The organism is Ruania rhizosphaerae (assembly GCF_009805705.1).
Taxonomy (GTDB): Bacteria; Actinomycetota; Actinomycetes; order Actinomycetales; family Beutenbergiaceae; genus Ruania; species Ruania rhizosphaerae.
In genome coordinates this window covers 690,319-747,989 of record NZ_VSMB01000001.1, presented here as the reverse complement: position 1 = coordinate 747,989, position 57,671 = coordinate 690,319, and the positions used below count along the sequence as shown (strand labels likewise).

General features: G+C 65.5%; 47 protein-coding genes (2 of these 47 only partly in view). 18 read left to right on the top strand and 29 right to left on the bottom strand.

Going from position 1 to position 57,671, the window contains the following annotated elements; all coding sequences use genetic code 11:
* From FV560_RS03280 to FV560_RS03270, 3 genes are all read left to right on the top strand, one after another.
* Positions 1 to 102 carry the 3' portion of a hypothetical protein gene (locus tag FV560_RS03280; protein WP_159619183.1) on the top strand. Its footprint begins 387 nt before the window's first position, so the window shows 102 of its 489 coding nt (coding positions 388-489); its start codon lies beyond the left edge, outside the window; the stop codon is at positions 100 to 102.
* Positions 103 to 545: 443 nt separating this feature from the next.
* Positions 546 to 1,463, top strand: coding sequence for an LLM class F420-dependent oxidoreductase (locus FV560_RS03275; protein ID WP_159619181.1), 918 nt, complete (start codon positions 546 to 548; stop codon positions 1,461 to 1,463).
* Between the two features lie 110 nt (positions 1,464 to 1,573).
* Positions 1,574 to 2,602: an LLM class F420-dependent oxidoreductase gene (locus tag FV560_RS03270; protein ID WP_159619179.1), complete on the top strand. Its 1,029-nt coding sequence runs from the start codon at positions 1,574 to 1,576 to the stop codon at positions 2,600 to 2,602.
* A 125-nt stretch (positions 2,603 to 2,727) separates the two neighbouring features.
* Here FV560_RS03270 and FV560_RS03265 read toward each other — a convergent pair whose 3' ends face one another.
* The 5 genes from FV560_RS03265 to FV560_RS03245 all read right to left on the bottom strand — a co-directional run bounded on the left by FV560_RS03265 (position 2,728) and on the right by FV560_RS03245 (position 7,735).
* Entirely contained in the window at positions 2,728 to 3,837 is a 1,110-nt protein-coding gene (locus FV560_RS03265) for an adenosine deaminase family protein (RefSeq protein WP_159619177.1), read from the bottom strand.
* A 47-nt stretch (positions 3,838 to 3,884) separates the two neighbouring features.
* A complete protein-coding gene (locus FV560_RS03260; protein WP_159619175.1) occupies positions 3,885 to 4,964 on the bottom strand; it encodes an extracellular solute-binding protein in 1,080 nt (359 codons plus the stop codon).
* A gap of 133 nt (positions 4,965 to 5,097) precedes the next feature.
* Positions 5,098 to 6,117, bottom strand: coding sequence for an ABC transporter ATP-binding protein (locus FV560_RS03255; protein WP_159619173.1), 1,020 nt, complete (start codon positions 6,115 to 6,117; stop codon positions 5,098 to 5,100).
* Positions 6,114 to 6,911: an ABC transporter permease gene (locus FV560_RS03250; RefSeq protein WP_159619171.1), complete on the bottom strand. Its 798-nt coding sequence runs from the start codon at positions 6,909 to 6,911 to the stop codon at positions 6,114 to 6,116. Before FV560_RS03250 ends, FV560_RS03255 begins: the two co-directional genes overlap by 4 nt.
* Complete coding sequence (locus FV560_RS03245) at positions 6,908 to 7,735, bottom strand: ABC transporter permease (protein WP_159619168.1); 828 nt, start codon at positions 7,733 to 7,735, stop codon at positions 6,908 to 6,910. The genes FV560_RS03250 and FV560_RS03245 overlap by 4 nt, the downstream gene beginning before the upstream one ends.
* Positions 7,736 to 7,933: 198 nt before the next feature.
* Between FV560_RS03245 and FV560_RS03240 the strand changes: the two genes are divergently transcribed.
* The 5 genes from FV560_RS03240 to FV560_RS03220 all read left to right on the top strand — a co-directional run bounded on the left by FV560_RS03240 (position 7,934) and on the right by FV560_RS03220 (position 13,797).
* Positions 7,934 to 8,968 (top strand): LacI family DNA-binding transcriptional regulator, encoded by a 1,035-nt coding sequence (locus tag FV560_RS03240; protein ID WP_159619166.1) that lies wholly within the window; start codon positions 7,934 to 7,936, stop codon positions 8,966 to 8,968.
* A 103-nt stretch (positions 8,969 to 9,071) separates the two neighbouring features.
* A complete protein-coding gene (locus tag FV560_RS03235; protein WP_159619164.1) occupies positions 9,072 to 10,529 on the top strand; it encodes an MFS transporter in 1,458 nt (485 codons plus the stop codon).
* 156 nt (positions 10,530 to 10,685) lie between these two features.
* Complete coding sequence (locus FV560_RS03230) at positions 10,686 to 11,969, top strand: ABC transporter substrate-binding protein (RefSeq protein ID WP_159619162.1); 1,284 nt, start codon at positions 10,686 to 10,688, stop codon at positions 11,967 to 11,969.
* 6 nt (positions 11,970 to 11,975) lie between these two features.
* Positions 11,976 to 12,932 carry a carbohydrate ABC transporter permease gene (locus FV560_RS03225; protein ID WP_159619160.1) on the top strand — a complete coding sequence of 319 codons (957 nt, stop codon included), beginning with the start codon at positions 11,976 to 11,978 and terminating at the stop codon, positions 12,930 to 12,932.
* Entirely contained in the window at positions 12,925 to 13,797 is an 873-nt protein-coding gene (locus FV560_RS03220) for a carbohydrate ABC transporter permease (protein ID WP_159619158.1), read from the top strand. Before FV560_RS03225 ends, FV560_RS03220 begins: the two co-directional genes overlap by 8 nt.
* Positions 13,798 to 13,898: 101 nt before the next feature.
* Here the strand turns inward: FV560_RS03220 and FV560_RS03215 are convergent, their stop codons facing one another.
* The 4 genes from FV560_RS03215 to FV560_RS03200 form a co-directional block, all read right to left on the bottom strand.
* Entirely contained in the window at positions 13,899 to 14,345 is a 447-nt protein-coding gene (locus tag FV560_RS03215) for an AAA family ATPase (RefSeq protein WP_159619156.1), read from the bottom strand.
* A 45-nt stretch (positions 14,346 to 14,390) separates the two neighbouring features.
* Positions 14,391 to 14,612, bottom strand: coding sequence for a hypothetical protein (locus FV560_RS03210; RefSeq protein ID WP_159619154.1), 222 nt, complete (start codon positions 14,610 to 14,612; stop codon positions 14,391 to 14,393).
* Positions 14,612 to 14,767 carry a hypothetical protein gene (locus tag FV560_RS03205; RefSeq protein ID WP_159619152.1) on the bottom strand — a complete coding sequence of 52 codons (156 nt, stop codon included), beginning with the start codon at positions 14,765 to 14,767 and terminating at the stop codon, positions 14,612 to 14,614. The genes FV560_RS03210 and FV560_RS03205 overlap by 1 nt, the downstream gene beginning before the upstream one ends.
* 145 nt (positions 14,768 to 14,912) lie before the next feature.
* Entirely contained in the window at positions 14,913 to 16,352 is a 1,440-nt protein-coding gene (locus FV560_RS03200) for a sulfatase family protein (protein ID WP_159619150.1), read from the bottom strand.
* A 76-nt stretch (positions 16,353 to 16,428) separates the two neighbouring features.
* Between FV560_RS03200 and FV560_RS03195 the strand changes: the two genes are divergently transcribed.
* Positions 16,429 to 17,193 (top strand): GntR family transcriptional regulator, encoded by a 765-nt coding sequence (locus tag FV560_RS03195; protein WP_159619148.1) that lies wholly within the window; start codon positions 16,429 to 16,431, stop codon positions 17,191 to 17,193.
* Positions 17,194 to 17,219: 26 nt separating this feature from the next.
* Here FV560_RS03195 and FV560_RS03190 read toward each other — a convergent pair whose 3' ends face one another.
* The 9 genes from FV560_RS03190 to FV560_RS03150 form a co-directional block, all read right to left on the bottom strand.
* A complete protein-coding gene (locus tag FV560_RS03190; RefSeq protein WP_159619146.1) occupies positions 17,220 to 18,674 on the bottom strand; it encodes an arylsulfatase in 1,455 nt (484 codons plus the stop codon).
* A 27-nt stretch (positions 18,675 to 18,701) separates the two neighbouring features.
* Positions 18,702 to 20,297 carry an FAD-dependent oxidoreductase gene (locus FV560_RS03185; protein ID WP_159619144.1) on the bottom strand — a complete coding sequence of 532 codons (1,596 nt, stop codon included), beginning with the start codon at positions 20,295 to 20,297 and terminating at the stop codon, positions 18,702 to 18,704.
* Positions 20,294 to 21,349 (bottom strand): LacI family DNA-binding transcriptional regulator, encoded by a 1,056-nt coding sequence (locus FV560_RS03180; protein WP_159619142.1) that lies wholly within the window; start codon positions 21,347 to 21,349, stop codon positions 20,294 to 20,296. Before FV560_RS03180 ends, FV560_RS03185 begins: the two co-directional genes overlap by 4 nt.
* Before the next feature lie 331 nt (positions 21,350 to 21,680).
* Positions 21,681 to 23,504: a hypothetical protein gene (locus tag FV560_RS03175; RefSeq protein WP_159619140.1), complete on the bottom strand. Its 1,824-nt coding sequence runs from the start codon at positions 23,502 to 23,504 to the stop codon at positions 21,681 to 21,683.
* 287 nt (positions 23,505 to 23,791) lie between these two features.
* The gene (locus FV560_RS03170; RefSeq protein ID WP_159619128.1) at positions 23,792 to 25,126 is read right to left on the bottom strand and encodes an ABC transporter substrate-binding protein; all 1,335 of its coding nucleotides are present in this window, start codon (positions 25,124 to 25,126) and stop codon (positions 23,792 to 23,794) included.
* A gap of 112 nt (positions 25,127 to 25,238) precedes the next feature.
* Positions 25,239 to 26,162: a carbohydrate ABC transporter permease gene (locus FV560_RS03165; protein ID WP_159619126.1), complete on the bottom strand. Its 924-nt coding sequence runs from the start codon at positions 26,160 to 26,162 to the stop codon at positions 25,239 to 25,241.
* A complete protein-coding gene (locus FV560_RS03160) occupies positions 26,159 to 27,055 on the bottom strand; it encodes a carbohydrate ABC transporter permease (RefSeq protein WP_159619124.1) in 897 nt (298 codons plus the stop codon). The genes FV560_RS03165 and FV560_RS03160 overlap by 4 nt, the downstream gene beginning before the upstream one ends.
* Positions 27,056 to 27,153: 98 nt before the next feature.
* A complete protein-coding gene (locus FV560_RS03155; RefSeq protein ID WP_159619138.1) occupies positions 27,154 to 28,632 on the bottom strand; it encodes an ADP-ribosylglycohydrolase family protein in 1,479 nt (492 codons plus the stop codon).
* Between the two features lie 50 nt (positions 28,633 to 28,682).
* Entirely contained in the window at positions 28,683 to 30,503 is a 1,821-nt protein-coding gene (locus FV560_RS03150; protein ID WP_159619136.1) for a hypothetical protein, read from the bottom strand.
* A gap of 522 nt (positions 30,504 to 31,025) precedes the next feature.
* Here FV560_RS03150 and FV560_RS03145 point away from each other — a divergent pair.
* Positions 31,026 to 32,597: an arylsulfatase gene (locus FV560_RS03145; RefSeq protein ID WP_235019887.1), complete on the top strand. Its 1,572-nt coding sequence runs from the start codon at positions 31,026 to 31,028 to the stop codon at positions 32,595 to 32,597.
* Between the two features lie 26 nt (positions 32,598 to 32,623).
* On the opposite strand, the gene FV560_RS03140 is transcribed toward FV560_RS03145, so the two are convergent.
* The 6 genes from FV560_RS03140 to FV560_RS03115 form a co-directional block, all read right to left on the bottom strand.
* Positions 32,624 to 33,673 (bottom strand): LacI family DNA-binding transcriptional regulator, encoded by a 1,050-nt coding sequence (locus FV560_RS03140; protein WP_200837504.1) that lies wholly within the window; start codon positions 33,671 to 33,673, stop codon positions 32,624 to 32,626.
* 368 nt (positions 33,674 to 34,041) lie between these two features.
* Positions 34,042 to 34,734 (bottom strand): hypothetical protein, encoded by a 693-nt coding sequence (locus FV560_RS03135; protein WP_159619132.1) that lies wholly within the window; start codon positions 34,732 to 34,734, stop codon positions 34,042 to 34,044.
* On the bottom strand, positions 34,731 to 37,115 hold the full coding sequence (locus tag FV560_RS03130) for a family 78 glycoside hydrolase catalytic domain (RefSeq protein ID WP_476748637.1): 2,385 nt from the start codon (positions 37,113 to 37,115) through the stop codon (positions 34,731 to 34,733). The genes FV560_RS03135 and FV560_RS03130 overlap by 4 nt, the downstream gene beginning before the upstream one ends.
* A 62-nt stretch (positions 37,116 to 37,177) precedes the next feature.
* Entirely contained in the window at positions 37,178 to 38,512 is a 1,335-nt protein-coding gene (locus FV560_RS03125) for an ABC transporter substrate-binding protein (RefSeq protein ID WP_159619128.1), read from the bottom strand.
* Positions 38,513 to 38,624: 112 nt separating this feature from the next.
* Positions 38,625 to 39,548, bottom strand: coding sequence for a carbohydrate ABC transporter permease (locus FV560_RS03120; RefSeq protein WP_159619126.1), 924 nt, complete (start codon positions 39,546 to 39,548; stop codon positions 38,625 to 38,627).
* Positions 39,545 to 40,441, bottom strand: a complete 897-nt coding sequence (locus FV560_RS03115; RefSeq protein ID WP_159619124.1) for a carbohydrate ABC transporter permease — start codon at positions 40,439 to 40,441, stop codon at positions 39,545 to 39,547. The genes FV560_RS03120 and FV560_RS03115 overlap by 4 nt, the downstream gene beginning before the upstream one ends.
* 596 nt (positions 40,442 to 41,037) lie before the next feature.
* Between FV560_RS03115 and FV560_RS03110 the strand changes: the two genes are divergently transcribed.
* Entirely contained in the window at positions 41,038 to 43,350 is a 2,313-nt protein-coding gene (locus tag FV560_RS03110; protein WP_338049688.1) for a beta-galactosidase, read from the top strand.
* A 73-nt stretch (positions 43,351 to 43,423) separates the two neighbouring features.
* Here FV560_RS03110 and FV560_RS03105 read toward each other — a convergent pair whose 3' ends face one another.
* Positions 43,424 to 44,485 (bottom strand): LacI family DNA-binding transcriptional regulator, encoded by a 1,062-nt coding sequence (locus FV560_RS03105; protein ID WP_159619120.1) that lies wholly within the window; start codon positions 44,483 to 44,485, stop codon positions 43,424 to 43,426.
* 248 nt (positions 44,486 to 44,733) lie between these two features.
* Here FV560_RS03105 and FV560_RS03100 point away from each other — a divergent pair, with 248 nt between their 5' ends.
* The 6 genes from FV560_RS03100 (at position 44,734) to FV560_RS03075 (ending at position 51,151) form a co-directional block, all read left to right on the top strand.
* Positions 44,734 to 46,311, top strand: coding sequence for a sulfatase family protein (locus FV560_RS03100; RefSeq protein WP_159619118.1), 1,578 nt, complete (start codon positions 44,734 to 44,736; stop codon positions 46,309 to 46,311).
* Positions 46,292 to 47,779: an ADP-ribosylglycohydrolase family protein gene (locus tag FV560_RS03095; protein WP_159619116.1), complete on the top strand. Its 1,488-nt coding sequence runs from the start codon at positions 46,292 to 46,294 to the stop codon at positions 47,777 to 47,779. Before FV560_RS03100 ends, FV560_RS03095 begins: the two co-directional genes overlap by 20 nt.
* Positions 47,780 to 47,934: 155 nt before the next feature.
* The gene (locus tag FV560_RS20045; protein WP_200837503.1) at positions 47,935 to 48,258 is read left to right on the top strand and encodes a sulfatase/phosphatase domain-containing protein; all 324 of its coding nucleotides are present in this window, start codon (positions 47,935 to 47,937) and stop codon (positions 48,256 to 48,258) included.
* Positions 48,255 to 49,316: a hypothetical protein gene (locus tag FV560_RS03085; protein WP_159619114.1), complete on the top strand. Its 1,062-nt coding sequence runs from the start codon at positions 48,255 to 48,257 to the stop codon at positions 49,314 to 49,316. The genes FV560_RS20045 and FV560_RS03085 overlap by 4 nt, the downstream gene beginning before the upstream one ends.
* Positions 49,317 to 49,505: 189 nt before the next feature.
* On the top strand, positions 49,506 to 49,817 hold the full coding sequence (locus tag FV560_RS03080) for a helix-turn-helix domain-containing protein (protein WP_159619112.1): 312 nt from the start codon (positions 49,506 to 49,508) through the stop codon (positions 49,815 to 49,817).
* Positions 49,818 to 49,822: 5 nt separating this feature from the next.
* Positions 49,823 to 51,151 carry a type II toxin-antitoxin system HipA family toxin gene (locus FV560_RS03075; RefSeq protein ID WP_159619110.1) on the top strand — a complete coding sequence of 443 codons (1,329 nt, stop codon included), beginning with the start codon at positions 49,823 to 49,825 and terminating at the stop codon, positions 51,149 to 51,151.
* Positions 51,152 to 51,422: 271 nt separating this feature from the next.
* Here the strand turns inward: FV560_RS03075 and FV560_RS03070 are convergent, their stop codons facing one another.
* Positions 51,423 to 53,360, bottom strand: coding sequence for a DUF7507 domain-containing protein (locus FV560_RS03070; protein ID WP_159619108.1), 1,938 nt, complete (start codon positions 53,358 to 53,360; stop codon positions 51,423 to 51,425).
* Between the two features lie 254 nt (positions 53,361 to 53,614).
* Positions 53,615 to 54,784 (bottom strand): Fic family protein, encoded by a 1,170-nt coding sequence (locus tag FV560_RS03065; protein WP_159619106.1) that lies wholly within the window; start codon positions 54,782 to 54,784, stop codon positions 53,615 to 53,617.
* 129 nt (positions 54,785 to 54,913) lie between these two features.
* Here FV560_RS03065 and FV560_RS03060 point away from each other — a divergent pair, with 129 nt between their 5' ends.
* Entirely contained in the window at positions 54,914 to 56,245 is a 1,332-nt protein-coding gene (locus tag FV560_RS03060) for a class I SAM-dependent methyltransferase (RefSeq protein ID WP_200837502.1), read from the top strand.
* Positions 56,246 to 56,301: 56 nt separating this feature from the next.
* Here FV560_RS03060 and FV560_RS03055 read toward each other — a convergent pair whose 3' ends face one another.
* Together FV560_RS03055 and FV560_RS03050 are read right to left on the bottom strand one after the other, a co-directional pair.
* Positions 56,302 to 57,501 carry a hypothetical protein gene (locus FV560_RS03055; RefSeq protein WP_159619104.1) on the bottom strand — a complete coding sequence of 400 codons (1,200 nt, stop codon included), beginning with the start codon at positions 57,499 to 57,501 and terminating at the stop codon, positions 56,302 to 56,304.
* A protein-coding gene (locus tag FV560_RS03050; protein ID WP_159619102.1) for an ATP-binding cassette domain-containing protein crosses the window boundary here: on the bottom strand, positions 57,498 to 57,671 show its end. It continues 495 nt past the right edge of the window; 174 of the gene's 669 nt are visible here — the last part of the coding sequence; its start codon lies off the right edge, out of view; the stop codon is at positions 57,498 to 57,500. Before FV560_RS03050 ends, FV560_RS03055 begins: the two co-directional genes overlap by 4 nt.

Here is a 57,671-nt window from a genome sequence, read left to right as displayed (position 1 = left end):
AAACTGTGGGGCTTCGGCAAGATCTTCCTGATCACGCTGGCCATCACCGTCGGCGCAGTTGTCGCCATAGCCGTCATCGCCGGATTGTCCGGGGCGTTCTGATCGCGAGCACGACGAAGCCCGCGGGTTCTCGGCTGCTGCCAAGTGCCACCTGGACGAATGGTGGCCCCCGCGGGCTTCCGGTGACTGCCGTGGTCTCGCTAGTGCGCACGCACTGACGAGACGGCGGTCCGTCCGTGTCATTGACGGGCGACTAGCGGACAGTCACCTCACGCGTCCGAAGAAAATTCACTTCTCGGATCACCTCCTTTCCCGTGTGCGCACCACCGTAGATCCCGACGGCGGAACGCGCCAGGGGTTCTTTCAGCGGGTGGGCGCCGGGGCCGGTAGGTGCCACTCGCCGTCGCCACTGGCCACCGGGATCGACAGCCACTGGCACCCACATAACCAGCCCAGCCAGTTGGTGCCAGCCGCCGTCGGTATCAGCGTCCGGTGGCGACGACGGTCGGCACCTACCGCGGGCGGGGCGTGGCAGGCTGGGGGCCATGCAGCTGCGCATCTTCACCGAACCCCAGCAAGGCGCCACCTACGACGACCAGCTCGCGGTCGCGAAAGCCACCGAGGACCTCGGCTTCGACGCGTTCTTCCGCTCCGACCACTACCTGGCGATGGGCACGGACGGGCTGCCCGGCCCCACGGACTCCTGGGTGACGCTCGCCGGCCTGGCCCGGGAGACGTCCCGGATCCGGCTCGGCACCCTGGTCTCCTCAGCGACATTCCGCCTCCCAGGGATGCTGGCCATCCAGGTGGCACAGGTGGATGCGATGTCTGGCGGGCGGGTGGAACTTGGCCTGGGCACCGGTTGGTACGCCGAGGAGCACGCGGCCTACGGCATCCCGTTCCCCGAGAAGAGGTTCGGGATCCTCGAGGAGCAACTGGCCGTCGTCACCGGGTTGTGGAGCACCCCCACCGGCGAGACGTTCTCCTACTCGGGCGAGCACTACCAGCTCACCGACTCCCCTGCGCTGCCCAAGCCCGTGCAATCCCCGGTACCGATCGTGATCGGCGGTCAGGGCAAGAAGCGCACCCCCGCGCTCGCTGCCAGGTACGCGAGCGACTTCAACCTGGGCTTCGCGCCGCTCGACCAGATCGCCGCCGGCTTCGATCGGGTGCGTCAGGCGTGCGGGGCGGTGGAGCGCGACCCCGCCGAGATCACCTACTCGGCCGCGCTGGTGGCGTGCGTGGGCGCAGACGAGGCGGAGTTCCAGCGGCGTGCGGCAGCGATCGGCCGGGAACCGGCTGAGCTGCGTGAGCACGGGGTGGCAGGAACTGTCGCCGAGGTCTCCGATCGGCTGGCCTGGCTCGCGGAACAGGGTGTGCAGCGCACCTACCTGCAGATCCTCGACCTCTCAGATCTGGATCACCTGGACCTGATCGCCCGTGAGGTGGCGCCGCAGCTCTGATCCGTCTGAATCCACTTATCCTGTCTGTACCCCGGCATCGTGGTGGTTCGCGCAGGAAAAGTGGATTCGGATGCCACGCGTTCTCATTGTGCCGGTGCGAGGATGAGCCAATGAGGTTCGGATTCCACACGGGCTATTGGTCGGCCGGCCCCCCGGCAGGTGCTGCCGAGGCGGTGCGAGCCGCCGACGAGCTCGGCCTGGACTCGGTCTGGACAGCCGAGTCGTACGGATCGGACGCCTTCACCCCACTGGCCTGGTGGGGGTCGCAGACCACCCAGGTACGTCTGGGCACCGGGATCGCGCAACTGTCCGCCCGCACCCCCACGGCCACCGCGATGGCCGCGCTCACCCTGGACCACCTCTCCGGTGGGCGCTTCATCCTCGGCCTGGGCGCCTCCGGCCCGCAGGTGGTGGAGGGCTGGTACGGCCAGCCCTACCCGCGGCCACTGGAACGCACCCGCGAGTACGTGGACATCGTGCGCCAGGTGTTCGCTCGGGAAGCCCCCGTCACCTTCTCCGGTCGGCACTTCACCCTCCCCCACGACGGTGGAGCTCACCTCGGCAAAGCCCTGCGCCCCACGGTGCATCCGTTGCGAGCGGACCTGCCCATCCACCTCGCCGCCCAGGGTCCGAAGAACACCGCGTTGGCGGCCGAGATCGCCGATGGATGGCTGCCGGCGTTCGTCTCCCCCGCCCTCGACGCCGAGTACCGGGAGAACCTCGAGACCGGGTTCGCGCGCAGGGACGGCGCCCGCTCACCCCGGGACGAGTTCGAGGTCAGCGCTGCGGTGCCGGCAGTGATCGCTGAAGACTTGGAGAGCGCCGCCGATCAGGTCCGCCCGCACCTGGCCCTGTACATCGGCGGGATGGGCTCGGCGAGCACCAACTTCCATCGCGAGGCGATCGCCCGGATCGGCTACGTCGACGTGTGCGAGGAGGTGACCGCGAAGTACACCTCCGGTGACAAGGCCGGTGCGGCGGCAGCCATCCCCACAGACCTGGTGACAGACGTGGCCCTGGTGGGGACGCCGTCGGACATCACCACCCAGCTCGCACGCTGGGAGGCGAGCTGCGTGACCACCCTCATCCTGCAGACCGACCCGCGGATGCTTGCCCCACTGGTGCAAGCCCTCGGCTGACCAACCCACCTCCCCCAGAAATCCAACGTCGATTTGGCTGCTCTCAAGCAGCCAAATCGACGTTGGATTTCGTCCGGGGTGGTCCCAGCGGCGACTCGACCAGCCAGATCGACGAGCAATTCTGGTCAGCGCGGCAGGAGGGACGCGACCGTCTCGTCGAACTGGGCGCACACCCAGGCCTTCTGCTCCGCCGGCAACCAGGACGCTTCGAAGCTCGCACGCGCCATCTGAATCAGGCGCTCGTCGCTGACGCCCACGTCGCGGGAGAGGATCTCGTACTCGTTGAGGACACTGGTGGGGAACATTCCCGGGTCGTCCGAGCACGGGTAGACGTTCATCCCCGCCTCCACCATCTCGGCGATCGAGGCCTTGCGCCACGGCCGCCAGGACCGGCGTGAGGTGGTCGAGGCGACCGAGAACGGCACCTGCTCGTCCACCATCCGCGCCACCACCGCATCGTCCTCGAGCACGAAATACCCGTGGTCGAGCCGGTCGCACCCCAGCACATCGAGGCAGGTCACCGCATTCGTGGCCGCCGGGACGTGCTCGGAGGTATGCGCGGTGCGCTTCAGACCCGCCTCACCGGCAAGCCGGTAGGCGTCGGCGAACCGCTCCGGCGGCCCGGCGGTCTCCAGGTTGTCCAGTCCGATGCCGGCGACGTACTCGTGCGGGTGGTCGACGACGGTACGCACCCAGGCGAGTGCCTCCTCGCCGGTGCCGCTGCGGTCGATCGCCGCCAGCAGCCGCCCGGTCATGCCGAGGTCCCGTTCGGCCATCCGGATGCCCTCGGCGTGCGCCTCCACCCACCCGGCATAACCGAGGTGGCGCAGGTGCTCAGGAATCATGTCGAAGGACACCTCGAGGTGCCAGGTGCCCGACTCGTGAGCCGCCTCGAACGCCTCGTAGGTGATGCGGGTGAGATCGTCAGCATCCCGCAACACCTGCCGCACCCATCCGGATGCCTGGAACAGCGAGTAGGAGCGCTCCGGCTCATCCTCACTACGCCCCTGCGGCATCGGGATCCGGGTGTTCCGGTACAACTCCGGGTCCGGCGGATGGGAATTGATCGAGGCGAAGATCCGCTCCGGATCCTCCGGCAGTGCCAGCCCCTCCCGCCGGGCGAGATCACCGAAGGTGCTCGCTCGGACGGTACCGAGCAGGTGGCAGTGCAGGTCGGCCTTGGGAAGCCGGGTCAGGTCAAGGGCAGCCCCGGCGGACGGTGCCGGCGCCTGCATGCTCGACACCTCCGCCGTCGGATGCTCTGTGATCGACGGTTCGGTCATCAGCCGCCCACGACCTCGCGTGCGAAGCGGTCCACCCACTCGTTGCGGTTGTCGACGGTCTCGGCCGGGGCGAGGGTCGCGTAGCCCGCTGCGGTCGGGTCCTGAGCGATGTCCCCGACGACGGCGGTCAGCTCCGCGGGGATCTCCACCTCCAGGTTCACCGGCAGGTCGCCGACGATCTCGGCCGAGGACTGCTGCGCTTCGATCGACAGAAGGTAGTCGATGAACGCGAACGCACCCTCGGCATTCGGGGCACCGGCCGGCACGACGGCGCGGTTGGTGGCCATGTACCTGCCCTCGGCCGGCGGGACCCAGCCGATCGGCTCACCGGAGGCGATCAGGTTGGTGGCGAACCCGTTCAGGGCCACTCCGCCGATGATCTCGCCCTGGGTGAGCAGGTTCGTGAACTCCGTGGTGGAGCTGTAGAACTGCAGCACGTTCGGCGCCCAGCCGGCCATCGTCTCGAAGGCGGTGTCGACGTCGTAGGGGCCGGATCCGTAGGTGTCTGCGACCCCGGAGACGGTGAGCTGGCCGGCGGTCACGGCGATGTCCGGCAGGGCGACCTGCCCGGCGAAGGCTGAGTCGGCGTAGAGCTCCCAGTCGGCCGCCTGCTCCTCGCTCAGCTCGTCAGTGTTGTAGAGCATCCCGTTCAGCTGGTAGCTGTATGCGGGGCCCGAGTATGCCTCGTCGACTGCGAAGTCGGCGATGTCGGCAAGTGTCGGCACGTCCTCCTGGGTGACCGGCTGGAGAAGTCCGTCCTGCTCAGCGATGGCGACGTAGGTGTCGGACATGAGCATCACGTCGATGCCGGTGTCCTCACCCTCGAGCTGCAGCCGGGAGAGCCGGTCGGCATTGGATCCGGTGTCGAGCTCGACCTCGATGCCGGTCTCGGCGGTGAACGGGTCCACGACGGCCTCGGTGAACTCCTCCACGCCGAACGGGAAGGTGCTCACCACGATGGTGTCGGTGGAGCCACCATCGGAAGCTCCGTCGTCGTCGGAGGAAGAGCAGCCGGCGGCCACCAGGGAGGTGGCCGCAACGGCGGCGAGGGCGCTGACATACCGGCGGGAGGGGAACATCGCACGGTCCTTTCGAAGGGGACGGGGATCGGTCTGGATAGGTGAGGAGGGACGGATCTGGATAGGTGAGGAGGGATGAGTCTGGATGGGTGAGGAGGGATCGGCGCCGATCGGTGAAAGGAGATCGGGACGGTCAGGCGGGCAGGGTCACGAGGTGGCCTGGCGATGCCGTGATCGCCACCTCATCCCCGATCCGCAGGTCGGGTGCTGTGCTGGCGCGCAGATCGGCGACGAGCCGGATCGGGTCCGGGCTCGAGCTCCCTGGGGCGTCGGCGGCGAGGGTGACCAGCACATCGACCCCGCGGTAGGCCAGGTCGGTGACGCGCCCGTCCAGCGAGAGGCCGTCGGAGGTCGCCGCGGGCGATTGGCGGGCGTTCACGTGCAGGTGCTCGGGCCGTACCGTCACCTGTGCGTCGGCAGTGGGGACGAAGTTCTCGTACCCGAGGAACTCGGCCACGAACCTGTTCGCCGGAGCCGGGAAGACGTCCTGCGGGGAGCCCTGCTGCTGGATCCGGCCGTCCTTCATGACCACCATCTGGTCGCTCATCTCGAGCGCTTCGTCCTGGTCGTGGGTGACGAGCACGACACTCAACCCGGTCTCGGACTGGATGCGGCGGATCTCGGCGCGCATCTGCAGTCGCAACCGTGCATCGAGGTTGGACAGCGGCTCGTCCAGGAGCAGCAGGTCCGGTTCGATCGCGACGGCGCGGGCGATCGCCACCCGTTGCTGCTGCCCTCCGGAGAGCTGCTTCGGGCGGCTGCCGGCCAGGTGCGCCAGGCCCACCATCTCCAGCGCCTCGGTGACCCGCTTCGCCCGCTCGGAGCCGGAGACACGCCGCAACTTGAGCCCGTAGCCGACGTTGTCCGCGACGCTCATGTGCGGGAACAGCGCATAGGACTGGAAGACCATGCCGAGGTTGCGCTTCTCCGGCGGGGCGGTGGTGAAGTCCTCACCGCGGATGAGGATCCGGCCACCGGTGGGGCGCAGATATCCGGCGAGCATCCGCAGGCTCGTGGTCTTGCCGCAACCGCTGGGCCCGAGCAGCGTGGTGAGCTTGCCCTCGGGAATCGTCAGGTCGATCGCGTCCACGGCGGTGAAGTCGCCGAACACCTGGGAGACGGCCTGGAACTGAGCAGCACTCGTCACACTCATCGGTTGATACCTCCGAAAATCTTGGCGAACCCCACAGTGCGCTCAGCCACCACGGCCACGAGCACGGTGCCGGCGAGGATGAGCACCGAGGTCGAGGCGACGATCGGGTCGTAGTTCTGCTGGACGTAGTCGAGCATCGTGACCGGCAGAGTGCGGAACTCGCGGCTCTGCAGCAGCAACGACAGCGGCACGTTGTTGAACGAGGTCACGAACGCCAGCAGCGCCGCGGAGAAGATCCCGGGGCGCAGCAACGGCAGCGTGATGGTGAAGAAGGTCCGCATGGGCGAGGCACCCAGGCCACGGGCGGCGTCTTCCACGGCCGGGTCGATCAGCGCCAGGGAGGCGCCGGTCACCCGTACCGCGTAGGGGAACATCAGCACCGTGTGCCCGATGGCCAGCGTGGTGAGGTTGTTCATCCCCAGGCCGATCATGAACTGCTGGTACAGCGCCAGGCCCACCACCAGCTCCGGGACGATCAGCGGGGAGAGGAACATCCCCTCCAACAGCCCCTTGCCGGGGATCTTCCCGCGATGGATGGCCAGCGCCACCGGAACGCCCAGCGCGAGCGAAGCGACCGCAGCGAAGACGGCCAGCTGCAGGCTGGAGGCGAGCGCCGACATGAACGGCTGGTAGGTGACCGCGGCCTCGAACCACCGCAGGGAGAACCCGTCCGGAGGGAAGCGCACGGTGGAACCGGCGGTGAAGGCGGTGATCACCACGAAGAAGAGCGGCGCGATCATCACGATGTAGCCGAGCACGGCGAGCGAGGCGGCCACGGGGCGGCGGGTGTTCATGAGGCCCTCGCCCTCCGTCCCATCACCGAGGAGAGTGCGGCCACCCCGAACACCAGGACGGTCATGATCATCGCCGTCGCGCTGGCGGCCGCCCAGTCGATCGTGGAGCTGGAGTACTGGAACAGCTGGGTGGAGAGCATCCGCTGCCGCGAGCCGCCGAGCAGGTACGGCGTGGTGTAGGCGGTGATCGAGCCGGCGAAGACGAGGGTCGCGGCCACCACCACACCCGGCCAGGAGAGCGGCACCACGATGGTCCAGAACGTGCGCGCCCGGCCGGCTCCGAGCCCGCGGGCCGCCTCGTCCAGATTGGCATCCACCTGGGCAAGCGCCGAGTAGCACGAGACCACCGCGAGCGGCAGGAAGAGCTGCACCAGACCGAGCACGATCGCCAGCGGCGTGTACAACAGCTGCGGCGCCTCGTCCACGATCCCCAGTGCCACGAGCGTCTGCCCGACGGCGCCTTGGGAACCGAGCACCACGAGCCATCCGAAGGTGCGCACCACGTTCGACAGCAGCAGCGGGAAGATCGCCACCGCAAGCAGCACGCCGGCCCAACGCGACTGCGAGCGCGCCAGCAGGTACGCGATCGGGAACCCGAGCACCACACAGGTGACGGTCACGATCAGACCGAGGCCAAGTGTCCGCCCGATGATCGTCAGGTCATAGGGATCGGCCAGCATCTGCCCCAGCCGGGCCAGCACCTCGCCGGTGGTGGTGTCCGGCGGCGCCAGCAGCATGATCAGCGCCGGCACCAGGAATCCGGCGAGCAGCAGCACGAGCCCGGGCAGCAGGAGCAGCATGAGGCTGCGTCGGTGTCCGCGCATACCTACCTCGCCTGGTTCGTGGTCGTGACTGGCCGGTGGAGTGGTTCGCGGCGATCCTGCCGCAACCGCTCCCACAACCGGTTCCATTCGCTAGAGTATGGAACCAGATGCTCTCGGGGTGCGTCCAGTCCTGAATCCGGCGTGAGCCACCACCTGGGGCTTGATGCCGCTCGATACCGCTCGATGCCAGGAGGTTGGGTGCCCACACTGCTCGACGTCGCCGCACATGCCGGCGTCTCGAAGTCGACGGCTTCGCGCGCGCTCAGCCACCCGCAGCTCGTCGCCCCACGCACCGTCGAGCGCGTCCTCGCCTCCGCGGTGGAGCTCGGTTTCGTCCCCAACCGGGCGGCTCGCGAGCTCGCCCGTGGCCGCACCGGTGTGATCGCACTCGTCGTCCCCACCCTCACGAACTCGTTCTTCACCCCGATCATCGGCGGGGCACAAGAACGGGGGGCGCGGGACGGCCTGCAGATCACCGTCGCCGTCAACGAACTCGCTGACGGTGAAGATCTCCTGCGCTACCAGCGGCTGGCTCAGCAGGTCGACGGCGCCGTGGTGGTGGCGCCGCGGTGCACCGACGAGACGCTCCGCACCGCCGTCTCCATCCGGCCGACCGTGCTCGTGGATCGCGAACTCACGGGAACGGCGTCGGTCGTGGCAGACACCGCCGGCGCCTTCGTCGAGCTGCTGTCGGCGCTCGCCGACGCCGGGCACCGCCGGATCGCATTCCTCGGCGGCCCGGACCGTTCCTGGCAGAGCGGTCAGCGCACCCACGCCCTCCGGGAGGCGGCGACAGCCCGGAGTGTGGACCTCGCCGTCCTGGGCCCGTACCCGCCGACCTTCGACGCGGGCGTGGCCAGCGTGGAGGAGATCCTCGGCACCGGTGCGACGGTGGCCCTCCCCTACGCCAGCGACCTCGGCCTGGGCGCTCTGTTCGGTCTCCAGCAGCACCAGCGTGCTTCCTGGTCCGCACGTCCGCACCCGGACGAGTCCGGTGTCGTGGTGGTCGGCCGCCCGCAGGCGCCGATGGTCGACGTGGACGGAGTCGAGCTCGGCCGGAGGGCCATGCACCATCTGGTCGGCCAACTCACGACACCCCTGGTCCGGCCCGCGCTCGCGTCCCTGCCAGGTGACGGTCATGCCCTCGCCGGGGCATCCGGCGACACACCGGAGCACGTGCCCGAGCATGTCGCCGAACGTCTCCCCGTGCCCGTCACCTGGCCACCGGTCTGAGGATCGCGATTCTGAGGGCCGCGATCTCGATCACCAGGTGAGACGGCCGGTCGATCTGCCGCACCCACGCGCCGATGTCGGTGGCGCCTGGAAGGATGCGGGCATGTCCACGGATGCGAGCCACACCGGAGAAGGGCACGCCCTCACCCGGTCCGAGCGTCTTGATCGCCTGCCCTTCACCCGAGCGCACACCAAACTGCTCGGTGGCTCCGGGATCGGATGGGCCCTCGACGCGATGGATGTCGGACTGATCTCCTTCATCCTCGCCGCCTTGGCGCAGGAGTGGGGGCTCAGCGGAGGTGAACGGGGCTGGCTTGCCTCGATCGGCTTCGTCGGGATGGCGCTCGGGGCAAGCCTGGGTGGTCTACTCGCCGACCGGATCGGCCGCCGTCAGGTGTTCGCCCTGACCTTGCTGGTCTACGGCCTCGCCACCGGTGCCTCGGCTGCGGCCGGGGGCCTGGCGGCCCTCATGGTGCTGCGGTTCATCGTCGGCCTCGGGCTTGGTGCCGAGCTGCCGGTCGCCTCGACCCTGGTGAGCGAGTTCGCCCCGAAGAAGATCCGCGGCCGGATCGTGGTGATCCTCGAAGCGTTCTGGGCGCTCGGGTGGATCATGGCCGCACTCGTCGGCTACTTCGTCGTCCCGCTGGAGAACGGGTGGCGGTGGGCGTTCCTCATCGGCATGGCGCCGGCCGCGTACGCCCTGTTCGTGCGTCTCCGGCTGCCCGAGTCGGTGCGCTTCCTCGAGCGCACGGGTCGGTATGCCGAGGCGGAGGCGGCCGTGCGCCGGTACGAGGCCTCGGCAGGTATCCCGGCGCCCCTTCCCGAGCGGGTCTACCGCGAGGATCCCGACGGCGCAGCCTCCCCGCGCGCAGACGCACCTCCTGGTGAGGGGTCGGGTACCGAACGTGGCGGCCCGGCCGGCAACCGGGCCGAGAGCCCGCGCGGGCGCCCGGGTGCGCCCCGCGCCCGCTGGAGCGGTCTGTGGCAGGCGAGGCTCCGCCGTCGGACCGCGGGCCTGTGGATCGTGTGGTTCGGCGTGAACTTCGCCTACTACGGGGCCTTCATCTGGCTACCCTCACTGCTGGTGGAGCAGGGCTTCGACTTGGTACGCAGCTTCGGCTACACGCTGATCATCACCCTCGCCCAGCTCCCGGGCTACGCCGCTGCCGCCTATCTGATCGAGAAGTGGGGCCGGCGCACCACGCTGATCACCTTCCTGGCCGGCTCGGCAGTCTCGGCGCTGCTGTTCGGGCAGGCTGAGTCGGTGGCCACGATCCTGGCCGCCGGGATGGCTCTCTCAGCCTTCAACCTCGGGGCCTGGGGAGCGCTGTACGCGATCACGCCCGAGCTGTATCCGACGGCGTTGCGCGGCACCGGCGCGGGCAGTGCGGCAGCGTTCGGCCGGATCGCCTCCATCCTGGCTCCGCTCGCGGTCGGCTACCTCCACGTGGCGGGCGGGCTGGGTGTCACGTTCGCCGTGATCGGTGCCGCATTCGTCGTGGCATGCGCGGGCGCGGTGCTGCTGCCCGACCGCACCGGGATGGCCCTCGAGGACGAGTGAGGATCCCCGACGGCGGAATGCTGCGGGTGACAAAGGTTGCAGTTCCGCAGGCACGACAATAGTTGGCAACTTGCCGCGCACCTGATGCGGGTCGCGGTTATCGTCAAAGCGTATGCCGATGGGCATACCGCTTTCGACGATGAAAGGACTCAGGCGATGCGACCCAACCGGCGTCAATTCATGGCCATGGCCTCGCTCGGCGCAGTCGGTGCGACCGTTGCAGGATGCTCCCGCGGAGGCGGTTCGAGCGACTCCGACGACGGCTCCTCCCTCCAGTTCACCTGGTGGGGCAACGAGGTCCGGAACGGGAACACTCAGGACGCGCTCGATGCGTACATGGAGGAGAACCCGGACGTCTCGATCGAGGCTCAACCGGGTGAGTGGGCGAGCTACTGGGACCGATTGGCCACCCAGACGGCGGGCAGCAACGCCCCGGACGTGATCCAGATGGATATGGCCTTCATCAGCGAGTACGGCCAGCGCGGAGCTCTGCTGGACCTGTCCGAGTACGGTGCGGACACCTCACAGTTCACCGAGGGCACGGCGGACGCCGGTGTCATCGACGGTGCGCTGTACGGAATCAACGCAGGCGTGAACACGCCGACCGTCCTGGTCAACCCGCAGATCTTCGACGACCTCGGGATCGACATCCCCGACGACACGACCTGGACGTGGGACGACTGGCGCGACCTCGCCGCTGAGATCTCCAGCTCCAGTGACGTGATCGGCACCTCCGGGATCGTGCAGGTGGACGCCATGTTCAGCGCGTGGCTGCGCCAGCAGGACAAGGAACTGTTCGTCGAAGGCAACCAGGTCGGCTTCGAGGTCGATGACGTGCGCGCCTGGTTCGAGATGGGGCAGGACTGGCTCGATGCCGGCGCCACCCCGGGGCCGTCGCAGATGACCGAGGACGTCTCCAAGCCGCTGGACCAGCAGGACTACGTCGTCGGGAACACCGCGATGGCCATGGTGTGGTCCAACCAGCTCCAGGCTGTGGAGACCTCCGGAGGGAACGAGCGCCGTATCCTGCGTTTCCCGAGCCTGAGCGGCGATGCCACCGACCGCCGTGCCTGGTACAAGGCTTCGATGTTGTGGTCGGCGTCCGCCACCACTGAGGACCCGGAGGGTGCTGTCGCGCTGATCAACTGGTGGATGAACTCCCAGACGGCGGCCGAGATCGAGCTGGCGGAGCGCGGCGTGCCGCCGAACGCCGAGATCTCCGCGGCAATCCGTGACCAGCTCTCCGACCCGCAGCAGCGGGTGTCGCAGTTCATCGAGGACATCGTGCCCGAGCTGGCGGCCACGCCGATCGCGCCTCCCCCCGGCGGTGGCCAGGTGGGGACCCTGCTCCAGCGATACGGCTTCGACATGCTCTTCGGAGACACCAGTTCCGCCGACGCCGCGCAGGGGTTCTACGACGAGCTGACTGCGGGTCTGTAGCCGTCCATGAGTGCACTGTCTGAGTTGTCGCATCTGAAGCATCGGGGGCCGGTGACCCCGGAGCAGCGGGCTGCGCGGCGTAAGGAGGCCTCGCATGACAACAAGGCGGGGTATCTGTTCTTGTTGCCGTGGTTGGTCGGGTTGTTCGTGTTCACGTTGGGCCCGATCCTGGCGTCGTTGTATCTGTCGTTGACCGATTATTCGTTGATCCAGGCTCCGAACTTTTTGGGGTTGGACAACTACGAGCGGATGCTCACTGATGACCGGTTGCATCAGTCGTTGAAGGTGACGCTGATCTATGTCGGTGTGGGTGTGCCGTTGCAGCTGGCGTTGGCGTTGGGTGTGGCGGTGCTGTTGAACAAGGGCATGCGCGGGTTGGCGTTCTACCGGTCGGTGTTCTACCTGCCCTCGATGCTGGGGTCCTCGGTCGCGATCGCGTTGCTGTGGCGCCAGATCTTCGGCACCACCGGGTTGGTGAACCAGGTGCTGCAGTTGCTGGGCCTGGATGCGACCACGGGGTATGTCTCGGACCCGGACTATGCGTTGTGGACGCTGATCTTGTTGAACGTGTGGACGTTCGGTTCACCGATGGTGATCTTCCTGGCCGGGCTACGTCAGATCCCGACGATGTACTACGAGGCCGCCGCCCTGGATGGGGCGAGCCGGATCTCGCAGTTCGCCCGGATCACGATGCCGCTACTGTCGCCGATCATCTTCTTCAACCTGGTGCTGCAGATCATCAACGCCTTCCAGGCCTTCACCCAGGCGTTCGTGGTCTCCAACGGCACCGGTGGCCCCTCGGACTCGACGTTGTTCTACACGCTGTACCTGTACGAGCAGGGATTCACCCGCTTCGACATGGGGTACGCCTCGGCGATGGCATGGCTACTGCTGGCCATCATCGCCACCTTCACTGCGGTGAACTTCCTGCTGGCCAAGTTCTGGGTGTTCTACGATGACTGAGACGATCGCGGGCGAGATCGACGCCCCCCGCACCCCCGCCGACCACCTGCGCAGCCTGGTCAAACACGCTGTGCTGATCGCGGTCAGCCTGCTGATGATCTACCCACTGCTGTGGATGATCGTTTCCTCGCTACGCCCCACCGAGGTCATCTTCCGCGCCCCGGGCCTGTGGTTGAACCAGCTGTATGTCGACAACTACGCTGAGGGCTGGTTCGCCCTGTCCCAGGCCTTCGACTGGTATCTGGTCAACTCCGCGATCGTGGTCTCGGGGGCGATCATCGGGAACCTGATCTCCTGCTCCCTGGCCGCCTACGCCTTCGCGAGGCTGAAGTTCCGGGGCCGGGGGCTGTGGTTCGCGATCATGCTGATGACGATCATGATCCCGATCCACGTGATCGTGGTCCCGCAGTACATCCTGTTCAACGCCTTCGACATGGTGAACACCTTCCTGCCGCTGGTGCTGCCCAAGTTCGTCGCCACCGACGCGTTCTTCGTGTTCCTCATGGTGCAATTCATCCGCGGCATCCCCCGGGAGCTGGACGAGGCCGCCACCATCGACGGTGCCGGTCACCTGCGCATCTTCGGTCAGGTCCTCATCCCGCTGATGATCCCCGCCCTGGCGACCACCGCGATCTTCACCTTCATCTGGACCTGGTCAGACTTCTTCACCCCCCTGATCTACCTCACCTCACCAGACATGTACACCGTCCCAGTAGCCCTACGCTCCTTCCTCGACGCAACCTCCGGCTCCAACTGGGGCGCCATGTTCGCCATGTCCATCGTCTCCCTCATCCCCATGTTCCTCGCCTTCCTCTTCGGACAGAAGTTCCTCGTCAAAGGAATCGCCACCACCGGAGGCAAATAGGCACGGCACGCATCCACGTGTGAGGGTGGCGTGAGTGTCGTCGATCGCGCGATCGGCGACACTCACGCCACCTTCGTGCTCATGGAGTCCGGTCGGACAAGTCACGGGATCGCTCTCAGCGTCTCGATCTCATCGGCGAGGTCAGAGACTGGACGTCGGCCGTCCAGCTCCCGGTCTGCACCGTGACGCAGCAGCGGCTCCACCTCGACGACGTAGCGTCGGATCTCCTGCTGTTGCGCCTCGGTCTTCCCGTAAGGGTTCCTCGTGCGCGTGCGGACGCGCTCGAGCAGCACGTCGACTGGTGCACTGAGCAGGACGACCGCGTGGAATCGGTCGTAGAACCTGCCCTGGTTCTCCACGGTGCCGGCGATCACAATGTCCTCGTGGCGGTCCAGCAGCTCGGCCATCCGCTGTTCGTCCCAGCGCCCGACGGCGGACTCCCACCCGTCCACGTCGGTTTCCACCGTGCGATGCCCGCGCCGCGCCAGTTCCTCCAGCAGTGTCGTCTTGCCTGCCCCGGACATACCAGTGATCAGGATGCGCGGCATGGCCTCACGATAGCCGCGCGACGCACCGCGTTCGCGTGCGTCGGCTCAATGCACTAAATCCGCGAAAGACATGTCGTCAACGGTCAGCGTGGCGTCGAGCACGGCGGTGACGAGTTCCTCGACGATGTCTTCCTGGATAGCTTGCTCAAGGTCGTAAACGTCAGCCTTCGTGATCGGCTCGCCGTGGAGTTCGCGCGCTTTCACTAGCAACGCATCCGCCTCGTCGCCAGAGACGGGCGTCTCGACGTACCCCGGCGCGAACGGCATCAAGCGCGCTGGCGGCGCTCGGCGAGGAACCGCTCAACACGCTCGGAGCGCACATGTCCCGCCGGGACAGTGCGGCGTTCGAGCTTGGCTGACTCCTTGGTTGACCGGATGGCGAACTGCTTCACCGTCTCCTTGGTCACGGCCCGACGTTCCACGGCTCGCACCTCCCTCTGGTCATCGCGGTTGCGCTGCCACTGATTCTACCGCCATGGTCTGCGACAACCTAGTGGTGAGGACCGCCTCGCCGATCGCGGTGAGCGCCGCCTATGCAGACGCAGTCCGGTCGGCACAGCCGAGCGATCAGGTCACGTACGGCGCGTCCCGGTACTGCTCCTGCAGGCGGGCCAACTCACGCTCCAGCTCGGCCCGTGTCTCCGCGTGGGCGGGATCGTCGGCGATGTTGGTGAGCTCGTTCGGGTCCGCGATGAGGTCGTACATCTCCCAGGCCGGCGGGAAGGTTTGCTCGGACGACCCATCCGTGCCGAGTCCGTCGGCGTAGAAGTAGACCAGCTTGTGCGTCTTGGTCCGGACGCCGTAGTGGGCCCAGACGTGGTGGTTCGGGTCGTCGTGCTCCCAGTAGCGGTAGTACATCGACTCCGGCCAGTCCTCGGGCGTCTCCCCCTCCAGGAGGGGCAGGAAGCTGCGGCCCTGACCGGTGGGGAGCGCCTCGCCGTGGTCGATGCCGCATGCCTCGAGGAAGGTGGCCGCGAAGTCGATGTTGGTCACGATCTCGTCCGTCACTGTGCCCGGGGCGATCCGGTCCGGCCACTGGATCAGCAGCGGCATCTGCAAGGACTCCTCGTAGATGAAGCGCTTGTCGTACCAGCCGTGGTCGCCGAGGAAGAAGCCTTGGTCGGAGGTGTAGATGACGATGGTGTTGTCCGCGAGACCACGCTCGTCGAGGTGGTCCAGCACGCGGCCGACGTTGTCGTCCACCGACTGCACGGTCTGTAGGTATTCGCGCAGGTAGCGCTGGTAGAACCACCGGGTGCGCGCCTCGCGGTTCTCCTCGCCGGCGAGTTCCGGGGGCATCTCCTCGCGGATGTCACGGTCGGGAAGATCGTCGCTGATCCGCATGTTCGCGACCGAGGCCGCCTCGCTCCGCGTCGCGTAGTCGTCGAAGAGGGTATCCGGCTCGGCGATGCTGCCGACCGGGTACAGGTCCCGATGCTTGGGGTGCGGCACCCACGGCCGGTGCGGCGCCTTGTGGTGGATCATCAGGCAGAAGGGGTCCGAACCGGACTGCTCGTCCAGCCAGTCCAGGCTCAGGTCAGTGACGATATCGGTGGCGTACCCCGGAACTGTTGTTTCGCCGTCGGGGCTGATCATGACGGGATCGTTGTACTGGCCCTGACCAGGGAACACCTGCCAGGCATCGAAGTCCTCGGAGCGCGGCAGGTGCGGCTCGGTCTCGCCCAGGTGCCATTTCCCGAACAACGCCGTCCGGTAGCCCGACTCGCGCAGCACCTGCGGGAAGTTCGGGACGCGGTAGTCGATGTGGGAGTAGATGCTGGTGACGCCGTTCACGTGCCCGTAGGTGCCGGAGAGGATCGAGGCGCGCGACGGCGAACAGATCGAGTTCGTGCAGAAGCAGGAGTCGAGCCTCGCACCCCCGGCTGCTAGCCGATCCATGTGCGGGGTGTGGTTGACCTTGCTCCCGTAGCAGCCGATCGCATGGGCTGCGTGATCATCGGTGAGGATCAGCACGATGTTGGGGCGAGACTCACGAGACACAGACATACGCTTCAGCGTACTAGATCTCTAGAATCGAGTACTCTAGATAACTCACCGCAACGTCCGGCTCTGGAGGGCAACAATGACGGCGGACACTCGGCCTGCCCACGCGACGATCGCCCAGCAGCTCCGAGACGAGCTCACCGGCTACGCGCCGGGCGACCAGTTTCCGGGGGATCGCGAGCTTGCCGAGCGATTCCAGGTGAGCCCCATGACGGCGCGGCAAGCCGTGGCTGCGTTGGTGACCGAGGGCCGGGTGTACCGGGTGCGCGGCAGTGGCACCTACGTGGCCGAGCAGCCCGTCCACCGGCGGATGAGCCGGTTACTCTCGTTCACCGAGCACATGAGGCGGCAGGGTCGTATCCCCTCGGCCGCCGTGGTGAGCATGTCCGAGCGGGACGGGAGCCGGGAGGAGAACTCGGACCTCGAGCAGCCGGGCGAGAGTTCAGTCATCGCGCTCAGCCGGGTCCTGAATGGTGACGGCGTCCCTTTCGCTGTGGAGGACGCCGTCCTGCCGCTACGGTGCGCGGCCATACGTGACGCCGACCTGACCGGTTCCCTGCACGCGGCACTGGGCGAGTGCGGGCACCGTCCGGTGCGCGCCCGGGGCACCATGACGGCCGAGCCCGCTACACCTCAACACGCCAAGCTCCTCGACGTCGCGATCGGCACGGCCCTGATGGTGCAGCGGCTGCTGCTCGTCGACGAGCAGGACCTCCCGGTGCAACTCGTCGTCGTCCGCTACGTGGGTGAACGGATCGTCTTCGACATCGACCAAGAGCGGCCGGCGCACATGCCTGGTAGCCAGGTGGAACCGCCGTACACCTTCCCGTCCTTGAGTGGATAGCCTGCGCGGTTCATGGCCATCCGCCGTCAGGAGGAGGGGCCTGGTGCGGTGGCGTGTGCAAGGCACGGGGTGACCGGACGCCCGGGGACCAACTGCCCACCGTCGGTGAATCCTTCCTCGCGGCCAGTCAGCTCCTGAATGAGGCGAGCTCGCCAGGTGGTCAGGATGTCGGCCCATGCCGGATCGGAGGCGAGGTCACGGGTCTCGTCCGGATCGCCGTCGAGGTCGAAGAGCTGTTCCCGCCCGGAGCCGGACATCCAGACGTACTTGGTGTGGGCGTCGGTGAGCCATTGCAGGGATTGGCCGAAGATAACGTGCTCGCCGTGCAGGTACTCGCGCACCGGTTCGCTCCCGCCATGGGCGGTGCTTAGCAGGCTGTGGCCCTCCACCTGGTCCGGGATCGGCACCCCGGCGCATTCGAGCAGGGTGGGCATGATGTCGCGCAACTCGACCACCTCGTCGCTGACGTGGCCGGGTTCCATCCCTGGCCCGGCGAGCAGCATCGGGATGCGTGCGGATCCTTGGTAGGGGTAGCCCTTGCGGAACATGTGGTGGTCGCCGAGCATCTCGCCGTGGTCGGAGATGAAGCAGATGTAGGTGTTGTCGGCCACGCCGTGGTGGTCGAGCTCGGCCAGGAGGTAGGAAATCTGCTGGTCGACGTGGGTGATGTGCCCGTAGTAGCCGGCGCGGGCACGGCGCAGCATGGTCTCGTCGATCTGGGCGACGTTCGCGGTTGGGTTCGCCGAGTCTTCGAACTCTGCGTAGTAGTCCTGCCAGTCCCCGATCGGCGGATCAGGCATCGGTGCGTTCAGGTATTGCTGGAAGGCCCAGTCCGGCGGGTCGTACGGCGGGTGCGGGGCGTTGAACGAGGCGAAGAGAAAGAACGGCTTACGCGGGTCACGGCGGCGGAGGAAGTCAGCAGCCTGAGTGGAGACGAAGTTCGTGGGATGGGTGTGCTCCGGCTTGTCCCAGGGCCGAGCGACGTAGGAGTTGGAATCCACGCCATGGTCGAAGTAGGTGCCATCCCGGCCGAGCTGCTGGCGCAACCAAGGCAGATAGTCGTCCACCAGGCCCGGGTCCATGCCCTGCTTGCGGGCGGAGCGCACGATCCCGGTGGGGCTATGCAGGATGACGTTCTGAAAGCCCAGCTGGGTGCGTTCGGGGTAGACGTGCATCTTGCCCACCGCTTGGGTCTGGTATCCGGCGCGGGTGAGTTCACCGGCCAGGGTGACCTCGTAGTTCCATGGCACGAGGTCGCGGTAGCCGACCCTGCCGTGCGAGGCGGCCGACATCCCGGTGTGCAGGGATGCGCGGGCGGGGATGCAGGTGGGCGAGGCGGAGTAGGCATGGGTGAAGCGGGTCCCGCGGGCGGCGAGACGATCCAGGTACGGCGTCTTGACGACGGGGTGCCCGGCCACGCTGAGGCAGTCACCGCGCCATTGGTCCACCATGAGGACCAGGATGTTCGGTTGGTCGGTCATCAGGGGGTTCCCTCCAGTTCGCAGGTATCAGATGGCGACGGCGACGTCTGGCCAGGCGAGTTCGACGCCGTCATCGGTGAGGGCCTGCTGGAAGGACCGCAGCTGGACCTGATCGGCTCGCACCTGGTGCGGGGTGGTGCCCTCGGTGATGCACCGGGCGGCGAGCAGGCCGGCGGCCTCGCCGATGTTCCATTCCACCGGGTGCAGTCGGTAGCAGCCGTTGGTGATGTGGGTGGTACCGAGGTTCTTCGCTGCGGGGAGCAGGTTGCGGACCCGGACCGGCAGCAGTGCGCCGAGCGGGATCTGGAACGGCAACGATCCGACGTCGATGTAGTTGTCCCCACCGGTAGAGGGGTGCAGATCGATCCGGTAGCACCCGACGCCTACAGAGTCGTCGAACTGCTTCGCCTTGTTCTCCGGCCGGGCACTCGCGGCGACGTCCTGCTCGACGATCGTGTACTCGGCCGCGATGCGGCGAGACTCACGGATGTAGGGGTACTTCGCCAGACCGTGCTCGGTACCGAAAACGTCCCCGCGCAACCGCAGACCCGGCAACCCCTTCCCACCATCAGGAGTAGGCATCTCGGTCTGCATCCAGTACAGGAAGCACAAACTCATCTGCTTCGCGCCCTCGAAGTGCTCGGCGAGGTTGCCGCCGGCGTCGAACAATGGGCCGCTGACATAGTCGACCATCGGCCAGTTCACCAGCACAATGTCGCTCGGGACGGCACCGGGGGCGAAGTTGGCACGGGCGAGGATGCGGCGGTAGCGCCACAGGTCGATGGAACCGCTCGCGGGCGGTTCGCCGGGCTGTTCGTCATGGTGGGGCAGCAGCACCCGGGTGATCGGTTCAAGCGTGCGCGGATGCGGTGCCGTCAGCTCCAGCATCGGACCCGGCCAGTACGGCGGCTGGAATGCGCGCCAGGCGTCGTAGTCGGCCGGTTTGTCGATCGTGTGATCCTCGCCTTCGATGTAGTCGAAGGCGAAGCACCAGGTGACCGACTGCATGTTCTCCGGCTGCCGCTCGGCCGGGGCACTGGGTTCGCCCGTATCGGCCCGGGACTCGAAGCCGGTGACGTACTCGGTCCCAGTGAGCGGGAGGAGCTCGCCGGTCTCCGTGGCATCCAAGATGTAGTCGGCGCTGATGGTGACGTGGCCGCCGTCGGAGTTCTCGACCGTGACGCTGGTGACAGTGTCGCCGTCGGTGGCGGCGGCGATGGGTCGGTGCCGGAGCCGCAGATCGATCCGGCCTGCGGCCTGGTGCGGGGAGAGCATCGCCTCAAGCACGGCCACCGCCACCCCGGGTTCGGCGCACAAGCGGCTGACCAGCCCGCTGCCAGGGTTCAGATACCTATCGGCGCGGGCGGCGGCGGTGAGCGGGTAGTGGTCGCGGTAGTAGTTGCGCACGCCGTCGCGGAACGCGCGATAGCTGGCGGTGCACCCGAACTGTTCGATCCAGCGGTGCTCATCGACCGGCACGCCCTGGGAAGTGACCTGACCACCCACCCAATCGGTCTCCTCAGTCAGGATCACGGTGCGACCGTGCCGGGCTGCGGCCAGAGCCGCTGCGACACCGCCCAGCCCTGCGCCGATGACGGCGATGTCTGCGTGGATCTGGTTCATGCGGTTACTCCTTTGGCTGGGGCCATCGTGGTCTCCTCTGGTGGCGCGCAGGGAAGGAGGAGGTGTTCGTCTCGGGTCGCGTGCGGGTTCTCGAGAACCTCCACAAGCATCCGCGTGGCGACCCGCCCGATCTCGTTCCGGGGTATACCCATCCCGCTCCATCGCAGATCGGGCTGTGGGCCGGTCTTGGTGCCGCGCAACACGGCAACGGAAAGGTCGTCGGGGATAGTGAGGTCGCGCGATCTGGCAAGCTCAGCGAGCCGCGTGGCGTAGTCCTCGTTAGCGGTGACGAACGCCGTCACGCCGTCTGCGCGGGCGTGGTCGAACCAGTCCAGACTCATCTGCTCCACGTCCAGCAGATCAGCCACGGCAGGCACACCCGCCGCGCTGCAACCATCGCGGTACCCGTCCTCACGATCAGCCAGCGCCTCCGTGCGCCGGTCCGGGCTCAGATACCCGATGCGCTCGTGACCGAGATCGGTGAGCCGATCGACGATTGCGGCCGTCCCGACCCGGTAGTCGGCGCCCACCCAACGGAACTCCGCCCCCGGCACCTCGCGACGGCCGATGTGCACGAACGGGTACCCCTCGCCGGCAAGGCGGACGATGTCGGTGGTGTCCTGCGCGAAACCGAGGAGAACGCTGCCGTCGGCCACATTGAGCCGATTGGCGCCGTCGCGGTAGATCCGACGTCGGCCGGTGGCATCCTCGGTGGAGGTGAACAGCACCATGTCGTATCCCTCGACCACCGCTTGCTTCTCGATACCGAGCAGGAACTCGTGAAAGAAGTTCTCCTCATCGAGCGGGAAGACCGGCTCAAAGGTGTGCACACCGAGCAGACGATTGCGCTTGCCGCGCAAACTGCGAGCAGCCGGGTTCGCGACATAGCCGAGCTCGGCCGCAGCCTCCCGGACCCGCTGCTCAGTGGCTTCTGGGATCCGATGCGCCCTGGCCCGGCCATTCAGGACGGCGGACACCGAGCCCTGAGTGACCCCCGCCAGGCGTGCGACATCTCCTTGGGTGGGCGCATGCGGTCGGCGCTTGATCGACACCAGTCAACTCCTTGCTATTTCGTAATAGCGCCACAGTAGCAGCACCGCACGCGCGCAGCCACGCCCACCCACCTTGCGTTCTCCGACGGAACAGAATGTGCAGACCACGGCCATCTAGCCGACGGCGCAAACGCGGCACTCTGCCGAGAGCCGTCCACCCGGAGGAGGTCGACTGCCTCGTTGACCGCTGAATGAGCCAGCGACCTCCTCCGGAGGGTAGACCGGAAGGCTCGTCCTTGCCCTACAGTCGCGTCTGTTGCTGAGACTCCACCGAGGCCAACATCAGCGATCTGCATACTTCTCGGGCGAACGTCATCTCGCACCGCCCAGACTAGCGAACAATAAGTTCGAGCTGGAGGCGCGACATCGAGTACGCGGGAAGCTGGCACGTCGCCGTGGGGACGCCGCCTGCCGATCGCCCCTTGCTCGCGGTCGTGCGCGTCAGGTTCATCTCTGTCGGATGTATCGCCGCAAGACCCCATTCCGGACTTGCTGTCAGGGTCTCGACCCCGACCCTCTTGCAAATCGCACGGATTCCAGGAATGTCGATCTCCACCGTGGCTTCCGATTCGCCAGCCGATCTGTTCACCGCAAACAGTTCCACGATCGGGTTCTTGCCCGATTCGTCGATGGCCGCGAAGACCGAGACTAGTTCATTGAGAGCGCCAGGATTCACAACCAGGGCATCCAGTCCCACTGCCTTGCTCATGAGCGCATTCATACGCATCTGTGGCGTGAGGAAGTACTCCTCCGAGAACCAGTTCTCGTCAGGGATGTCGCCTTCGTCTGTAGTCAATGGCAGATGATACTCACCATCTGGGCCTATCCAGTGGAGGTTCCTCTTTCCTGAGGCGGAAACCGCGGGATCGAGAACCGTGTCGTACACGAGGCCGCCAAAGAAGAATGACTCGAAATCATGCTTCACGTTGACCGGGGATGGTGTCTCGAAGATCAGCTGGCCGAAACCGTGCGACCAGACAAGACCATGGGCGAAAGTCGGCGTGACGTCGACCCCAGTCCAGTGAGGTAGACGGTAGACAGACGTCTCCGTCACCGCAACGCCGACGTGCGGATATCCGGCGTCGATATTGTTCTGAACTGTGTGTCCGACATGGGTCGTCAGGTTCATGTCCGTCGTCACGAAGTCGGAGAGCGGCTCGTCCGGGGTGTCTGGTCGATTCTCCTTGCTGAACGGGTAGTGCGAGGTGGTGAAATCGACCAGATCGATCCCACCCAGCGATTCGATCTCGTTCAAGAGCGGGACGTCCCAAGGGTTTCCCTGCCAGTTCCTAGCTCCGGTGATCAGAATCTTTGCATCCGGAACTTGCTCCTTCACCACGCGGGCAAAAGTGACAACGACTTGAGCGTAGTACGAGATCTCTTGATCACTATTTCCAGGCGAGAGCGCATCGCGTCCGACATCATATCGGGAAAACTCTTCGTTTCCGATCTCCCAGTATCGGATGCTTCGCCCAGCGGCCACGAGCGCTTCTACGTGCGCCGCCAAAGCGTCGGCCGCCTCCTGGATCCGCGGGCGGTCATAGTACTCGTTCACAGTTGTTCCGTCGGACCGGATCACCCACCTGGTTGGGACAATGGCCCAGGTTCTGTCTTCGGCGAGATCGCGGTAGAACGCGGTGTTGAGTTGATAGATTGGTTCGACGTCATTCTCTTCACAGACGTCGAGGAAGTCATCCAACTTGACGTAGTACTTGTGCGACCAGCGATCGGGCTGATAGATCCTTCCAGCTGTCTCCGATGGGTTGAGCTGGTTGAGGTCGCGCGTCAACTCCGCTGTGAATGACTCGCCATCGTGGAGGTACAGGAGGGCCGCCTTCCCGCCGGGGAACCGGAGGGATCGAACACCTGACTCCTGAAGCGCCGCAGCGAAATCAGGCCTCTTTGACCTTGGATCGTCGCTCGGAAGGGTGCCATGGAACAGACCGGTGAAGTGAAACGGTGCGTTGTAGGAGAAATCCGCCGCGGTGATCTTCTTCCCAGTGGCGCGTCCTACCCGGAAGGTTGCTACGGCCTGAGCCTCAGCTGTCTCCGCTGCGGCGCTCGTAGCTCCCAAGAGTGGTGCGGCGGCAGCGGCTGCGGCGCCACCGGCACCCAATCGTAGTGCCGTCCTGCGATTCATTTCATTCTCAATCATGAGTCCTCCTTTGGACCATCATTCTGCGAGTCGTCGTGCGCGTGAGCATCGCTTGCCTGGTTGAACTTCCTCTGCGATCCAGGAACCCGACGGCCGGATTTCAGCATCGCTTCAATCGCCATCGGCGTCGCGATGAATCTATCCTCCTCCTGTTGCGTCGTCGTTCATGTTCGCAGAGCAGTAGATGCACGCGGACGGGCCGCCTACGCGATGCCTCACTCATTGCGATTACGTAATAGCATTTGCCCCCGTTCTAGTTGCTGGGCTCGATTCGAGTGTGGGGTGGTTTAGGTGGTGTAGGTGTCGGGGTTGATGGTTCCGTCCTCGACGCCTTGGTCGTAGGTTTCTTGGTATTGGTCGGCGAGGTTTTGTAGTTCGGTTTCGATGTTGTCGGTGCCCAGGATGAGTCGGCGGAGGAGGTCGCCGATGAGTTCACCGCGTAGTTCCATGTCTTGGTGGGGGCTGGGTGCCCATGCGGTGTCTTCTTCGGTGGTGAGGTATCCGGCGAATTGGGGGGCTTGTCCTTCGGCGACTTCGTCGGCGGTGATGTCGGTTCGTGCGGGGAACGCGAGTCCTTGTTGGCCGATCGTGAGCCAGAGGTCGCGGCCGATGTATTCGTTGAACGCGGCTGCGGCGGTCTCCATGTCTTCGGTGGCTGCGTTGAGGCAGGTGACGCCGGCGACGTTGGAGATCTGCCGCACGGGGGTCTCGCCGTCGTTGTAGGGGGCGGCGGCGACTGCCCAGTTCTGGTCGGTGGCGAACTGGTCGTTGATGACGCTCAGGTCCCATGAGGCGGAGATGAACATGCCGATCTCGCCGTTGGCGAAGGCCTGACGCATCGGGTCGTTCTCCAACGTGCTGGCACCGGGGTAGGCCCACTCCTGGGTCACCATCTCGCGCATCAGCTCCACCAGGGGGCCGTAGTTCAGCATCTCGAACCGGCCGGTGCTGTGATCCCACTGCCCGTTCTGGCTCACGTTGGGGTGAGTGCGGGCGATCATCGGATCCATCATCCACTGGTTGAAGCCGCCCCATTTCATCGGCAGACCGAACCCGTAGACACCTTCCAGCTGCGCGATCGCCTCACACGCAGCACGCACCTCGCTGAACGTGGCCGGCGGCGCCTCGGGGTCCAGCCCAGCGGCTTCGAAGACGTCCTTGTTGTAGGCCATCCGGATCGCATTCGCCGTGGTCGGCACCCCGTAAGGGACGCCATCGATCATGAACCGTTCATTCGAGGGCATCTTCGCGGCGTAAGCCGCCTTGTTCTCCTCGGACAAGACCTCATCCAGCGGTGCAGCGAAGCCACCGTTGAAGATGGCCGGGTTCGCCCCTTCCCACATGTCCGGCCCATCGCCTGAGCGCAGGGCGAGGGTGACCGTGTCCTGCATCTGATCACTGGGATGAGCGGTCACCTCCACCGAGGCGCCATCGTCGGAGGCCCATCCGGCGAAGTGATCCTCGATCACCCCATTGCGAGGTCCGTTCGGGACCCAGAACGCCACCGTGGCACCACCGCCCTCGTTCGGGTCAGCGCTCGATGAGTTGCAAGCAGCCAGCGAGACTGCCCCAGCAGCGGCCAAGGTTGTCGTCAAAAACGTGCGCCGGTTCAGTGTCGTCATGATCTATTCCACTCTCCTATGAGTCGGGGTTTGCCTTGGTTGTCGAGGTTGGAGGACTTGTCCCGCCCTCCGGATTGCGAACTGTTTGGCGTGTCAGCCCTTCACGTTGGTGTTAGCCCTTCACACTTCCTTCGGTGAGGCCACGCAGGAAGTAGCGTTGCAAGAACGCGAACAAGATCACGATCGGAACGATGATCAACATGGCACCAGCCAAGATCAGGTCATAAGCCTGACTACCGTCTTCAGTGGCCCGAAGGGCATACACCCCGACCACCAGCGTTCGCATCTCCGGGTCGTTGAGAGTGAACACATACGGCAGCTGGAAAGCGTTCCACGACGCCTGGAACGCCAGGATGGTTGTGGTGGTCAGGATCGGGCGCATCAGCGGGAATGCGATCATCCAATACGCCCGCCAGATACCGCACCCATCAACCCGTGCCGCATCCTCCAACTCGGCCGGCAGCGTGGTCACGAACGCGCGGATCAAGAACGTGTGGATGACGGTCATGCCGGAGAACTCCAGCAAAACCACACCCACGAGGTTATCGATCCCCAACTGCTGCGCGATGACCAGCCGCGGATACAACGTTGCCGTTCCCATCCCGAGGAACAGGCTGCCACCCATCACCATCGCGATGGTGTTCCCGAACGGGACCAACTTGCGAGCCAACACGAACCCGAGCATCGAGGAGAACAGCAGATCGAGCGTGATCACCCCGATCACCACGAAAAGAGAGTTCTGGAAATACTGGTCGAACCCGCCCAGCTCCCACGCGATGCGGTAGTTCTCCAGCGTCCACTCCCGCGGCAACAACCGCGCCCCATCAACGAGGATGTCCTCAACCGGCTTGAACGAAGCAAAGAACGCATACAGCAACGGCATCACAGTCAACGCCGCCATCACACCCAGCACCACGTAAATGGCCACATGCCCCACCCGGCGCCGTGCCCGCGCCTCTCGCAGCACCCGCGCCTGCCCCGCGCGCACCACCCGCGCCTGGTCCGCTCCCGCCACCTGCTCCTGCGTCGCGGTCATCGCGAGCCCCCATCCTTGGACCGGCTCAGATACAGGTAAATCACCGACAAGATCGCCACGATGATCGCCGCATACACCGCCAACGCGGAGGCATACCCATACTGCGCACCATGATCGAGCCCGAAGTAGTACCCGAACAAATACGTGAACATCACCTCGGTCTGCCCCGCCGGGGCACCATCAGTGAGCGTCTTCACCAGATCGAACGAACGCATCGAGAAAATGATGCTCAACATGACCACGATCCGCAGGATCGGAGACAACAACGGCACCGTGATCCTGGAGAACATCTTCCACGACCCAGCACCGTCGATCCGTGCAGCCTCATAAATATCCCGCGAGATCGTCTGCATCCCCACCAGGAACAAGATCGTGTTCACACCGAAACTTGCCCACACACCCACCAAGATCAAACTCAACAACGCCGTCGGCCGCGAACCCAGCCAGTCCATATCCGCCGCGACGATCCCGATCGGGCTCAACAACCCGTTGATCACACCATCGACCGGACGCAGCAGGAAGTAGAACACCACACCCATCACCGCAATCGAGATCACATGCGGCACAAAATAGACCGTCCGGAAAAACCCGCCCAACTTCAACGCCCGATTCAACAAAACCGCTAAAAACAAACTCAACGGGATCTCGATCGCCATCCCACCAAACGCGAGAATAAACGTGTTACGAACCGAGTTCCACCACGCCGAATCACCCCACGCAGACTCATAATTCGACAGACCCACCCACACCGGATCCACCACACCATTAAACCGGGTGAAACTCAAATACACCGCATACAACAACGGCAACAAAACAAACGCCGCAAACAACAACACCGACGGAGCCGCAAACAACAACGCATGACCACGCTCACGCCGCTTCCACAACGACACCGAACGCCCACGCGAACCACCAACACCCCCAGAACCCGAACCCCCAGAACCCGAGACACCGCCACCCACCCGAGACTCAACCACCGACGACCCCACCATCACCAACCCCCACGCAACACACCAGGAATCCACTCATGTGTCTGGGCGTCCGCCACGGCGACGATCCACTCGGCCGATCTCGACCTGCCAGGTCGTTGCACCACGACCGTCAACCGATGGCCGCCACTCGACAGGTCGACGTCCGCGTACGTGTTGATCCTCGGCATATGGGGCGCCGGGAACATGGGGCCACCGTCGCGACCGAAGAGCCATTCGCCATCGAGCCACACCCGGCACGGCGTGTCGGCCGCGACCATGATCCGCACGCGTCCCGCACTCTCGGGCTCGATCCACACGGGATATGCGAGCATCAGCAGATCGTCGTCAAACTCGTGGTCAGCCATCTGGACCCAGGTCCCCGAGAGTCGACGTTGATGCGGCTCGACTGGCCAGGCAGGTTCACCCTCCCCAGCGGGCGGGAGGAACCAGTGGTCGAGATTGCGGTGCTCGTCTGTCAGGCTGAAGAAGGCCGCGCTCACCACGAGCCCAGTAGTCTGCGAAGCTGGCCTAACTACCCGATCCGCTGACGGATCTTGGCGTTCCAGCCTCTCACGCAACCGGAGTACCAGGTCCGTGAAGTCCTCGATGGAAGTTGGCGCAGCAACGTCTACGATAGCGTCGTTGAGTATGAGATCTGAGCCGATCGGATCGCGCCAGCGAGTCGGGATACGTTCGGGCCAGAGAATTCCGAGCGTAGCGCCTACGCTTGCAGTGCTGCTGTCGGTGTCCTTTCCACAGTTGTTCGTGACGAGGATCGATCTCTCAAAGTCTCCGTCGCCGATGAGTAGGCCGAGAACCACGAATCCGGTATTCATCCGGACATCCGTGAAGTCGCCGGCGCCAAAGTCGACGATGATGCGATCGCGAACCTCGTCCCAGGGGTGCCCCTCCTTGACCCAGCGACGAGTCGCCTCGACGACACGTCGCACGTCCGACGAACCGGGCAGGACGCCTAGCCCTGCGTCAAGGGCGGCGTCGATGTCCGAACAGGTGAAGGCAGCCGCCTGCATGGCGGCAAGAAACTGGGGCGCCCAGATCCCTTCTCCTGCGTGATCCACGCACGCATCCTCATAGGCGAATGCCGCAGCCAGCGCGGGATCACCCGGCGCCAGACAGGCCCATAGCTCGCTCCGAATCGCCGCGCCCTCACCAGTAGTGAACCAGTTGTCATGGGCTCCGCTCTCCGGAGGCCGCAGCCCCTCCCGCAGATTGCGCTTCGCGACTCCGTACTCGTTGAAAGGGAACCGCACGTGCCGAAGCCATGCATCGGCGAGCAACTCACGGTCGACCGAGGGGGTCGCCATCCCATCCAACATGCAGGCCCAGACAACCTGCAGATCGAGGTCGTCGTTCGGCACCATGCCCAGTGGAACCGGGTCATAGAAGGTCGCATCCAGCGGCCCATCCATGCCTTCGAAACTCTGGCCGAGAGTGCCGCCGATGGCCTTGCCCAGCCAGCATCCCATCACGCGGCTCACCTCGTCAGCCGACCGACGCTCTCGACTGGCGACTCGTTCAAACGCAGCGCTCATGCGCGACGACGCCCTAAGCGGACTGCAATCCGAGTGAACGAATAGCCTGGAACTGTCAGGTCAAAGCTCGACACGGACCCCCGGGCCCGAGAGAGCCGGGCAGAGCCTGACTCCTCGCTGTACTCCCCGGAGAGCGCTCCGGCCAACCCCCATTGACCCCCCGCGCTGACCGACTGAGTCTCGAGCGAATCCGAGAGCAACACAAACCCAGATTCCGGAAATGTGACGCTGACATCCTGTGCGGCGGACGACCGATTGACAACGAATGCCATCAGCGTTTCCTGCGAGCCCTGGGCAGGAACCAGGGCTGCGAACATCGAGACGTCCTGTCCGAGACTTCCCGGTGTCACTGCAACAATTCGTCCTCCAAGGGCCCCGCTGAACAGACCACACATCTTCATCTGGGGCGATGTGTAGTATTCATCCCTGAACCAATGATCTTCCGGTATCTCCTCTGGATCGGTGACTAGCGGGTCACTGTACTCACCGTCTGGACCAATCCAGCGGAAGTTTCGCTTACCTCGCTGCGCTGGCGCAGGGTCGATCACGACGTTGTACATGACGCCACCAAAGAATGGCGACTCCAAGTCGTGCTTTGCGTTCACGAACGACTCAGTCTCGAACATGAGCTGTCCGAAATTGTGGGCCCACACCAAACCATGGGCAAACGTCGCGGTCACATCCCGACCATTCCAGTGGGGCAATCGATACGCAGATGTTTCGGTGATCTGCACACCGATGTGCGGGAACCCATTCTCGTCCAAATCGGCACGAGCATTTTGCATGTTCGTGACAATCCCCATATCGGTCGATACGAAGTCCTCGAGAGGCTGGTCGGACGTATCCGGACGATTCTCCCGGCTGAACGGGTAGTGTGATGTGGTGTGATCGACCACGTCTAATCCATCGAGTGCATCGATCGCCTCAAGGAGCGGTACATTCCAAGGGTTACCCCGCCAGTTTCTAGTCCCACCGATCAAGATGGTTGATTCAGGAACACGAGCGCGAATGACTCTTCCGAGCTCAACCACCACACGTGCATAGTTCTCGATCTCGCCGTCGTCGTTGCCCTCGTTCAGGAAATCTCGGCCAGTGTCGTACTGAGCGAACTCCTCGTTGCCAATCTCCCAGTACCGAAGGTTGAATCCCTGACTGAGCAGGTCGCCGATGTGCGTATCCAGGGCGTCCGCCGCTTCAGCGATGCGAAGCCTGTCGAAGTACTCGGTCACAACGCTGCCATCGCGTCGAACCACCCACCGATTTGGCACCATTGCCCACGTCCGCTGTTCCGACGCATCGTAGTAGAAGGCCGTGTTGACCTGGTAGATGGGCTCAAATCCGAACTCCTCGCAGAACTCGAGGAAGTCCTCCACGCGCACGTAGTAGTTGTGGCTCCAGCGGTCTGGCTGGTAGTGCTTGTTTGCCGCCTCTTCTGGGTGGAGGTCCGCGAGATCGCGCACCAAAGCTTCGGTGTGCGCCTCGCCCTGGGGAATGTAGAGCAGCGCAGGCGTTCCGCCGGGGAACCGAAGAGACTGCACACCAGCCTGCTGCAGAGCCTCGGCGAACTGAGTCCGCTTGGAGCGCGGATCGGACGCCGGCAGGGTCCCGTGATAGAGCCCAGTGAACTGGAACGGTGCGTTGAAGGCGAAGTCGGTCGGAGCAAGCACCTTCCCGGTCGCCTCACCAAGGGTGAAGGCGGTCGGATCCGATGCGCCATACGCGGCGGGCGCACCCAGGAGCGTGCCCGCCGTACCCGCTGCTGCGCCCGCTGCGCCGAGCTGCAGCACGGTGCGACGCTTCAGGTTGTCTGCCGTCATGAGAGATCTACCTCCATTGGTCGATGCGGTCGCGGGGCGCCATCTGTCTCGTGGTTCGGTCGTGAAGCGCCAGATCGCGAAAAACGTTTTTTGACCGTAGCCGTGCTGCTGCGACCCTGTCAAGGGCCAAGTCCTGCCTTCGGGCGACACCAGAATGCGGCGGACCCAGAGACGAACCGAGGCAGGTTGCGGAAGGCCAAAGCGTCGAAGACTGGCGCGGGACTGGCGCGTTGCTCGCGTCTGCAAGTGCCTCAATCGTTGCCAGGTTGGTCACCGGGCGCGGCGCTGCGAACGACTCCAGGGAGACCGAGCCGCGGCCACCGGACTGCTTGACACCCCGATCGAGACACTTCTACGGTGGCAAGAAACGTTTTCGGCAAGGGTGGCAGCACGCCACGGGCACGCCCGTCGGGCGTTGTCACCGTCCTGCTACGGGCCGACTCCCCGTGACGAGAGGATGCTACGCAGATGCCATGCGCCCAGGGGGAACAGTCGGTCACAGCCGAATCTCCCGCTCCCAACGTGGTCGTGATCCTGGCCGACGATCTAGGGTTCTCAGACCTTGGTTCCTACGGGGGCGACATCGACACCCCAAACCTGGACAGACTTGCCCGATCGGGCCTGCGACTGTCCAACTTCTACAACACTGCGAAGTGCTCTCCCTCACGCGCATCGCTGCTCACGGGGCTGCACCCACACCAAACCGGCATCGGCATCCTGGTGAAGGACCAGCGCCCGTGGGGGTACCCGGGAACCTTGAATGACCGGTGCGTGACGATGGCCGAAGTTCTCGGCGCTCACGGATACCGCAGCCACCTGAGCGGCAAGTGGCATCTCACAGGCAACTTCAACGAGCCCGACGGCGCCTGGCCGACAGAGCGTGGGTTCGATGGCTTCTTCGGGACCATAGCCGGCGCCGGAAGCTACTTCGCACCTGCGACGCTCACACGCGATGAGGAACCCGTGCCTGAGTCATCGCTGCCGGATGATTGGTTCTACACGGACGCCATCAGCGATGCCACGTCCTCTTTCATCTCGCGGCACTGCGAGGACTCGCCAGACAAGCCGTTCTTCTGTTACGTCGCCTACACGGCGCCGCACTGGCCGCTTCACGCCAAGGAGGAGGACGTTGACCGCTACCGCGGTCGATTCGATGCAGGTTGGGACGCGCTGCGCTCGACACGCCTCGATCGGCTCATCTCGCAAGGAATCCTGGCTCCCGATTGCGGGCTGAGCGGACGCGACCCCCTCGCCGAGCCCTGGGACGAAGCCTCACACAAGCAGTGGCAGGCCAGGCGCATGGAGGTCTACGCAGCACAGGTGACACGCATGGACGCCGGGATCGGCCAGATCGTGCACACCCTGGAGAGGCAGGGCCAGCTCGACAACACCATCGTGATCTTCCTCTCCGATAACGGCGGCTCCGCCGAGTCTCAGCCGGTAGGGATCATCGACGACGCCATGGCTCAACGTCTCCCAGCGCTCAATCGACGAACGCGGTCGGGCGAACCCATCCAACGCGGCGATAGTCCTGCCATCTCTCCAGGGCCCGAGAACACGTGGGCCAGCTACGGCCGCGCGTGGTCAAATCTCTCCAACGCTCCGTTTCGGGAGCACAAGTCATTCGTGCACGAGGGCGGGATCGCCGCTCCGTTCATCGCTCACTGGCCCGACGGGATTCGCGACGGAGGCGTCGTTCGGGACACACCGCACCAACTCACCGACCTGATGCCCACCATCCTTGAGGCAGCGGGCATCACATACCCCCACAGTCTTCTGGGCCGCGACCTCCTACCGCTCGAGGGCGTCAGCATGTTGCCAACGTGGCATGGGCTTACTCATGAATCGTCTGGATCTCGAATGCTGTTCTGGGAACACCTGGGAAACGCAGCGGCGCGATATGGCGCGTGGAAGCTGGTTCGCACCTATCCGGGAGATTGGGAGCTCTACAACCTCGAGCAGGATCGCTCCGAGCTGTGCGATCTCGCGTCGCAGTATCCGGACGTGGTGAACGACCTACGCACCGCATACGAGCAGTGGGCGGCACGCTGCGGCGTAATTCCCTTCGACCAGCTCCAGCCGCACCTGGCGTAGCCAGCTCACCCGTCCCACGTACCCCCCTACGGCAGGACGACCCGTGGCTGGCGATCAGCCTGGCTTGTCTCGCGAACGACCAGTTCGGGCTGGAACAGTCGATCGTGGTGCCGATGGTCAGGATCCTGTGACGCTTCGGCCAGCAGCAGCTCTGCGGCGGCTCTACCTACCTGATACTTGGGCTGCCGTATCGAGGTCAGCGGTGGCATCAACATCGCTGCGAACTCCACGTCGTCGTAGCCGACCACCGCAAGGTCGTCAGGAATCTTCAACCCTCGCTTCCGTGCCCCCCGGATCACGCCGAGCGCTACAAGATCGTTGATACAGAAGATCGCTGTCGGCGGGTCGGCGTCCGCGAGCACACTCTCCAGTGCGAGTTCGCCACCATCGGCATTGAGCTGATCGGTGTTGATCTCCAGGAGGGCGGTTCGAGGATCGACGCCGGCCTCCTCCAACGCTGTTGTGACCCCTGCGGCACGATCGACACAGGCGTGTATGGACCGCGGTCCATTCACGAACGCAATCCGCCGATGGCCCAGGGAGAGCAGATGTGCTGCGCCCAGCACGCCGCCGCGCACATCGTCAACATGGACTGAGCACATCGTCCGGTCCGGCCGAGGGCGATCAAGCAACACGATGGGTGTTGTCGCGCCGAACGCTTCCAGCTCGCTGATGTCGTCCTCGGCGGGGGTCACAAGCGCGGCCTCAACGTTGCGTTCACGGAGAGAACGCAGATAGCGTCCCTCGCGTTCAGGATCTCGATCTGAGCTACACACGACCAGCAGGAAGTCGTCCAGCGCGAGCCGATCCTCCATTCCACGCACGAGTTCGCTGTAGTACGGGTTCGCAGTGTCGAGCAGGACAGCACCGACCATCCGACCGCCGTGCCCTCGGAGTTGGCGCGCCGACGCGTTTGGCACGTAGCCGAGTCGCTGCGCCACCTCAATCACGCGATCCCTGGTCGCCGCGGTGACCCGCTCCGGGCGGTTGAGCGCGTTCGACACGGTCGAGATCGCAACGCCGGCTTCGTTGGCCACCTCGCGGATGTCGACACGCCGCTTACCACCGCCGCTCACCACAGACCCCTTCCCGCGAGCCGCACCGGCGGCAACGCAACGTGCTCACGACAACTGTTCGACGTGGACTCGATGCCGAACGACGACCCGGACATGAAAAACCTTTCGCCAGGATAACGTCATCGGTTTCCTGCCCGCACCCGGACGCCACAGGCGTGCCACGGTGTGAAGTCAGGCGGCTCCACCAGTCCGCCACGCCGCCGACCGCACTGAGTTCAGCGGAGGGTGACCGGATCCGGACACTGCCGCGTCGCCCTGGGCACAGTTGCAGACGACCCGCGGTGGTGTGAGAGACATGTACTACGCAACTCGCCGTCAGGGGCGCCGACGTCTGCCACCGACGTTGTCACGTCTCCGATGCGACCCCGTCATTCTGCCCGTTCGTCGCTGTCTGTCGCGGACACCAAGTCCCCGTCCCAGCGACCAATACGTGGCTCCAGCACACCAGCAGATACGCGCTGCCGCACGGTTGTGCAGGACGCGAGCGGCCGATGGCTCCGGGCGATCATGCTCGCGACGGCCGCGCTCACCGAGACCGCGACAATGGCCGCGACCACGACGACCCGCGCGGGGGCCATCACGACCACGGCGGCACCGAGCCACCATGGGAGCGACATGATCACGGCCGAGATCGGTCGCAGCGACAGCGCAAGGACAGTTCGGTGCAGCATGGAACGGACCGACCCGTCGGTGATCGCAACGACATACCAACCGACGGCGTTCGCCATGCCCGCCAACACACCGAGAGCGAGCGCGACACCGCCCAGGATGGGCGAGGCCTGCTGAACGGCGATCATGAGCACCGCAACGGCGGCGACCCATGGAGTCAGGCAGGCAACCGCCACCACCCACGCCGGGCGCCACTTCCGACTGAGGACCTTGCGGTATCGCACCCAGCTCGGGATCTCACCGCGGGAGAGCTGGCCACCTCCATCGTGGAGCGCCACCATGGCACCGGGCGCGGTCACGATCGGCAAGCTCGTCACGATCCAGACGCCGGTCAACCAGACGGCGCCGCTCAGCCACGCCATGACGCGATACCAACGTGGTTGCTGACTCATCGGTGCTGTCCTTGGAAGGTGTGGTGTCTGGCTTCCACCGTGAGCGCGCGTCCGTCGGGAAGGTGAAGTTCAGCGCTCGTGTTGGCCGGCACGGTGACCATTGTCTGCCATGCGGCTGAGCTCTGTTCCCAGGCGACCTCCACATCGCCCTGCGGCGTGCAGCCCTCCCACAGGGTGCTCTCCCCCCGCGCGAACCAGTACCCGTACGACGGGTGATCGGTCCGGGTGAGTATGTCGAAGGCATCGTCGACGTGTCCGTACCGGGTCAGCACCTCGAACAAGAACCGCGTTCCGTAGGAACCCGTATCGAGATGGTGCTCGCGCCGCTTGAGATCAGCGATCAGCGCATCAATAATATGTGCCTGTTGCTCCTCAGGGACGAGTCCGAGCCCGAGGGCCACAACGTTCGGCGCCTGTCGGTAGCCGACACGCGGCTCCCCCGCATACTGGCCGTCCACAGGGCGTCCAAACACCTTGTTGAAGGCGGCATAGATCCGAGCGGCCAGCCGGCTCCACCCATCAGCCTCCGTTGCCTTGCCGAGAACCCTGGCGATCTTCGCGAGAAGCACGGCCCAGTGAAAGAAGTAGGCGGTGCTATAGAGCGCATGGCCTTCAGGGCACAGACGGCGGATGTAGGGCGGATGCCAGTCACCCAGGCCTCCCGTAGCGATCAGGTCTGGATAACGATCGACCAGGAACTGGAGGTATCGGCGAAGGCGTGGGTAGTGATCGTCCAGGACGCGCACGTCCCCGTGGTACCAATAGAGCGCCCAAGCGATCTCGGCGTAGGCAATATCCCAAGCAGGGATCGGTGCCTTCACACGGTTGGTGCTGTCCGTGTACCCCCACTCCGCAGCCGGGATGATGGAGGGGAACTCACCCGTAGGCCGTTGACAGTCCGCGATGTCCTGCAGCCACTTGGTGTAGAACCGCGGCATATCGAAATTGATCATCGACGGGTACAACGACAGATAGGCGTCCCCGGTCCAACCGTTCTTCTCGTAGATCGGAGTGTCGGTCGAGATTCCGTGCAGATTTTCCAGGATGGATCGGCGTGAGGCTTCGTGGATCTGATTGAGCAACGGTTCCGAGCAGCGGAAGTCGGCAATGGAAGCGACGTCCGTGTGAGCCAGACGCGCCTCGACTGTGATGTCTGCGGCGGGGTCAGCACAGTCGATCTGCACATAGCGGAAGCCCTTGTAGGAGAACCGAGGCTCATGCGTGAGGCTGCGTCCGGCAGGTCGCACCGTATCGACCTGCATTCGAGCCTGGATAAAGTTCTGCTCGATGTCCACAAGGCCGCCAGGTAGCAGCTTCTCTCCGTAGGCAACGGTGATGGTCTGATCGGTGGCTGTCGTCTCCAGTCGGACCCAGCCGGCGAGTTGGCGTCCGAAATCGACGACGGACGTACCCGGTCGGGGCGTCGTCCGACCAACCGGCGGGAGCGTTCCGATGACCCGGATAGGCTGCTGCCGCTGTGCTCGTAGCTCACCTGCTGGTGCCGCAGCCCGTTGGGTGGACTGCCACTTCACATCACCGTACGTCTGTGTGGGATCGGTCCATCCGTCACGCTTGTATGACGCATCGAACTCCTCACCGCCAAGCAAAGAGTCCGCACGAACGGGGCCATCGATCCACTCCCACGCGGGATCAGAGCACACATGCCGGACGAAACCGTCCGCACACTCCAGGCGGAGCATGACCAGTGCCTTCGGCTGGTCCCACCACGGTGCCTCGTGCCACAACCAGACACTCTCTCGCGCCTCGGCGTACTTCCCTCGGCCTAGCACGATTCCCACGAGGTTGCGGCCCGGAACGACCGCACCGTCGATGTCGTAACTGCTGAACAAGACGGTGCGATCGAACCGGGTAGCCGCAGGGTCGAGCACCGCCGTGCCCACCTGCTGGCCATTCACATGCAGAGCAGCGGTCCCGGGCGCACTTACGTAGGCACGCGCACGGATCGGCATCTCCGGAACGCTGAACTCCGCCCTCAGCAAGGGTGCAGGGACCAAGCCCTCGTGCGTCGAGTTCGCGCCGATCCACTCAACTCCGGACCAGTCCATCTCGTCGATCGGCCCCATCTCCCACCAACTCCAGGCAGACCACGGCGCCGCCACACCCTGACCGTCGTACCAACGCACGCGCCACGCGTATCGCGTAAACGCCTGGAGTTCGGTTCCGCGATACTCGAGTCCATCTGAGGTCGAGTCCTCCACCGTCGCATCCCAGACAGCCTCTTCGGACAGCGAGTGGTCCAGGTTCTCAATGGAGACGACGACCTGTGCGGATCCCTGGACCGCGTCACCAGGGATCCGCCAGGACAGCCGGGGCCGGCGTTCGTCCAGACCGAGCGGCTCTGCCGCATACTCAACCCGCAGGTCACGTGCAGGTGCCGTGGGGTTGATTGTGGCCTCCTTCCGCGATTCGAGTGTGGGGTGGTTTAGGTGGTGTAGGTGTCGGGGTTGATGGTTCCGTCCTCGACGCCTTGGTCGTAGGTTTCTTGGTATTGGTCGGCGAGGTTTTGTAGTTCGGTTTCGATGTTGTCGGTGCCCAGGATGAGTCGGCGGAGGAGGTCGCCGATGAGTTCACCGCGTAGTTCCATGTCTTGGTGGGGGCTGGGTGCCCATGCGGTGTCTTCTTCGGTGGTGAGGTATCCGGCGAATTGGGGGGCTTGTCCTTCGGCGACTTCGTCGGCGGTGATGTCGGTTCGTGCGGGGAACGCGAGTCCTTGTTGGCCGATCGTGAGCCAGAGGTCGCGGCCGATGTATTCGTTGAACGCGGCTGCGGCGGTCTCCATGTCTTCGGTGGCTGCGTTGAGGCAGGTGACGCCGGCGACGTTGGAGATCTGCCGCACGGGGGTCTCGCCGTCGTTGTAGGGGGCGGCGGCGACTGCCCAGTTCTGGTCGGTGGCGAACTGGTCGTTGATGACGCTCAGGTCCCATGAGGCGGAGATGAACATGCCGATCTCGCCGTTGGCGAAGGCCTGACGCATCGGGTCGTTCTCCAACGTGCTGGCACCGGGGTAGGCCCACTCCTGGGTCACCATCTCGCGCATCAGCTCCACCAGGGGGCCGTAGTTCAGCATCTCGAACCGGCCGGTGCTGTGATCCCACTGCCCGTTCTGGCTCACGTTGGGGTGAGTGCGGGCGATCATCGGATCCATCATCCACTGGTTGAAGCCGCCCCATTTCATCGGCAGACCGAACCCGTAGACACCTTCCAGCTGCGCGATCGCCTCACACGCAGCACGCACCTCGCTGAACGTGGCCGGCGGCGCCTCGGGGTCCAGCCCAGCGGCTTCGAAGACGTCCTTGTTGTAGGCCATCCGGATCGCATTCGCCGTGGTCGGCACCCCGTAAGGGACGCCATCGATCATGAACCGTTCATTCGAGGGCATCTTCGCGGCGTAAGCCGCCTTGTTCTCCTCGGACAAGACCTCATCCAGCGGTGCAGCGAAGCCACCGTTGAAGATGGCCGGGTTCGCCCCTTCCCACATGTCCGGCCCATCGCCTGAGCGCAGGGCGAGGGTGACCGTGTCCTGCATCTGATCACTGGGATGAGCGGTCACCTCCACCGAGGCGCCATCGTCGGAGGCCCATCCGGCGAAGTGATCCTCGATCACCCCATTGCGAGGTCCGTTCGGGACCCAGAACGCCACCGTGGCACCACCGCCCTCGTTCGGGTCAGCGCTCGATGAGTTGCAAGCAGCCAGCGAGACTGCCCCAGCAGCGGCCAAGGTTGTCGTCAAAAACGTGCGCCGGTTCAGTGTCGTCATGATCTATTCCACTCTCCTATGAGTCGGGGTTTGCCTTGGTTGTCGAGGTTGGAGGACTTGTCCCGCCCTCCGGATTGCGAACTGTTTGGCGTGTCAGCCCTTCACGTTGGTGTTAGCCCTTCACACTTCCTTCGGTGAGGCCACGCAGGAAGTAGCGTTGCAAGAACGCGAACAAGATCACGATCGGAACGATGATCAACATGGCACCAGCCAAGATCAGGTCATAAGCCTGACTACCGTCTTCAGTGGCCCGAAGGGCATACACCCCGACCACCAGCGTTCGCATCTCCGGGTCGTTGAGAGTGAACACATACGGCAGCTGGAAAGCGTTCCACGACGCCTGGAACGCCAGGATGGTTGTGGTGGTCAGGATCGGGCGCATCAGCGGGAATGCGATCATCCAATACGCCCGCCAGATACCGCACCCATCAACCCGTGCCGCATCCTCCAACTCGGCCGGCAGCGTGGTCACGAACGCGCGGATCAAGAACGTGTGGATGACGGTCATGCCGGAGAACTCCAGCAAAACCACACCCACGAGGTTATCGATCCCCAACTGCTGCGCGATGACCAGCCGCGGATACAACGTTGCCGTTCCCATCCCGAGGAACAGGCTGCCACCCATCACCATCGCGATGGTGTTCCCGAACGGGACCAACTTGCGAGCCAACACGAACCCGAGCATCGAGGAGAACAGCAGATCGAGCGTGATCACCCCGATCACCACGAAAAGAGAGTTCTGGAAATACTGGTCGAACCCGCCCAGCTCCCACGCGATGCGGTAGTTCTCCAGCGTCCACTCCCGCGGCAACAACCGCGCCCCATCAACGAGGATGTCCTCAACCGGCTTGAACGAAGCAAAGAACGCATACAGCAACGGCATCACAGTCAACGCCGCCATCACACCCAGCACCACGTAAATGGCCACATGCCCCACCCGGCGCCGTGCCCGCGCCTCTCGCAGCACCCGCGCCTGCCCCGCGCGCACCACCCGCGCCTGGTCCGCTCCCGCCACCTGCTCCTGCGTCGCGGTCATCGCGAGCCCCCATCCTTGGACCGGCTCAGATACAGGTAAATCACCGACAAGATCGCCACGATGATCGCCGCATACACCGCCAACGCGGAGGCATACCCATACTGCGCACCATGATCGAGCCCGAAGTAGTACCCGAACAAATACGTGAACATCACCTCGGTCTGCCCCGCCGGGGCACCATCAGTGAGCGTCTTCACCAGATCGAACGAACGCATCGAGAAAATGATGCTCAACATGACCACGATCCGCAGGATCGGAGACAACAACGGCACCGTGATCCTGGAGAACATCTTCCACGACCCAGCACCGTCGATCCGTGCAGCCTCATAAATATCCCGCGAGATCGTCTGCATCCCCACCAGGAACAAGATCGTGTTCACACCGAAACTTGCCCACACACCCACCAAGATCAAACTCAACAACGCCGTCGGCCGCGAACCCAGCCAGTCCATATCCGCCGCGACGATCCCGATCGGGCTCAACAACCCGTTGATCACACCATCGACCGGACGCAGCAGGAAGTAGAACACCACACCCATCACCGCAATCGAGATCACATGCGGCACAAAATAGACCGTCCGGAAAAACCCGCCCAACTTCAACGCCCGATTCAACAAAACCGCTAAAAACAAACTCAACGGGATCTCGATCGCCATCCCACCAAACGCGAGAATAAACGTGTTACGAACCGAGTTCCACCACGCCGAATCACCCCACGCAGACTCATAATTCGACAGACCCACCCACACCGGATCCACCACACCATTAAACCGGGTGAAACTCAAATACACCGCATACAACAACGGCAACAAAACAAACGCCGCAAACAACAACACCGACGGAGCCGCAAACAACAACGCATGACCACGCTCACGCCGCTTCCACAACGACACCGAACGCCCACGCGAACCACCAACACCCCCAGAACCCGAACCCCCAGAACCCGAGACACCGCCACCCACCCGAGACTCAACCACCGACGACCCCACCATCACCAACCCCCACGCAACACGGGTACGGTCGACTCGGCGATGCCAGCAGCAGCCAACAGCAGTGCAAATGCTCCCAGGATCGCACCGAGCCACTGCGAAGAAGGAGTCCTCACATCCACCCTGCCTAGATGGTGCGACCGTACGATCGTCGCCCGACTGGTCAGCGTCCCCTTGCTCAACCGTATGCCCACGTTGGCTCCTAGTTGTATCGGTTCAATGCGGGATCAACGTTGCCCGATGACTGCAAGTGATGTCAAGGCCGTACGGGCCGTGGGACGCGATCTGCGTCGGCCACAGGCGAGTCCCTCAGGTTCACCGCGCGCCGTCGCTGGCGTCCCACACCAGGCCTCGGGTTGGCACACTGCTCGAGGCGTTCGGGAACGGCATCCCAGGCACGGGTCTTGACGGTGCAGGGAGCAACCATGTCGAGACGCACGCCGCCGCGGCCCGGCGAGGTTGCGGGTGAGGTTGAGCAGGCGAGGCTTCGCCACTGAGTTATGCCCACGATCGCGAGACCCATTCGCGATGATGCGGCGGCCGCCGATGCAGAAGACGGAGCGGTTCGCAGCGCACCTCGGAATGCGCCCGCACTCTGCGACCTTGGAATGCGAAGTTCGAGCGCGGCGCGAGGAAATCTCAGCAACCCAAATCGCTTGACAGCACGCACTACGAGAGGCTTGACTAGAGTCTTCCTTGAATCGGTACAATTTGGAGGATCCATGCTGCTCGCGGTCCAGTACTACAGGCCGCCGTTTCCCGCTTCGACGAGTTGGGAGAACGACATGGATCAGGTCGCAGCAGCCGGTTTCGATGCCATCCAACTCTGGGTGACGTGGGGGTGGGTGGAGCCCGAGCCCGGCACCTTCGACTTCGACGACTACGACCGCATCATGGATGCAGCCCACGCCCGCGGTCTCAAGGTGGTGCTGAGCACGATCGGGGAGGTCCAACCGTTCTGGATCCCGCGGATGGTTCCCGAGTCGGCGATGATCAATCATCTCGGGCAGCGGGTCGTCTCGACCCCACGTCGTGAAAACAATGCTGGGCTCACTCCCGGCGGCTGTTGGGACCATCCCGAAGTACTGGATCGAATGAGCAGGTTCCTCCAGGCATGTGCACAGCACTTTCGTGATCACCCTGCTCTGTCATCGTGGGATGTGTGGAATGAGACGAGGTGGTCCGTACACGCCGGCGAATACGTCTGCTACTGCGAGAACACGGTCACCCGGTTTCGCGACTGGCTCGCCGACCGGCACGGCGACCTCGACGGTCTCAACGAGGCGTGGCATCGCCGGTACCGGAGCTGGGACGATGTGCACCCTGGGACCATCCCGCGCCGGATGTATACCGATCTCGTCGAGTTTCAGCGCTTCCTGACATGGCGGTCCGGTGAGCACATGCGGTTCCGGGCTGAGACTGTTCGCGCGCTTGATGCCGATCACGTGGTGGGAGGACACGGCGTCGCCCCCTCGGCCTACTCCGCTGGCGTCCTGCACGAACAGGCCCTCCAACGCGGCAATGACGCCGACCACGTCGCCTCCCTGGACAGCTACGGCATCTCCATGTACCCGGACTTCTTCATCCACGACGAGGCAGACTTCGGTGGTCGACTCACGGCTGCTCGCAGCGCGTGCGGCGACAAGCCCCTGTGGGTCTGCGAACTCGAGGCCGCCCCGACAGGTATCGGCTTCAATCCCGGCCGCCCGGTCTCCGGCAGCGACCTGAGGCGCTGGCTCTGGACCTCCTTCGCACACGGCGCCAAGGCCGCGATTTGCTGGCAGTGGTACGACGAGTTGGTCGGTCCCGAGTCCGCTTCCTTCGGCCTCTCCGGCGACGACGGCAACTCCGAAGAGCGCCTGGCATCGGTGGCCGACGTCGCTACAACCTTTCGCGAGCACGCGGCACTGATCGGCAGCTACGTCCCGGACCCCGGCAAGGTCGGCGTCATCTTCGACCAGGGGGGGTACCACCTCGACTGGGCTGAGCACGGCGTCGACGATGAGCTCGTCAGCGGCAGCGTCCAGGGCTATATCCGCGCACTGGAGCACACCGGCACGCCCTACACGGTTCTGCACGCCAGCCACCTGAGCGCCGATCAGCTCGAGGACCTCTCGCTGGTGATCCTCCCAGCCCCGTTCGTCATCCCGGCGACAGCATCGAACCTCCTCACCACCTGGGTGAACGACGGCGGCACGCTCGCGACGGAGACCGAGTTGGACGGATGGACTGAGCAGGGCATCTACCGGTATCCCAACGATCGACCGTTCGCCACGGCACTCGGCCTGCGGGGTCACGGCCGCCGCCCCGTCACACCGACGGTCGACGTCGCCGTCGGCGATTCCGACTACGCGCTGGTCGCGAGCACGTGGACCGAACCCATCGGCTCCGCCGATCCATCGACGGAGTCGGAGCCCACCACGACCTTCCAACGCAGCACCGGTTCCGGCCAGGTACTGGCCATCGGCACGTTCGCAGGGTACGCCTACTTCACGCAGCGATACCCAGCGTTCGAAGCATTCGTCGCCGCCCTCGTGGACGTCGCCGACGCACACGGTGCGCTGCCACTCCTCAGTGCCGAGAACGTCCTCGTTCGCAGTGGCAGCACCAGCAACGGATGGCTCGTCCTGGTGGCGAACCACACCACCGACGACGGTCATGCCGAGGTTCGTATACCACCGGGCACGACCGGTCAGCCGGTCGAGATCGGGAGATCGGCGGGCGCCTCGTTCCAACTACGAGAGCGCACCATGTCCATGGAAGTCCCAGCGGGCGCGACGTGTGTCCTCCACCTCACCGTGAGCGGAGGATGACGTTGTGGTCACCCGCGAATAGGCCGGGCATGCTCCTGATCGCCCCGCACCCATGGCGAGGTCGAGCCAGGACTCACGCTCGGCGCGCAGCCGACCGCCGAACAGGGCGCGTGGACTCCCGGACCACGAGTTCGGGCTGAAACTGCACGTGGCGATGACGGTGCTCTTCGGGCTTCTCGGTCTCCTCGATCATCAGATCCGCTGCGGCGTAGCCGAGTTGATGCTTCGGCATGCGCACCGAGGTCAGCGGGACGCCGAGCATGGTGGCGAACTCGGTATCGTCGTAGCCGGCCACAGCCATCTCATCCGGTACGGAGATTCCGCGACGCTGCAGGCCTCGCAGCACGCCTAGTGCGACATAGTCGTTGAAGCAGGCGATCGCCGTCGGCCGCGGATTCATCTGCAGTACCTGGTCGAGTGCTTCTTCACCACCGTCGGCATCCGGCACCCCCTGGACTTCGATCAGCGCGTCGGTCGGGTCGAGACCAGCCTCGACGAGCGCCTCGCGTACCCCGACCGCACGGTTCTCGCCTGGGCGGTCCTCCGGGCGATCGTTGGTAAACGCGATACGGCGATGCCCCTCGGCCACCAGGTGCGCGGCAACCATGCCGCTACCCCGCACATTGTCGACGTGCACCGAGCATCGGTCTCGCGGTTCACCACCGTCAGCCGGACCGATCAGGACGGTGGGCGTGCCGCGCTCGATCGCTCGCTCGAACACTGTGTGGTCCCGGCTGGTCGGCTGGGCGAGGATGGCCCGGACCCCTTGCTCCTCGAACAACGCGAGGCAACCGATTTCCTTCTCGGTGTCCCGGTCGGAACTGGAGACGACGAGAATGAACCCGTCTTCGGCGAGGCGGTCCTCCATCCCTCGCGCCACTTCCATGTGGAACGGGCTGGCTACATCGAGAAAGATCGCCCCCATGGCCCTCGTGCGCCCACCTCGCAACTGGCGCGCCAGGGGATTGGGAACAAAAGACAGATCCTCCATCGTCGCCTGAACACGCCCAAGCGTCTCAGGTGCGACGACCCCAGGGTTGTTCAGCACGTTCGAGACGGTCGCGACCGACACACCCGCGGCCTGAGCGACGTCACGAATGCGCACCCGTCGGCGAACGACCTGACCGTCAGCCATGATCCCCCACCTCCGCAGAACCTGACGCACGACCTCTTGACCTGAGCAAGCGTACCGGTTCAATCCGTGGTTGACCGGGCATGCCACCGCCAGGTCCGCAGGCCCCGGACCCGCGCTGCTCCCCAGAAGGCGCGATGTCGTCCCGGCCGGGCGGGCAGCGCGCCTCCGATGCCCCTGTCTGGTTGACACTCGTCGCCTCGCGTGTCTAGGTTCGATCTATTGTATCGGTTCAAGACTGAGGAGCTTCCGTGCCAGACCCATCGCCTGACCCGCATCCCCAGGAGAGCGGCACAAGCATCCTCTTGATCACCGCGGATCAGTTCCGGTTCGACGCGATCGCCGCACACGGGAATCCCCACATCGATACGCCGAACCTCGATCGGCTCGTGGCCAGCGGGATGACGTTCCAGCGGGGATACACCGAGTCTCCCGTGTGCGTACCCGCTCGTGCCGGCCTCCTGACCGGCCGCCGGCCGCACCGTTCCGGAGTGTTCGACAATTCGACACCACTCGAGGAGGGCACCCCCACCATCACCCGGGAACTGGCCGACGCCGGACTGCACACACAGGCCATCGGGAAGATGCACTTCCGCACGCGGGAGACCACACACGGGTTCGAGGACCTCGCACTGTCCGAAGAGGTGCCGCACGACACCACGACCGATGCCTTCCTCAAGCACCTGCACGACGCCGGTGTCACGCACGTGGCCGAACCCCACGGCGTCCGGCACGAGCTCTACTACTCCCCGCAACCGTCGCAGTTGCCGGTCGAACTGCACACGACGACGTGGACGGGCGAGCGCACAGCGGCCTATCTCGAGGAGCGGGCCGCCGATGGTCGGCAGTTCTTCTGCTGGACCTCGTTCATCAAGCCGCACCCACCCTTCGATCCGCCCTACCCGTACTACCTGAAGTACGACCCGCTGACGATGCCGGACCCGGTTCGTAGCGAGTCTGAACGTGAGCGGCTGGGGTACCACGGCAGGCATCAGCATCGCGTGAAGTGGACCAGTCCCGACCTGGGCTTGGACACCATCCGCACCATCCGTGCCTACTACTACGCGCTCGTCAGCCACGTGGACGCCGAGATCGGCCGGATCCTCGACACTCTCGAGGAGACCGGCCTGCGCGAGCGCACCCTGGTCGTGTTCACCGCCGACCATGGCGAGTACCTCGGCGATCACTGGTGCTACGGCAAGCGAGGATTTCACGACTCGGCGGCACGCATCCCGTTCGTGCTGAGTCAGCCCGGAACTATTCCCGAAGGCGGCCGCTCCGACGCCCTCGTGGGCCTGATCGACCTCGCCCCCACCTTCCTCGCCGCTACCGGCACCGCCGCCACCACGCTCGACCCTGACGGCGCCAGCGTGCTCCCGGTGGCCACCGGTGCGCAGGACGCCATCCGCGACACCTGGTTCGGCCAGTACCACCACGGGCCCGAGGGCCTGTACTGCGCCATGAACAGCCGCTACAAGTACATCTACTCCGCCGCGGACGGACGGGAAGCCCTGCTCCAGGTCGGGTCCGACGAGACCGTTGACCTCCTGTCTCCCGACCATGCAGCCGACCTCGCCGGAGTGGATGTCCGGCTCGAAGCTGACCTGCTCCGCAAGGCGATCATGGAACAGTTCCGCGCCGATAGCTACACCGAGCCGCTCACCACCGACGGAGGGTGGCGCGTCCACCCTCCGATGTCGATGCCTGCCCTTCCCGGGAACGGCGATCGAGACCCCACTGGTCGCGGTCGCCAGTACCCGCACTGGCTCGGCCACGTCCCGCACCCGCGCACCGCCACAGGAGGCTCCGATGTCGAACCCCTCTTCTGACACCATTCGCACGCAGGTGATGGGCTGCTGGCTCGGCAAGGCGATCGGCGGAACTTTGGGCCAGGAGTTCGAGGGGCTCGACGGACCTCTCACCCTCTCGTTCTACGATCCGGTGCCCACCGAGATGGTGCCCAACGATGATCTCGATCTGCAGGTCGTCTGGGCCCGCCACCTGGCGAACGCCGACACTCCCGTCGTCGATCGCGACCACCTCGCCGAGGCGTGGTTGCGGCACGTGGACTTCCCGTTCAACGAGTACGCCGTGGCCAAACGCAACCTCCGCGAGGGCCTGAAGCCCCCGGAGAGCGGCTCGGTCGACAACTGGTTCACCTGCGGCGAGGGCGCGGCCATCCGCAGTGAGCTCTGGGCTTGCCTGGCCCCCGGTGACCCCGCCACGGCCGCCGCCTTTGCCTACGAGGACGCCTGCGTCGACCACGCAGGAGACGGCGTGGCTGCGGCCCAGTTCCTTGCCGCCACCCAGGCGCGCGCGTTCACCGGTGGCACCGTCGATGAACTCCTCGATGCCGGCCTGTCCGTCCTGGACCCCGGCACCCAGCTCTCCCGCGTCGTCGTCGACACCCGCGCCTGGTTCGCCGAAGGCCTGGACTGGCAAGAGGTCCGGTCTCGCATCGTCGACGCCTACGGTTCGATCGACTTCACCGACGTGCGGATGAACACCGGTTTCGTCGTGCTCGGCCTGCTCGCCGGCGGCGGGGACTTCGAAGCCTCCATCCTGATCACGAACAACTGCGGCAAGGACACCGATAGCTCCACGGCCTCCGTCGGTTCCACCCTCGGCATCTGGAAGCCCGACGGCATCCCCGAGCGGTGGCTCGCACCGATCGGGCGCGACCTGCGCATCTCCCCCGGCATCGTCGATTTCGACGCCCCTGCCACGGTCGACGACTTCACCGACCTGGTTCTCGACCTGGCACAGCGCATCCTGCCCCCGCCGGACCGCTCCGCCGACCCGACACCCGCGACCACCGCTCCGCTCGAGGTCGATGCGTGCTTCTACTCCCTGAACAGGCACAGCAGCATTCGCAGCTGGTTCCTGCCTCCCGTGGGCCCGGAGCCCGAATGGCCGACGGCGCCCCACCGGTTGACGCTAACCGGCACCTGGGCGCAGATGGCCGCCGAGGAGTTCGAAGACGACCTGCTGATGCTGGAGTACACCTTCGATCCGGGCGAGGTCCGCAATGTCCGCGTCGTCGTCAACACTCCGCTGGACTGCCGGGTGTGGTTGGACGGGCAGTGGCTGTTCGGCCGGGACGGAAACGAGCGACGTGTCTTTCCCACTCCGCACATGCCGCCGCTGAACCAGTACGCGGACGTGGACATAGCACCTGGTCTGCACCGCCTGCGGGTCGTCGTGCGGCGCCCCGCTCCGGGCGTCCCCGGCGAGTGGGTGGTCGCCGTCGCGAACGCCAGTACCTACGAATGGATCACGAACGCCCTTCGACCCTGACGGCGTCGCTGCCGGAACACTGGCTCGCCATGCCATGCGCTCGCGCCGGATGCCTCGCGGTCGAAGTGCTCACTGTGCCCTCGGAGTCGAGGACCGGTTCACCCCTCTCATCGAGCAATCCGTGCCCCCAATCAGCGCGGTCGGTGGTCCGGACAATGGCGTGGGCCGAATCGCTCGCCGGGCTTCTTCATCTGCCACGGATGGTGGCGGTTGTCGTAGTGCAGCGGTTCGGTCTGTCTACCCAGCGCGCGATCCGCACCACCGACTGGAAGTACATCTGGAACGCGACCGACGTCGACGAGCTCTACGACCTGCGCGCCGACCCGCACGAGCTGACCAACCTGAGCCACGAGCCGGCGCACGCAGAGACCATGGCCGAGCTCCGCCGTCGGCTGTACGGCGAGCTGGAGGCGTTCGGTGACGGTCAGGTCACCAACGCGTGGGTGCGTCGTCAGCTGCTCGACGGTGCCATCGCGTGACCGTGACCGGCTCGCCACAGCTCGCCGGGATGCGCGCGGCCGTGCTGCCGGACCGGCTGCTCCGGCAGTGGACCGACGACGAAATGGCTAATTACCTCACCGGGATCGCCGGCGCGGGTCTGGACACCGTGATCACCAAGCTCGATGCGGTCGATGACCGGTTCGCCGCGCAGTGCCGCGAGTTCGGCCTGGCACCGGTCGGGGCGATGCCGTGCTTCAACGCTGCCCGGCCCGCCACCGCGGACGTCGACCATCTCCGGCCGGTGGATGAGCGCGGCCACGAGTTCGAGCAGATGGAGTGGTACAACGGCCTCATCCCCACGGACACGGCCTATGCGGACGCTCTCGCCGCCCGCTGTGCGGAGCTCGCTGCCAGCGCGCCGGTCGATGGTGTGGTCCTCGACTTCATCCGATGGCCGCTCCACTGGGAGCTCGAGCTCCGCCCCGGCACGAGCCCGCGCCGCAGCTCCTTCGACCGCACGACCCTCACCCGGTTCGCCGAGTACCTCGATGAGGTAGGCCACGCGGGCCACGGGATCGAGCCAAGGAATCCCACCCGATCAGCAACCATCATTGACGGCGGTTTCCTGACGCGGTGGACACAGTTCCGGTGCGCGGTGATCACCGACCTGACCGCCCGGCTGGCCACGGCGATCCACTCACGCGGCCAGTGGGCCGGCGCCTACCTCGTGCCCGGCGACATGGCAGCCCGGGTCACCGTGGGCCAGGACACCGCCGCCCTGGGCAAGGTCCTGGACGTCATGTTGCCGATGACCTACCACGCCATCCTGCATCGCACGCCCTCGTGGCCGGCATCGGTCGTCGCCGATATCCGCACCACCACGACGGCGTCCCTCGTCCCGGTGCTGCAGGTCACCTCGGACTCCGCGTACGCCGGGCGAGCCGACTGGGGCGCGCCGATCAGTACCCGCGCGCTCAGCGCCGCCGTCGAGGCCGTCGCCAGTATCGGTCAGGGCGGGTTCGCCCTGTTCCCGGGCCACGCGCTCACTCAGGAGCGGCGCGACGCCGTGCGCCACACCCTCACCACGGACGGTTGAGAACCGACACCAACTGGCACGCCCTGCCACGACGTGCCGAATCGGCGGAGACCATGGGCCCGGGATTCGTTGCGAGGTCGCGACGCTCCACACACATAGCACGCACGTGCCTGGCTACGTAGGTGTAGCGTCTGCTCTGGCAGACGTTATAGGCGATAGCGTATACTGGAGTACCCGTAAGGAGGTGCCATGAAGATCAAATCACCCACGTTGGCACGCGTCCAACAGAAGTTGGGTCGCCACATCCAGGAATGGCGGAAGGTCAACGGACTCACCGCCGAGGATCTCGCCAGCAGGGCAGGCATCACCCGCAGCACCCTCCACGCCATCGAATCCGGAGCGGGCAGCGTCAAGTCCGAGAACCTCTTCTCCGTGCTCGAGGTGCTCGGTATCGCTGATGCGCTGGTCGATGCCGCCGACCCGATCAACACGGAGATCGGGCGAGCGCGGGCAGACAGGATCACCGTCCAGCGCGTGCGAAAGGCGACACCGCGATGGTGATCTACATGTTCGAGAACAGCCGGCGAGGGGACCGTCCGGTCGGGAAACTCGACTTCGTCGCCCCGCACGGCCCGCTCGCGTATGCAGAATTCACCTACCATCCCGACTGGCTGGCCAACGGATACGCCCTCGGGCCGACCCTGCCATTCACCTCCGGGCCTCAAGTGGAACGGGCAGTCCCCCGCCCCCTCCTCGACGCCGGCCCCGACCGTTGGGGGCGGTCGATCCTCTTTCCCACGGTCGCAGACAACACACGGGGTCGGACCGCTCACGACGGCGACTACCTGATCGCGACCCCTGACCTGACACGGCAGGGCGCCCTGAGGTTCTCCGACAAGCCAGACGGCGCGAGGTGGCTTGCCAGCTACGACGACTCCCCGATGCCGGGCGTGTACGACCTCGATCGGCTCCTGCGGGCTGTGGAGCGCTACGAGCAGCGTGACGCCAGCGACTCCGACATGGACATCCTCACCCGCGCGGGATCCAGCCAGGGCGGGCAACGCCCCAAGGCCACCATTGTCCACGAGGGGCGCCTCATGCTCGCCAAGTTCCCGGCTGGTGACGACCGCTGGGACGTGATCGGCTGGGAGGCGGCCTCACTCGAGCTCGCTCGACGCGCAGGCATTGAGGTCCCCACCTTCCGGCGCCACAGGTTGCGGGAAGGCCGATCGGTACTCCTGCTCGACCGGTTCGATCGCACCCCGACTCACCGGATCGGGTACATCTCCGCTCTCACGCTCTCCGGACAGGACGACACCTCCGACGCGCCTGCGCTGTCCTACGCAGAACTCGCCTGGATTCACCGGTCAGCGGCCGCCGACCATGACCGAGACAGCCGTGAGCTGTACCGCCGCGCAGCGTTGAACGTGATGCTCAACAACATCGACGATCACCTGCGCAACCACGGCTACCTTCGTGACGAATCTGGCTGGCGCCTTTCCCCCGTGTTCGACATCAACCCCTGGCCTCACGCCCAGACAGCAATGCCGATCTCACCTGAACACAGCGGCAGCACCCGCACTCTCACAGACCTCATCGAGTCCTCGGCACAGTTCGGCATCACCGCCGACGACGGTCGCGCCATCATTCGCGATGTCCACGAAGCCGTCCGGACCTGGCCGGCCGTGGCCACCGACCTGCACCTGCATGATGAGATCGAGCTCATGGGGCGGGCATTCGCCTTGGCCAAAGACGAGGCCGAAGCCATCTCAACCACAACCGTGGGCGGCATCACTGCGCCCTCTGAGCCCCCGCCTCGAGGAGGCGACGTCTGGGTACACCCCCACATACGCAACGGAAAGCACATTTCCGGGCACTGGCGTCACCGACCCTGAACTGTGCGCGACGCCCTCATCCGTGCAGCTCTACGACGTGGGCACGCGGCCCGGCGAGCAGGTCGCCCACCGCGTACGAGACCTCTGTGCCGTTGATGTCAGCCACAAGACGCGCGCGGGTGTCGCCCTGGACCTCGAGCGTGATGCCCTGGGTGGCGTCTGCCGGCTTTGCGAGTTCCGAAACTGCCGGACGTGGAGCTCCGAAACCGTCGGTTGCGAGGTAGAGGCCGAACGCCGGCGGGGGCCAGGAGGTGCGATGTCACCCAGTTAGTCACCCAGCGTGGGAGGGCGCACGCAAAACGGGTGAGGGGCGGGAGAAGACCACGAGCGCGGTGCCCAGCAGCGCCAAAGCAGCAGCTAGGCCGGCCGCGCTGGCCGGGTCGGCGGTCCCCGTCTCAGGAAGAGTGGGCGTGGGCGAGCCTGACGGCGGGGGCTCGCTCGGCAAAGGCTCGCTCGGCGTGGGTACGTTCGGGGGCGGTGCCGTCGAGCAGGTTTCGGTGCCCGGCGGGTAGGCGACGGTGACCGGCTCCGTACTCGGATTGACCGTCACCGTAATCTCCACGTCCCCACGCGCCCACGCATCGGGAGAGTCCGGATTCTCGGACCATGTGCCGTCGGCATCCTGGTCCCAGCCAGGCCAGTCGCTTCCGGCCCCGTCGGCGCCGACCGCGGCACCCGGCCAGAGCACCTCACCCGTGCCGATTCCGACCGTGACCGACTCGGAGCCGCCGTCGCCGGTGAAGGTGAGGGTCGCCGTCGTTCCGGGAGCGTTGGTCTGGATGTCGTACCCGAGGTACGGGGCGTCCGACTCACAGAACGGCGTGAGAGCAGCGCTGGTCACGTACTGCTGCACTGCCGCATCGTTCGTGTCGGTCACTGGGTCACCGCTCACCGGGTATCCGGTGACGGTTGCGGTGTTCAGCAGATCACCGGTGATCGTGGAGTCGTAGGCGTAGACGACCCCCTCGCCCGGTTCGAGCGGCGCGGTGTCGTCACCGGAGACAAGCGTCATGTCGTCGCCGGTGATGCCGAGGTCTGGATCGTCCAGCTCCACCGGGTCCAGCGGCACCTCACCGGTGTTGGTGACCGTGAAGCAGTACGTCACCGGAGCGCCGGCCTCACCCGAAACCAGCTCGTCGGCGCCCTCCACGCCGGGGCAGGTGGCATCAGCGCCGTCGAGGACCGTCGTCTCCAGCGCAATCTCCGGCACCGGAGGCGCCGGAGGCGCCGGCAGGATCAGCAGTCCGGCGCCGCTCCAGGCCCCTGCCTCGGGCTCGCCGGTGAACCCGCCGTTGTCGCGCGGGGACTCGAATTGGAACGCCACCCAGGTCGAACCGGCCGGAATCACCATCTCGAACTCGACGAGCGACTGCGCCAGGCCGACGTTCCCACCCGAGAACGACACGACGGGTGTGGCGATCTCTGCGTCTGGGCAGGGCTGATTCGGCGGAGCGAACGGATACTTGATGCCCTCGACACTGCCGGGCACGGTCGGCGCTCCGTTGTCGTCGACGAGGTCATCGGTGGTCGCCGGCGCCGCACCGGCGCCCGTGGCCGTCCAGATCGATGAGGCTCGGCAGTCGGCGGTCTCGTGGTCCGACCCGGTCTTCGAGATGGCGAAGGATGCCGTGTAGTCCTCGGCCAGCGGGTAACCCCAGTCGTAGACGAGGAGGTCCGTCGTCGGCGAGGACGTGCTGTTGCCGCCGAAGTAGTAGTCGATACCGCTCTGCCAGATCGCCGTGGCCTCATCCTCACACGGCGAACTGTCGTAGACCGCGGTCACCGTGGCGCCACCCCAGCGGTTCTCGCCGTCGTCGATGCCATCGACGGGTGGGGTCACGTCGACGGTGTACGTACCGGCGTCGCCGGAACCGAAGAGGTCGGTGATGTCAGCGACGTAGCCGTAGGCGGTGGGCTCCGGGCTACCGGACAGGCCGGTCTCGTCCGTCGACTCGGTGCCGAGGTAGGTACCGGCGAGCGCACCTTGCGGGCCATCGACCTCGACGCCGATCGTGGGGTCGGGCGGCGCGGACTGCCAGATCCCGGCCCATTCGATGATGACCTGGAGGACCGGCCCGTCGACGTCGAGACTGAGGGTCTGCGTTTCGGTGGTGTTCTCCATCGCGACGGCGCCGACGTCGTAGGCGGGACACCCATCGGGTGGCGGCGTCAGGTCGGAGACGTCGGCGTTCGCGGGGACGGGCGGCATGAGCAGTAGTGCCAGCGCCGCGGCGCCGACGATCAGGGCATGACGGGCCCTCCGGGATGCGTTCGAGCCAGGGACACCTGGAGTCGAAGGCAAAACAAGCCCCCTCAGAAGTCGGATTGACCATGTGAGCCTAGCGGGCCCGGTCGATCCTGTCTGTAACTGCCCACGATCGCTCGTCGTCGCCCGATCGAGCAGTCCGTGACCGGTGTGCCGATCGGCACGCGGCCCTGACGCCCATCGAAAAACGCCCCTCGTCAACGCAACCGGAGCCTGTCCACCATCAGGTCGGCTTCGTCCAGGACCTCACCGGCTCCCCAGGTCATGTCCCTCCTGGATTGAGTGATCGGTCGCAGCACGTCGGCCTCGGTGAGTCGCTCGATGGTTGCGTATGCGCGAGCCCGGGAGGCTCCGGTCAGGTGCATCACGTCCCGCACATCCACGATGGGGTTGCTCGGCAGCAACGGCAGCAGCGCAGCCACCGCCGACCCTGCCCGGGGGTGCGCCCGCTGATGCCACCGCTCGGGCAGGGCGATGAGCCGCTGCGCCGATACGCCCGCCTCGGCAGTTGCTCGTGAAGTCGCTTCAGCCAGGTAGCGGACGAACGGTTCGACCTCACCCCTGCGATAGGCGTTGATCAGTGCGAAGTAGTAGTCGCGATCAGCCACGATGGCTGACGCAACGGGCACGGCGATGCGGGTCGTGACACCGCGGTAGCGCCACAGTCCGTTGATGAGGGAGCGGCCGATGCGACCGTTCCCGTCCGTGAAGGGGTGAATGGACTCGAACTGTGCGTGCGCGACCGCTGCGTGCAGGATCGGGTCGATGTCGGTGCGGCGCATGAATGCGATCAGATCGTCCATGAGCTCGGGCACTCGGCCAGGTTCGGGCGGCACGTGCACCGCCCCCACCGGTGAGCGGTTCGAGCCTCCGATCCAGTTCTGCACCCTCCGGAGCGTGCCGGCGTCCCACTTCTCCTCGGGGTCGCCTGCCATCAGCGGCCGGTGCGCCTCGAGGATGTCAGGTAGGTCGATCCCATCGGAGGCGCGACTGACCATCAGAGTGAGGCCATCGATCGCTCCCTTGACGGTACGGGCGGTCCTGGGTGCGGCGATGCCGTGCTGCGCCCGCGCCAGCTGGTCAACCGTCGTGAGCTCTTCCTCGATCTGGGACGAGGCGATCGCTTCCGTGCGCTGCAAGAACGGTTCGAGCGTGGTGATCTGATCAGCGAAGGTGCGTTCCAGGACCGCGATGTCGATCTGCGCTGCCCGGCTCTCCTGCTCGACGACGCCCGAGCACCGCAAGGGAAGGTCCGCGATCATCGGCGGGATCGACGCGGTGTACTCCCGCGCCTCTGAACGAGCGCCGGTGCGGGAGACCCATGGGAGCACCTCGTGCCCGTGCGCGGGGAAAGAAAGCTCGTTCATGGTGCGCGCCTGCCTGTAAGCGAGAACAACCAGTGACCTATTCTCGCTTATGCTACCCAACCGATGAGACCAGGCGGAGCATTCTCGCCGCCAGCGGACGCGCGGTCGAGGTGCCCTAGTGTGGGCGGCATGGCGTCGACGGTCCGCGAAGCGTTCGACGCGTTCGCCCCACGGATGCGGCGGCGGCCGGATGTCGAGGCGCACGATCTGGTGGCCGCCGACGCAAGCGATCGGCTGATTCTGGAATCGGCTGGCCTCGATCGTCCTGAGTCCGCTCGCGAGATGCGCCCGTCGCGCGCATTCGGGCATCCGAAGCAGCACATTCCGGAAGCACCCACGGCAACGTCACACGTCGGGAGCGTGGTCGTGGTGGGGGATCGGTATGGGGCGCTGGCGCTGCCACTGGCTGCCGCAGGCTTCCGAGTACTGGTACATCAGGACGCTCTCTCCGGAGAGCGAGCGGCGCGCTTGAACGCGGTCGCCGTCGGGCTGGCGCAGGCGTCGGACGTCGACAGCATCGTGGTGCCAGGAGTGACCTGGCACCCGCTGGACGGCGATCTGTTCGCAGGCGCGACGCTCGTGCTGATGCAGCTACCGCGGTCGCTCGGAGCGCTCGACGAGATCGCGGGCCTGATTGCGAATCACGCCGACCCGGCGGTTCACGTCGTTGCGGGCGGGCGAGTGAAGCACATGACACCCGCGATGAACGGTGCGCTGGCCAGGTACTTCGCCACGGTCACAGCCGACAGGGGCGTCGGCAAGTCGAGGGTGCTGCGCGCATCGGACCCTCGAGCCCGCGTAGAACCGTCCGCCGAACGCCCGGGCCCGAGCGGACGCCGCGCTCGCCCCGGCGCACTGACCTGGCCCCGTACAGAACACGACGAGGCGACAGGGCTGACGATCTGCGCACACGGCGCCGCGTTCGCAGGCGCGGGCGTCGACATCGGCACACGTCTGCTGCTCAGCGTGCTCGACCAGGCGCCGGACGCGTCGCGGGTGATTGACCTGGGGTGCGGCACGGGTGTCCTCGCGGTGTCCTACGCACGGGCGCACCCCGATGCGCGGGTGATCGCCACCGACCAGTCCGTCGCGGCCGTCGCGTCGGCAACCGCGACGGCTATGGCCAACGGAGTCGCCGCTGGGAGCGGATCGGCTCCGCATTCACCTCTCAGCGGGCCGCCCGGCGTCACCGCGGTCCGGGACGACGCACTCGGCGCCCAGTCCGATGCGTCGGCCGATCTGATTCTGCTCAATCCGCCGTTCCACTCCGGCGCTGCGGTCACCGCTCGGATCGCGCCACGCCTGTTCGCCGACGCGGCCCGCGTACTGCGACCCGGTGGCGAACTGTGGTGCGTGTGGAACTCGCACCTGCGCTACCGGCCGCAGCTGGAGGCGAGCGTCGGCACCACCCGACAGATCGTGCGGGATCCGAAGTTCACCGTCACGGCTTCCGTGCGGTAGCAGACGGAGCACAGCACCGGGCTCTTACTGGATGAGTAGTCCCAGTTCTTGCTCTCTCAGAACGCCCAGTCCTCGTCCTCCTGTTTTATGTCGATAAGTCTTCGCAAGACCGAGCGTCGGCACGCCACTGAACCTGCCCTGGCGTCTACGGTCGCACGTGTGGCCCCCTGGGCTTCTGCGGAAAAGCAGCTCTCATCGCTCCTTGAAGTATCGGAACAGATCGGCTTCCTTGACGAGGAGGGTTCCGATGAGTGCTCCGAGCAGGGAGCCACTGACGGCGGTAAGCAGTGATGGAAAGGCCAGGGGATGGCCCACCCCATGTCTTCCGGAATCAGCGTCATGACCCCGATAGTCGTGATTGCCCCAGTGAGCGCTGTCCCAAGAATGGCCCACGCGAGGGTCTCGAGGAGGGCGGTCGTGGTCATCGCAGTGCGGGTCTGCCCGGCGTGGAGAGATGCGGCGTGTTCGAGTCTGCGGCGTCGTGTCCATGCGAGACCGAGGAGCGCGCCCGCCATCGCCGCGGCGAGTGGGGACCAGCGGGTGAGGCGTTCAGCGAACTGGGCGGGGCCGTCGAAGTGTGCTCCGACGCTCTTGTTGAGCTGGGAGATGGCGACGTCGGTTCCGTCGGATTGTGCGGAGAGTGTCGAGTGGAGGAGGGCGTCCGTGTCGTCCAGCTGCGGCCAGGTTTTCATCCAGCATTCGTTGAAGGCGCCTGTGTCTTCTGGGACGGGGACGATGAAGGCGTATCCCAGTCTGCTGTCGCGGCCGTCGTCGGGGTAGTCGAAGATGCCTGTGATCTGCAGGGTTTCGCCTTCGGAGGTCAGGGTCGTGCCGGTGGTGGCCCCGAGTGTCTGCGCGAACTCGTGCGAGACCCACACGCCGGTCCCATTGCTCGGAATACCGAGGATGCGTGCGAATCCCGTGCTGACTTCATAGGTCTGGAAGCTTGAGCCGGGCAGGCTATCGATGGTGATGTCCGCGGTCTGTCGTAGCGAGCCGGAGGCGTTGACGGCACTGTAGGTGGCGAGGGATTCGCAGGCGGTCGTGTTGACGCCATTCTCAGCGAGGATGTATTGGGTCGCGCCCCCTGCGTCGATGTAGGAGCGGGCGTTGTTGTGGATGGTGTGAACGGTGGTGATGTCGGCGGACGCCGCGAGGCCGGCCGAGAGCGCGATCAGCGCGGCGAACAGTGGCACGCGGGCGGTGCCGGTGATGACGTTGCGCCATGCTTCGGAGAGGATGCTGGTGACTCTCATGCTGCGGCCCCGGTGTCGCCGGTGGTGTAGTCGTCGAGGTCGATGACCCGGGTGCAGGCGTCGCGGGTGCCGGGGTCGTGGGTGGCGATGAGCACGATCGCGCCATTCTGGGCGACGGCGCCCAGAGTGGCGTTCACGGTCGTGGAGGTGCGTAGGTCCAGCTGCGCGGT

Excerpts from the sequence above, each read along its gene's own strand:
- FV560_RS03075 (WP_159619110.1), top strand. The coding sequence starts at position 49,823 with ATGTTCGAGAACAGCCGGCGAGGGGACCGTCCGGTCGGGAAACTCGAC.
- FV560_RS03065 (WP_159619106.1), bottom strand. The coding sequence starts at position 54,784 with ATGAACGAGCTTTCTTTCCCCGCGCACGGGCACGAGGTGCTCCCATGG.
- FV560_RS03170 (WP_159619128.1), bottom strand. The coding sequence starts at position 25,126 with ATGACGACACTGAACCGGCGCACGTTTTTGACGACAACCTTGGCCGCT.
- FV560_RS03225 (WP_159619160.1), top strand. The coding sequence starts at position 11,976 with ATGAGTGCACTGTCTGAGTTGTCGCATCTGAAGCATCGGGGGCCGGTG.
- FV560_RS20045 (WP_200837503.1), top strand. The coding sequence starts at position 47,935 with ATGGCGTGGGCCGAATCGCTCGCCGGGCTTCTTCATCTGCCACGGATG.
- FV560_RS03215 (WP_159619156.1), bottom strand. The coding sequence starts at position 14,345 with ATGCCGCGCATCCTGATCACTGGTATGTCCGGGGCAGGCAAGACGACA.
- FV560_RS03070 (WP_159619108.1), bottom strand. The coding sequence starts at position 53,360 with ATGCCGCCCGTCCCCGCGAACGCCGACGTCTCCGACCTGACGCCGCCA.
- FV560_RS03110 (WP_338049688.1), top strand. The coding sequence starts at position 41,038 with ATGCCCACGATCGCGAGACCCATTCGCGATGATGCGGCGGCCGCCGAT.
- FV560_RS03220 (WP_159619158.1), top strand. The coding sequence starts at position 12,925 with ATGACTGAGACGATCGCGGGCGAGATCGACGCCCCCCGCACCCCCGCC.
- FV560_RS03210 (WP_159619154.1), bottom strand. The coding sequence starts at position 14,612 with ATGCCGTTCGCGCCGGGGTACGTCGAGACGCCCGTCTCTGGCGACGAG.
- FV560_RS03255 (WP_159619173.1), bottom strand. The coding sequence starts at position 6,117 with ATGAGTGTGACGAGTGCTGCTCAGTTCCAGGCCGTCTCCCAGGTGTTC.
- FV560_RS03080 (WP_159619112.1), top strand. The coding sequence starts at position 49,506 with ATGAAGATCAAATCACCCACGTTGGCACGCGTCCAACAGAAGTTGGGT.
- FV560_RS03275 (WP_159619181.1), top strand. The coding sequence starts at position 546 with ATGCAGCTGCGCATCTTCACCGAACCCCAGCAAGGCGCCACCTACGAC.
- FV560_RS03135 (WP_159619132.1), bottom strand. The coding sequence starts at position 34,734 with ATGAGTCAGCAACCACGTTGGTATCGCGTCATGGCGTGGCTGAGCGGC.
- FV560_RS03185 (WP_159619144.1), bottom strand. The coding sequence starts at position 20,297 with ATGAACCAGATCCACGCAGACATCGCCGTCATCGGCGCAGGGCTGGGC.
- FV560_RS03165 (WP_159619126.1), bottom strand. The coding sequence starts at position 26,162 with ATGACCGCGACGCAGGAGCAGGTGGCGGGAGCGGACCAGGCGCGGGTG.
- FV560_RS03265 (WP_159619177.1), bottom strand. The coding sequence starts at position 3,837 with ATGCAGGCGCCGGCACCGTCCGCCGGGGCTGCCCTTGACCTGACCCGG.
- FV560_RS03055 (WP_159619104.1), bottom strand. The coding sequence starts at position 57,501 with ATGAGAGTCACCAGCATCCTCTCCGAAGCATGGCGCAACGTCATCACC.
- FV560_RS03120 (WP_159619126.1), bottom strand. The coding sequence starts at position 39,548 with ATGACCGCGACGCAGGAGCAGGTGGCGGGAGCGGACCAGGCGCGGGTG.
- FV560_RS03270 (WP_159619179.1), top strand. The coding sequence starts at position 1,574 with ATGAGGTTCGGATTCCACACGGGCTATTGGTCGGCCGGCCCCCCGGCA.
- FV560_RS03250 (WP_159619171.1), bottom strand. The coding sequence starts at position 6,911 with ATGAACACCCGCCGCCCCGTGGCCGCCTCGCTCGCCGTGCTCGGCTAC.
- FV560_RS03260 (WP_159619175.1), bottom strand. The coding sequence starts at position 4,964 with ATGTTCCCCTCCCGCCGGTATGTCAGCGCCCTCGCCGCCGTTGCGGCC.
- FV560_RS03095 (WP_159619116.1), top strand. The coding sequence starts at position 46,292 with ATGTCGAACCCCTCTTCTGACACCATTCGCACGCAGGTGATGGGCTGC.
- FV560_RS03190 (WP_159619146.1), bottom strand. The coding sequence starts at position 18,674 with ATGACCGACCAACCGAACATCCTGGTCCTCATGGTGGACCAATGGCGC.
- FV560_RS03125 (WP_159619128.1), bottom strand. The coding sequence starts at position 38,512 with ATGACGACACTGAACCGGCGCACGTTTTTGACGACAACCTTGGCCGCT.
- FV560_RS03105 (WP_159619120.1), bottom strand. The coding sequence starts at position 44,485 with ATGGCTGACGGTCAGGTCGTTCGCCGACGGGTGCGCATTCGTGACGTC.
- FV560_RS03150 (WP_159619136.1), bottom strand. The coding sequence starts at position 30,503 with ATGACGGCAGACAACCTGAAGCGTCGCACCGTGCTGCAGCTCGGCGCA.
- FV560_RS03175 (WP_159619140.1), bottom strand. The coding sequence starts at position 23,504 with ATGATTGAGAATGAAATGAATCGCAGGACGGCACTACGATTGGGTGCC.
- FV560_RS03195 (WP_159619148.1), top strand. The coding sequence starts at position 16,429 with ATGACGGCGGACACTCGGCCTGCCCACGCGACGATCGCCCAGCAGCTC.
- FV560_RS03200 (WP_159619150.1), bottom strand. The coding sequence starts at position 16,352 with ATGTCTGTGTCTCGTGAGTCTCGCCCCAACATCGTGCTGATCCTCACC.
- FV560_RS03235 (WP_159619164.1), top strand. The coding sequence starts at position 9,072 with ATGTCCACGGATGCGAGCCACACCGGAGAAGGGCACGCCCTCACCCGG.
- FV560_RS03245 (WP_159619168.1), bottom strand. The coding sequence starts at position 7,735 with ATGCGCGGACACCGACGCAGCCTCATGCTGCTCCTGCTGCCCGGGCTC.
- FV560_RS03060 (WP_200837502.1), top strand. The coding sequence starts at position 54,914 with ATGGCGTCGACGGTCCGCGAAGCGTTCGACGCGTTCGCCCCACGGATG.
- FV560_RS03230 (WP_159619162.1), top strand. The coding sequence starts at position 10,686 with ATGCGACCCAACCGGCGTCAATTCATGGCCATGGCCTCGCTCGGCGCA.